The 55,786-nt window shown below is 66.7% G+C and carries 55 protein-coding genes (1 of these 55 cut by a window edge); 26 read left to right on the plus strand and 29 right to left on the minus strand.

Annotation, left to right across the window (positions count from 1 at the left end; genetic code table 11):
- Positions 1 to 111 precede the first annotated feature (111 nt).
- A complete protein-coding gene (locus tag G5A46_RS16380) occupies positions 112 to 1,350 on the plus strand; it encodes an ABC transporter substrate-binding protein (RefSeq protein ID WP_163851236.1) in 1,239 nt (412 codons plus the stop codon).
- A 57-nt stretch (positions 1,351 to 1,407) separates the two neighbouring features.
- The gene (locus tag G5A46_RS16385) at positions 1,408 to 2,289 is read left to right on the plus strand and encodes a carbohydrate ABC transporter permease (RefSeq protein ID WP_163851238.1); all 882 of its coding nucleotides are present in this window, start codon (positions 1,408 to 1,410) and stop codon (positions 2,287 to 2,289) included.
- A 5-nt stretch (positions 2,290 to 2,294) separates the two neighbouring features.
- Here G5A46_RS16385 and atzF read toward each other — a convergent pair whose 3' ends face one another.
- Positions 2,295 to 3,665 carry an allophanate hydrolase gene (gene atzF / locus G5A46_RS16390; RefSeq protein WP_163851240.1) on the minus strand — a complete coding sequence of 457 codons (1,371 nt, stop codon included), beginning with the start codon at positions 3,663 to 3,665 and terminating at the stop codon, positions 2,295 to 2,297.
- A 107-nt stretch (positions 3,666 to 3,772) separates the two neighbouring features.
- On the opposite strand from atzF, the gene G5A46_RS16395 reads away from it, so the two are divergent.
- From G5A46_RS16395 to G5A46_RS16430, 8 genes are all read left to right on the plus strand, one after another.
- Complete coding sequence (locus G5A46_RS16395; protein ID WP_163851242.1) at positions 3,773 to 4,666, plus strand: LysR family transcriptional regulator; 894 nt, start codon at positions 3,773 to 3,775, stop codon at positions 4,664 to 4,666.
- A gap of 91 nt (positions 4,667 to 4,757) precedes the next feature.
- The gene (gene biuH / locus G5A46_RS16400) at positions 4,758 to 5,438 is read left to right on the plus strand and encodes a biuret amidohydrolase (RefSeq protein WP_163851244.1); all 681 of its coding nucleotides are present in this window, start codon (positions 4,758 to 4,760) and stop codon (positions 5,436 to 5,438) included.
- A 5-nt stretch (positions 5,439 to 5,443) separates the two neighbouring features.
- Positions 5,444 to 5,782 (plus strand): cupin domain-containing protein, encoded by a 339-nt coding sequence (locus G5A46_RS16405; protein WP_163851635.1) that lies wholly within the window; start codon positions 5,444 to 5,446, stop codon positions 5,780 to 5,782.
- 206 nt (positions 5,783 to 5,988) lie between these two features.
- On the plus strand, positions 5,989 to 7,629 hold the full coding sequence (locus G5A46_RS16410) for an amidohydrolase family protein (RefSeq protein ID WP_163851246.1): 1,641 nt from the start codon (positions 5,989 to 5,991) through the stop codon (positions 7,627 to 7,629).
- Positions 7,630 to 7,651: 22 nt separating this feature from the next.
- On the plus strand, positions 7,652 to 8,647 hold the full coding sequence (locus G5A46_RS16415; RefSeq protein WP_163851248.1) for a TRAP transporter substrate-binding protein: 996 nt from the start codon (positions 7,652 to 7,654) through the stop codon (positions 8,645 to 8,647).
- 89 nt (positions 8,648 to 8,736) lie between these two features.
- The gene (locus G5A46_RS16420; RefSeq protein ID WP_163851250.1) at positions 8,737 to 9,237 is read left to right on the plus strand and encodes a TRAP transporter small permease; all 501 of its coding nucleotides are present in this window, start codon (positions 8,737 to 8,739) and stop codon (positions 9,235 to 9,237) included.
- On the plus strand, positions 9,234 to 10,517 hold the full coding sequence (locus G5A46_RS16425; protein ID WP_163851252.1) for a TRAP transporter large permease: 1,284 nt from the start codon (positions 9,234 to 9,236) through the stop codon (positions 10,515 to 10,517). The genes G5A46_RS16420 and G5A46_RS16425 overlap by 4 nt, the downstream gene beginning before the upstream one ends.
- Before the next feature lie 19 nt (positions 10,518 to 10,536).
- Positions 10,537 to 13,425: an FAD-binding and (Fe-S)-binding domain-containing protein gene (locus G5A46_RS16430; RefSeq protein ID WP_163851254.1), complete on the plus strand. Its 2,889-nt coding sequence runs from the start codon at positions 10,537 to 10,539 to the stop codon at positions 13,423 to 13,425.
- 309 nt (positions 13,426 to 13,734) lie between these two features.
- On the opposite strand, the gene G5A46_RS16435 is transcribed toward G5A46_RS16430, so the two are convergent.
- The 6 genes from G5A46_RS16435 to G5A46_RS16460 form a co-directional block, all read right to left on the minus strand.
- Positions 13,735 to 14,877, minus strand: a complete 1,143-nt coding sequence (locus G5A46_RS16435; RefSeq protein WP_163851256.1) for a YHYH protein — start codon at positions 14,875 to 14,877, stop codon at positions 13,735 to 13,737.
- Positions 14,874 to 15,347, minus strand: a complete 474-nt coding sequence (locus G5A46_RS16440; RefSeq protein WP_163851257.1) for a MarR family winged helix-turn-helix transcriptional regulator — start codon at positions 15,345 to 15,347, stop codon at positions 14,874 to 14,876. The genes G5A46_RS16435 and G5A46_RS16440 overlap by 4 nt, the downstream gene beginning before the upstream one ends.
- 381 nt (positions 15,348 to 15,728) lie before the next feature.
- A complete protein-coding gene (locus G5A46_RS16445) occupies positions 15,729 to 16,772 on the minus strand; it encodes an extracellular solute-binding protein (RefSeq protein WP_204318777.1) in 1,044 nt (347 codons plus the stop codon).
- 37 nt (positions 16,773 to 16,809) lie between these two features.
- Positions 16,810 to 17,625, minus strand: a complete 816-nt coding sequence (locus G5A46_RS16450) for an ABC transporter permease (protein ID WP_163851260.1) — start codon at positions 17,623 to 17,625, stop codon at positions 16,810 to 16,812.
- Positions 17,622 to 18,491: an ABC transporter permease gene (locus G5A46_RS16455; RefSeq protein ID WP_163851262.1), complete on the minus strand. Its 870-nt coding sequence runs from the start codon at positions 18,489 to 18,491 to the stop codon at positions 17,622 to 17,624. The genes G5A46_RS16450 and G5A46_RS16455 overlap by 4 nt, the downstream gene beginning before the upstream one ends.
- A complete protein-coding gene (locus G5A46_RS16460) occupies positions 18,488 to 19,579 on the minus strand; it encodes an ABC transporter ATP-binding protein (RefSeq protein ID WP_163851264.1) in 1,092 nt (363 codons plus the stop codon). Before G5A46_RS16460 ends, G5A46_RS16455 begins: the two co-directional genes overlap by 4 nt.
- A gap of 71 nt (positions 19,580 to 19,650) precedes the next feature.
- On the opposite strand from G5A46_RS16460, the gene G5A46_RS16465 reads away from it, so the two are divergent.
- Positions 19,651 to 19,869, plus strand: a complete 219-nt coding sequence (locus G5A46_RS16465; protein WP_163851266.1) for a hypothetical protein — start codon at positions 19,651 to 19,653, stop codon at positions 19,867 to 19,869.
- A gap of 161 nt (positions 19,870 to 20,030) precedes the next feature.
- Positions 20,031 to 21,698, plus strand: a complete 1,668-nt coding sequence (locus G5A46_RS16470; protein WP_163851268.1) for a N,N-dimethylformamidase beta subunit family domain-containing protein — start codon at positions 20,031 to 20,033, stop codon at positions 21,696 to 21,698.
- Positions 21,699 to 21,767: 69 nt separating this feature from the next.
- Here G5A46_RS16470 and G5A46_RS16475 read toward each other — a convergent pair whose 3' ends face one another.
- The 11 genes from G5A46_RS16475 to G5A46_RS16525 all read right to left on the minus strand — a co-directional run bounded on the left by G5A46_RS16475 (position 21,768) and on the right by G5A46_RS16525 (position 31,186).
- Positions 21,768 to 22,526: an enoyl-CoA hydratase-related protein gene (locus G5A46_RS16475; protein WP_163851270.1), complete on the minus strand. Its 759-nt coding sequence runs from the start codon at positions 22,524 to 22,526 to the stop codon at positions 21,768 to 21,770.
- Positions 22,527 to 22,557: 31 nt separating this feature from the next.
- Positions 22,558 to 23,442, minus strand: a complete 885-nt coding sequence (locus G5A46_RS16480; protein WP_163851272.1) for an alpha/beta hydrolase family protein — start codon at positions 23,440 to 23,442, stop codon at positions 22,558 to 22,560.
- Positions 23,435 to 23,893: a MarR family winged helix-turn-helix transcriptional regulator gene (locus tag G5A46_RS16485; RefSeq protein WP_163851274.1), complete on the minus strand. Its 459-nt coding sequence runs from the start codon at positions 23,891 to 23,893 to the stop codon at positions 23,435 to 23,437. The genes G5A46_RS16480 and G5A46_RS16485 overlap by 8 nt, the downstream gene beginning before the upstream one ends.
- Positions 23,894 to 24,039: 146 nt before the next feature.
- Entirely contained in the window at positions 24,040 to 24,321 is a 282-nt protein-coding gene (locus tag G5A46_RS16490) for a WGR domain-containing protein (protein WP_163851276.1), read from the minus strand.
- Positions 24,322 to 24,411: 90 nt separating this feature from the next.
- On the minus strand, positions 24,412 to 25,038 hold the full coding sequence (gene maiA, locus G5A46_RS16495) for a maleylacetoacetate isomerase (protein ID WP_163851277.1): 627 nt from the start codon (positions 25,036 to 25,038) through the stop codon (positions 24,412 to 24,414).
- Positions 25,039 to 25,041: 3 nt separating this feature from the next.
- Positions 25,042 to 26,268: a fumarylacetoacetase gene (gene fahA / locus G5A46_RS16500; RefSeq protein WP_163851279.1), complete on the minus strand. Its 1,227-nt coding sequence runs from the start codon at positions 26,266 to 26,268 to the stop codon at positions 25,042 to 25,044.
- A gap of 16 nt (positions 26,269 to 26,284) precedes the next feature.
- Complete coding sequence (hmgA, locus tag G5A46_RS16505) at positions 26,285 to 27,652, minus strand: homogentisate 1,2-dioxygenase (RefSeq protein WP_163851281.1); 1,368 nt, start codon at positions 27,650 to 27,652, stop codon at positions 26,285 to 26,287.
- A gap of 117 nt (positions 27,653 to 27,769) precedes the next feature.
- Positions 27,770 to 29,017 carry a TRAP transporter large permease gene (locus G5A46_RS16510; RefSeq protein WP_163851283.1) on the minus strand — a complete coding sequence of 416 codons (1,248 nt, stop codon included), beginning with the start codon at positions 29,015 to 29,017 and terminating at the stop codon, positions 27,770 to 27,772.
- Positions 29,017 to 29,520 (minus strand): TRAP transporter small permease, encoded by a 504-nt coding sequence (locus G5A46_RS16515; RefSeq protein WP_163851285.1) that lies wholly within the window; start codon positions 29,518 to 29,520, stop codon positions 29,017 to 29,019. Before G5A46_RS16515 ends, G5A46_RS16510 begins: the two co-directional genes overlap by 1 nt.
- Before the next feature lies 1 nt (position 29,521).
- Positions 29,522 to 30,511, minus strand: coding sequence for a TRAP transporter substrate-binding protein (locus tag G5A46_RS16520; RefSeq protein WP_163851287.1), 990 nt, complete (start codon positions 30,509 to 30,511; stop codon positions 29,522 to 29,524).
- A 207-nt stretch (positions 30,512 to 30,718) separates the two neighbouring features.
- Positions 30,719 to 31,186 (minus strand): Lrp/AsnC family transcriptional regulator, encoded by a 468-nt coding sequence (locus tag G5A46_RS16525; protein WP_163851289.1) that lies wholly within the window; start codon positions 31,184 to 31,186, stop codon positions 30,719 to 30,721.
- A gap of 111 nt (positions 31,187 to 31,297) precedes the next feature.
- On the opposite strand from G5A46_RS16525, the gene G5A46_RS16530 reads away from it, so the two are divergent.
- Complete coding sequence (locus G5A46_RS16530) at positions 31,298 to 32,365, plus strand: Glu/Leu/Phe/Val family dehydrogenase (protein WP_239521049.1); 1,068 nt, start codon at positions 31,298 to 31,300, stop codon at positions 32,363 to 32,365.
- Between the two features lie 38 nt (positions 32,366 to 32,403).
- On the opposite strand, the gene G5A46_RS16535 is transcribed toward G5A46_RS16530, so the two are convergent.
- On the minus strand, positions 32,404 to 33,204 hold the full coding sequence (locus tag G5A46_RS16535; RefSeq protein WP_163851291.1) for an IclR family transcriptional regulator: 801 nt from the start codon (positions 33,202 to 33,204) through the stop codon (positions 32,404 to 32,406).
- Positions 33,205 to 33,253: 49 nt separating this feature from the next.
- On the minus strand, positions 33,254 to 34,396 hold the full coding sequence (locus G5A46_RS16540) for an OsmC family protein (protein WP_163851292.1): 1,143 nt from the start codon (positions 34,394 to 34,396) through the stop codon (positions 33,254 to 33,256).
- Positions 34,397 to 34,525: 129 nt separating this feature from the next.
- On the opposite strand from G5A46_RS16540, the gene G5A46_RS16545 reads away from it, so the two are divergent.
- The 5 genes from G5A46_RS16545 (at position 34,526) to G5A46_RS16565 (ending at position 39,348) form a co-directional block, all read left to right on the plus strand.
- Positions 34,526 to 35,587: a C4-dicarboxylate TRAP transporter substrate-binding protein gene (locus tag G5A46_RS16545; protein WP_163851293.1), complete on the plus strand. Its 1,062-nt coding sequence runs from the start codon at positions 34,526 to 34,528 to the stop codon at positions 35,585 to 35,587.
- A gap of 59 nt (positions 35,588 to 35,646) precedes the next feature.
- The gene (locus tag G5A46_RS16550) at positions 35,647 to 36,153 is read left to right on the plus strand and encodes a TRAP transporter small permease (protein WP_163851294.1); all 507 of its coding nucleotides are present in this window, start codon (positions 35,647 to 35,649) and stop codon (positions 36,151 to 36,153) included.
- Positions 36,153 to 37,457 (plus strand): TRAP transporter large permease, encoded by a 1,305-nt coding sequence (locus tag G5A46_RS16555; protein ID WP_163851295.1) that lies wholly within the window; start codon positions 36,153 to 36,155, stop codon positions 37,455 to 37,457. Before G5A46_RS16550 ends, G5A46_RS16555 begins: the two co-directional genes overlap by 1 nt.
- Positions 37,458 to 37,466: 9 nt before the next feature.
- Entirely contained in the window at positions 37,467 to 38,237 is a 771-nt protein-coding gene (locus G5A46_RS16560) for a glutathione S-transferase family protein (protein ID WP_163851296.1), read from the plus strand.
- A gap of 205 nt (positions 38,238 to 38,442) precedes the next feature.
- Positions 38,443 to 39,348 (plus strand): AEC family transporter, encoded by a 906-nt coding sequence (locus G5A46_RS16565; RefSeq protein WP_163851298.1) that lies wholly within the window; start codon positions 38,443 to 38,445, stop codon positions 39,346 to 39,348.
- Positions 39,349 to 39,445: 97 nt separating this feature from the next.
- Here G5A46_RS16565 and G5A46_RS16570 read toward each other — a convergent pair whose 3' ends face one another.
- From G5A46_RS16570 to G5A46_RS16585, 4 genes are read right to left on the minus strand one after another with little or no spacing between them, the layout of a single operon-like run.
- Positions 39,446 to 40,240, minus strand: a complete 795-nt coding sequence (locus G5A46_RS16570) for an FAD binding domain-containing protein (RefSeq protein ID WP_163851300.1) — start codon at positions 40,238 to 40,240, stop codon at positions 39,446 to 39,448.
- Between the two features lie 57 nt (positions 40,241 to 40,297).
- Positions 40,298 to 42,673, minus strand: coding sequence for a xanthine dehydrogenase family protein molybdopterin-binding subunit (locus G5A46_RS16575; RefSeq protein WP_163851302.1), 2,376 nt, complete (start codon positions 42,671 to 42,673; stop codon positions 40,298 to 40,300).
- A gap of 15 nt (positions 42,674 to 42,688) precedes the next feature.
- On the minus strand, positions 42,689 to 43,174 hold the full coding sequence (locus tag G5A46_RS16580; RefSeq protein ID WP_163851304.1) for a (2Fe-2S)-binding protein: 486 nt from the start codon (positions 43,172 to 43,174) through the stop codon (positions 42,689 to 42,691).
- A gap of 30 nt (positions 43,175 to 43,204) precedes the next feature.
- Positions 43,205 to 43,780 (minus strand): SRPBCC family protein, encoded by a 576-nt coding sequence (locus G5A46_RS16585; RefSeq protein WP_163851306.1) that lies wholly within the window; start codon positions 43,778 to 43,780, stop codon positions 43,205 to 43,207.
- A 195-nt stretch (positions 43,781 to 43,975) separates the two neighbouring features.
- Between G5A46_RS16585 and G5A46_RS16590 the strand changes: the two genes are divergently transcribed.
- The 3 genes from G5A46_RS16590 to G5A46_RS16600 are packed head-to-tail and all read left to right on the plus strand — an operon-like array spanning position 43,976 to position 48,091.
- Complete coding sequence (locus G5A46_RS16590) at positions 43,976 to 44,647, plus strand: response regulator (RefSeq protein ID WP_163851308.1); 672 nt, start codon at positions 43,976 to 43,978, stop codon at positions 44,645 to 44,647.
- A 46-nt stretch (positions 44,648 to 44,693) separates the two neighbouring features.
- Complete coding sequence (locus G5A46_RS16595) at positions 44,694 to 45,872, plus strand: FIST N-terminal domain-containing protein (RefSeq protein WP_163851641.1); 1,179 nt, start codon at positions 44,694 to 44,696, stop codon at positions 45,870 to 45,872.
- Positions 45,866 to 48,091, plus strand: coding sequence for a hybrid sensor histidine kinase/response regulator (locus G5A46_RS16600; RefSeq protein WP_163851309.1), 2,226 nt, complete (start codon positions 45,866 to 45,868; stop codon positions 48,089 to 48,091). The genes G5A46_RS16595 and G5A46_RS16600 overlap by 7 nt, the downstream gene beginning before the upstream one ends.
- A gap of 18 nt (positions 48,092 to 48,109) precedes the next feature.
- On the opposite strand, the gene G5A46_RS16605 is transcribed toward G5A46_RS16600, so the two are convergent.
- Positions 48,110 to 48,766 carry a GntR family transcriptional regulator gene (locus G5A46_RS16605; RefSeq protein WP_163851311.1) on the minus strand — a complete coding sequence of 219 codons (657 nt, stop codon included), beginning with the start codon at positions 48,764 to 48,766 and terminating at the stop codon, positions 48,110 to 48,112.
- Positions 48,767 to 48,867: 101 nt separating this feature from the next.
- On the opposite strand from G5A46_RS16605, the gene G5A46_RS16610 reads away from it, so the two are divergent.
- The 5 genes from G5A46_RS16610 to G5A46_RS16630 are packed head-to-tail and all read left to right on the plus strand — an operon-like array spanning position 48,868 to position 53,397.
- Entirely contained in the window at positions 48,868 to 49,845 is a 978-nt protein-coding gene (locus tag G5A46_RS16610; RefSeq protein ID WP_163851313.1) for a TRAP transporter substrate-binding protein, read from the plus strand.
- Positions 49,842 to 50,345, plus strand: coding sequence for a TRAP transporter small permease (locus tag G5A46_RS16615; protein WP_163851315.1), 504 nt, complete (start codon positions 49,842 to 49,844; stop codon positions 50,343 to 50,345). Before G5A46_RS16610 ends, G5A46_RS16615 begins: the two co-directional genes overlap by 4 nt.
- Positions 50,346 to 51,611, plus strand: a complete 1,266-nt coding sequence (locus G5A46_RS16620) for a TRAP transporter large permease (RefSeq protein WP_163851317.1) — start codon at positions 50,346 to 50,348, stop codon at positions 51,609 to 51,611. It abuts the gene before it with no gap.
- Between the two features lie 31 nt (positions 51,612 to 51,642).
- Entirely contained in the window at positions 51,643 to 52,485 is an 843-nt protein-coding gene (locus G5A46_RS16625) for a fumarylacetoacetate hydrolase family protein (RefSeq protein ID WP_163851319.1), read from the plus strand.
- 30 nt (positions 52,486 to 52,515) lie between these two features.
- On the plus strand, positions 52,516 to 53,397 hold the full coding sequence (locus tag G5A46_RS16630) for an amidohydrolase family protein (RefSeq protein ID WP_163851321.1): 882 nt from the start codon (positions 52,516 to 52,518) through the stop codon (positions 53,395 to 53,397).
- A 27-nt stretch (positions 53,398 to 53,424) separates the two neighbouring features.
- Here the strand turns inward: G5A46_RS16630 and G5A46_RS16635 are convergent, their stop codons facing one another.
- The 4 genes in view from G5A46_RS16635 to G5A46_RS16650 are tightly spaced (each overlapping or abutting the next) and all read right to left on the minus strand, a layout consistent with a single transcriptional unit that may run on beyond the window.
- Positions 53,425 to 53,835 carry a PaaI family thioesterase gene (locus tag G5A46_RS16635; RefSeq protein ID WP_163851323.1) on the minus strand — a complete coding sequence of 137 codons (411 nt, stop codon included), beginning with the start codon at positions 53,833 to 53,835 and terminating at the stop codon, positions 53,425 to 53,427.
- Positions 53,825 to 54,640, minus strand: coding sequence for an IclR family transcriptional regulator (locus G5A46_RS16640; protein WP_163851325.1), 816 nt, complete (start codon positions 54,638 to 54,640; stop codon positions 53,825 to 53,827). The genes G5A46_RS16635 and G5A46_RS16640 overlap by 11 nt, the downstream gene beginning before the upstream one ends.
- Complete coding sequence (locus G5A46_RS16645) at positions 54,637 to 55,647, minus strand: winged helix-turn-helix transcriptional regulator (protein WP_163851327.1); 1,011 nt, start codon at positions 55,645 to 55,647, stop codon at positions 54,637 to 54,639. The genes G5A46_RS16640 and G5A46_RS16645 overlap by 4 nt, the downstream gene beginning before the upstream one ends.
- Positions 55,635 to 55,786: the 3' portion of a carotenoid oxygenase family protein gene (locus tag G5A46_RS16650; protein WP_163851330.1), read on the minus strand. Its footprint extends 1,384 nt past the window's final position; the window shows 152 of its 1,536 coding nt (coding positions 1,385-1,536); its start codon lies beyond the right edge, outside the window; its stop codon occupies positions 55,635 to 55,637. The genes G5A46_RS16645 and G5A46_RS16650 overlap by 13 nt, the downstream gene beginning before the upstream one ends.

Genomic DNA, 55,786 nt, shown 5'->3' on the forward strand with positions numbered 1-55,786 from the left:
CGGGGGGGTGGGCTGATGATTTCCGCGCGCGGGTTCCGGCCCGCGCGCCAACAGAAGGGCCGAACCAACCGGCCCGCTTTCGAACACTCATACCAACAGGAAGGAAAGATCATGAAAACCAGGTTTACCCGCTGCTCCACCCTTGCGCTGATGGCCGGAATGCTCGCCGCGCCCGCCATGGCGCAGGATGTCACCATCCGCGCCCTGATGGAGGACGTGCCCGAAACCCGCATCATCGAAGAGCTGCTGCCCGAGTTCACCGAAGCGACCGGCATCGCCGTGGAGTTCGAAAAGGTCGGCTATGGCGACATGCATGACAAGCTGGTGGCCCAGCTGGTCGGCGGCCAGTCCTACTACAACCTGCTGTCCGTCGATTTCCTGTGGGCCGGGGAATTCCCCGAAGCCGGCTGGCTGACCGATCTGGGCCCCTATGTCGAAGAGACCGGGTTCGACATGTCCGGCTTTATCCCGTCCATGCTGGACCTGCTGGGCGCGACCGAGGACAACCTGCCGATCCTGCCGATGTACAATTATTCCATGGGTCTGATCCACCGCAGCGACATCCTGGAGGCACGGGGCGTCGCGCTGCCCGACACGCTGGAAGGCTACGTGGAGCTGGCCAAGGCAGTTTCCGCCGACGGTCAGGTCGTGGGCGCCGCGATGCAGGGGCAGAAAGGCGACCCGAACTCCATGGAGTTCTCCAACTACCTGTTCTCCGCGGGGGGCAGCTATCTGGGTGAAGACGGCACCGTCACGCTGGACAGCCCGGCGGCGGTCACCGCCCTTGGGCTTTATGCCGATGCCATCCAGAACGCCGCCCAGACCGGCGCGCTGTCGGCCACGCTGGACGACACGATGCGCCTGATGTGCAGCGGCGAGGCGTTCTCCATGGTCACCTATTGGTGGATGCTCCCGCAGCTGGACAATGCCGAAACCTGCCCCGAAGTGGCGGGCAAGCTGTCGCTGTCGGTCATGCCGGGCGGTGCGGGCGAATCCGGCGGCTGGGGCTGGGGCATTCCGACCAACGTGTCGGATGCGGAGAAGGACGCCGCCTGGCAGTTCATCTCCTGGGTGCAAAGCCCTGAGATCGCGGTGAAACGCGCCGTACAAGGCCATTCCCCGGTGCAATCGGATGTGTTCTCCGCCGCCGAGGTTCTGGAGGCGCATCCCTATTACGCCGACGGGCAGAAGGTGGTCGAGGCGGGCAAATCCTTCCCGATCTTCACCTATACCGCGCAATACGAGGACGTGCTGGGCACCCAGATCTCCCTGGCCGCCAGCGGGGATGCCACCCCCCAGGAGGCCATCACCTCCGCGGCCGAGGGCCTGGCGGAACTGATGGAAGACTGATCGCACCAGCCCCGCCCCGGAAACGTGGCGGGGCTTTTCATCCCTCCCGGAGAGTTCATGCCCGACTACAGCATTTCCCGTGCGCGCCGCCGACTGGGCCGGTTGTTCGCCGCCCCCGGCCTTGCCCTTCTGACGATCACCATGGGCCTGCCGCTGGGCTATGCGCTGGTCATTTCCCTGTCCAACATGACGCTGATCCGGCCCCGGCTCAGCCCGTTTCAGGGGTTGGAAAACTATATCGAGGTTCTGACAGACCCGATGTTCTGGTCCTCGCTCGGCGTGACCTTGCGGTTCTCCGCCGCCGCCGTGATCGGAGAATTCGTCGTCGGGCTGGCCATCGCCTTGCTGCTGACCAAGGTGGTGCGGATGCGGGCCGTCTATTTCGCCATCCTGACCCTGCCGATGGCCATGTCCCCCGTCGCCGTGGCGCTGATCTGGAAGATGTTGCTGCAACCCAATCTGGGGATCGTGAACACCACGCTGGGCCAACTGGGCATCGCGCCGGTGGATTGGCTGGGCAGTCCCGATCTGGCGCTTTCGACCCTGGTCTTCGTGGAGATCTGGCAGCAGACATCCTTTGTCGTGCTGCTGTTGTCGGCGGGCCTGGCCTCCCTCCCGCGTGAGCCGTTCGAAGCGGCGGAGGTCGACGGCGCAGGGCCTGTTGCGCAATTCTGGTACATCACCCTGCCGATGCTGCGCCCCGTGGCCGCCATCGCCATCGTCATCCAGCTGATCAACGAATTCCGGACCTACGATCTGGTCTACGTGATGACCAAGGGCGGGCCCGGCATCTCGACCGAGCTGCTGTCCTTCTACGCCTACAAGCGGGCGTTCCAGGGCCTGGCCATCAACGAGGGCAACGCCGCCGCCTTCCTGTTGCTGATGGTCGTGCTGGCGATCACCGTCGTCTTCTTCTGGATTCTCGAACGCCGACGCTGAGGGGATCAGCCGCGCGGCCAGCCGGTGGCGCCCAGGGTCCGCGCGCCAGCCTGCTCCAGCGCCTGGCCCATCGCGGCCAGCCGCGCGTCCTGTCCGGCCCCGGCCAGCAGCGTCACGCTGCCCGGCCGCCCGTCGCTGCGCGCGGGAATGGGCAGGGCCAGAGCGCACATGTCCAGCAGGTTCACGAAATTGGTATAGGTGCCCAGGTTGGAATTGGGGCCGACGGGATCGCGCTCCAGATCGGCGACGCTGTAGAAAGTGGGGATCGTCGGGACGCACAGCAGATCCAGATCGGCCATCACCTCCTCCACCCGGCGGGTCAGATCCTTCAGCCGGTAGAAACCGCGAAAGGCGTCCGTCGCGCTCAGCGTTTCGGCCTTGGCGATGATCTGGCGGGTGACGGGCAGGATCTCCTCCGGCGCGCGCGCCAGCAAGTCGGCGATGACACTGTGCCGCTCCGCCACCCAGGCGCCATTGTAAAGCATGTCGGCCACATCGTGGAACGGCGTGAAGTCCAGCGGCACGATCCGGTGGCCCTGCGCTTCCAGCAGGTGCAATCCGCCGTGGAAGGACGCCGCCTGCGCCGTGTCGCCAAAGGTCTGCAAGATCGCGTCGTCGGGCACACCGATGCGCAACCCGGTGGGCGCAGCGGGCAGGGCCGGGGCGTCGATCCGCCGGGCATAGCTGTCGGCGGGGTCGAACACCGCCCCGACGCGAAATGCCGCATGTGCATCCGCGATGGTCAGCGCGAAGACCGATATCGTCTCCACCGACCGGCAGGCGGGCACCGATCCGCTGGCCGACCAACTGCCCAGCGTCGGCTTCAACCCGACGATGTTGTTCAACGCCGCAGGCACCCGCCCCGATCCGGCGGTGTCGGTCCCCAGGGCAAAGCTGACGATGCCCTGCGCCACGGCGACGCCCGATCCGCCAGAGGATCCGCCCGGCACGATTTCCGGGTCCACCGCGTTTTTCGGCGCGCCGTACGGCGTGCGCACGCCGACCAGCCCGGTGGCGAACTGGTCCAGGTTGGTCTTGCCGATCACGATGGCCCCGGCCTCCCGCAGGCGCGCAACGACAAAGGCGTCGGCCGAGGGCCGGTATTCCCAGGCCGGGCAGGCGGCGGTGGTGGGCAGGCCGGCGACGTCGATATTGTCCTTCACCGCAAAGGGGATGCCCCACAGCGGGCGCGATGCGTCGCGCGGACCCAGGGCTGCGACCTCGGCCTGTACCTCCGCCTCCGCGCGCAGGGTGATGAAGATGCCGGGATCCGCCACGTCGCGAATGCGATCATAGACCTGCGCGATGATCTGCGACGGCGGCACGCCATCGTCATAGGCGCGGGCCAGGGAATCGAAAGTCAGGGGGATCGTCATGGGCATTCTCCGGTGCTGGGACCGGCAGGGGAGCGCGAATCTCCGGTGAACTCAATTGCCAAGTTTTCACAGAAGTGATGCAATAAATGCAGCATAAGGGGATCGCGATGCGCCATCTGAAAGACTTTCAATTTATCGAGGCCGTCGCCCGCGCCGGGTCGATCCGCAAGGCGGCGGAAGATCTGCATATCACAGCCTCCGCCCTGAACCGGCGGATTCAGCGGTTCGAAGAGGATTTCGGCACCCGCATCTTTGAACGGTTGCCGCGCGGGATGCGCCTGAACCCGGCCGGAGAGCTTGTGATACAGCATTTCCGCAGCCAGCAAAGTGACCTGCGCCGGGTTCAAAGCCTGGTCGCCGACCTGGGAGGAGAGCGGCGCGGCCATGTCTCCATCGCCTGTTCCCAGGCTCTGGCGCCCTATTTCCTGCCCGGTCAGATCGCCCGCTACCGCGCCGAACATCCGGGTGTCACCTTCTCGGTCCAGATCCGCGACCGCGCCGCGGCAGAGGAAGATTTGCGCAGTTTCCACAGTGACCTGGCCCTGGTTCTGGAACCCGCGCACCTGGCCGATGTGGAGACCCTGGCCGTCCTGACGCAGCCGGTGCACGCGGTGATGCGCGCCGACAACCCGTTGGCCCGGCAGGCCGAAATCCGGCTGCGCGCCTGCCTGGACCAGCCGCATGTGGTGCCCGGACGCTCCTACGCGGTGCGGCGGATGCTGGAAGCCGCGCTGGCCCCGACTTCGCGGCAATTGTCCCCGATACTGGAGGCGGACTCATTTGATTTCATGCGCCATTACGTGGAATTCGCGGATGCGCTGGCGTTCCAGATCCCTGTCGGGCTGCGCCTGCCGCCGGGGCTGACCTCCCGTCCGCTGGCGCGGCGGGACATCGCGCCGGGGCGGCTGATCCTGGGCCAGCTGCGCGGGCGCAGCCTGCCCGTCGCCCCGGCCCGCTTCGCACAGCAATTGATGCAGGCCCTGGACCATCTGGCAAAGTGATGCATTTTCCGCACCGGATTTGCCAAAATTCAGCACAACTGAGCATCGCGAAGCTTTGCTAGCCTGCGGGCACACAGCAGAGGAACCGCAGATGCCCCCAATCGACGCCACCCCCTATGCCTGGCCCTATAACGGCGACCTGCGCCCGCAGAACACCGCCCTGATCGTCATCGACATGCAGACGGATTTCTGCGGACCGGGCGGATATGTGGACAAGATGGGCTATGACCTGTCGCTGACCCGCGCGCCTATCGGGCCGATCGCCCGCCTGATGGCGGCGATGCGGGCCGGGGGCTATCCGATCCTCCACACCCGCGAGGGGCACCGCCCCGACCTGGCCGATCTGCCCGCGAACAAGCGCTGGCGCTCTCGCCAGATTGGCGCGGGGATCGGCGATGCCGGTCCCTGCGGGCGCATCCTGGTGCGCGGCGAACCCGGCTGGCAGATCATCGACGAACTGGCCCCCCGCCCCGGCGAAATCATCATCGACAAGCCGGGCAAGGGCAGTTTCTACGCAACCGACCTGGACCTGACCCTGCGCACCCGCGGGATCGAGAACCTGATCCTGACCGGGATCACTACCGATGTCTGCGTGCACACCACCATGCGGGAGGCCAACGACAGGGGCTACGAATGCCTGCTGGTCGAGGATTGCTGCGGCGCCACCGACCGCGCCAACCACGATGCCGCGATCCGCATGGTGCAGATGCAGGGCGGCGTATTCGGCGGTGTCAGCACCTCCGCCGCCGTGATCGCGGGGCTGGCGGCGTGAGTCCGATGGTCTTTGCCGACCTGCTGGGCACGGGTCGCGCGGCGCTGACATTTGAACCGTTCCGCCCAGGGGTGGAGATCTGTTCGCTGTGGCGTGACGGCCCGGACGGCGGCGAATGGGCGGTGCTGCGCTACCAGCCCGGCGCCTCGGTGCCCCGGCACCGTCATCCGGGGATGGAGACGATCCTGGTGCTGGAAGGCGCGCAAAGCGATGAAACCGGCACCTATCGCGCCGGTGACATGGTGTGCAACGCACCGGGCAGCGTGCATTCCGTCCGCTCGGACAGCGGTTGCATGGTGCTGATCTTCTGGGCGCAACCGGTGGAGATCCTTCTCCCCGACTGATCCGGCACCAGCCCTGCCCCTGACCTCACCCCACGGGCTTCGGCGAATCGCCACGCCTTTTCCTATGATGCCGACACTGCCCTCCCCCCGTCGCCCCGAAGCGGCGGGGGGTCAGGCGCGTGGAACATTGGAATTCTGTGAGATCAGTTGTCAGTTGTCAGACATCTGATTTCCTAGTAGACCCATCCTGGAGGAGAGACCCGCACATGCGTTCCGAAACCCCGCTAGACCTGCGCCCCGTCGGACGGCGCCGCATCTCGGACGAGATCGCCGGCCAGCTGTCCGAAATGATCACCGGCGGCACCCTCTCCGTCGGGGACAAGCTGCCGACAGAAGCCGAGCTGGTGAAAACCTTCGACGCCGGACGCAGCGCGGTGCGCGAGGCGATCGCCCAACTGCGCGAGGCCGGGCTGGTCGAGACGCGGCACGGAATAGGTGCCTTTGTCTGCTCTCCGGTGGCGGCGTCCGGGTTCAAGATCGACCCGCAGATCCTGTCGTCCCTGGAACATCTGCGGCAGGTGCTGGAACTGCGCATGGAGATCGAGGTCGCGGGCGCCGCCATGGCCGCCCGTCGCCGCACCCTGTCGCAGTTGCGCAGCGTGGAGGACGCCTTTGCCAAGGTGCAGGCGGCGCTGGAGGCAGGCGGCCCCGCGATGAAGGAACAGCGCCTGTTCCACCAGCATGTCGCCATCGCCACCAATAATCCCTATTTCCGCGACCTCATGCGGTTTCTCTATATCCGCATCGACGCCGGGATCGCCGATGACCTCGCCCGGTCCGTTCTCAGGAGCGATGGCCCGCTGGAGATCGAACGTGAACTCCACACCATACTCGAAGCCATCCGCACCGGCGATCCCGACAGGGCCCGCCGCGCGTCATGGAACCACCTGCTGCGCACGGCCGACCGACTGGGCCTGCGCGGCCTCCAAGGCTGGGAGGAAAGCCGCATGACCTCACTCGGTGAAGTCGAAATCCCCGTCTGCGCCGCCGCGGACCTGAACCCCCATGCGCCGCGTTTTGTCCCGCCGGCGGGCGCTACGGATTGCCATGCGCATATCTTTGGCCCCGATGCGCAGTATCCCTATACCCCGCATCGCACCTACACCCCGCCCGAGGCCAGCACCGCCGCCTATTTCCACATGCTGGACACGCTGGGGCTGGACCGGGGCGTGATCGTGCAACCCTCGGTCTATGGCCGCGACAACCGCTGCACGCTGGATGTGGTGCGCCGCCATCCCGATCGGCTGCGCGCCGTTGTGGTGGTGGACGAGGACATCACCGAAAAGGAACTGGAAGAGATGCACGAAGCCGGCGCCCGGGGCGTGCGGCTGAACCTGCTGTTCCGCTCCGGCGTCGAAGTCTCGGACGTGCGCAAGATCGCCGAAAAGGTCGCCGCCCTGGACTGGCATCTGCAAATGCTGATCGATGTCTCCGAATTCGCCGATATCCGCGACACGCTGGGCACGCTGCCGGTGGAAACGGTCTTCGACCACCTGGGCCATATGCCGACCTCGGCCGGGACCAGTCACCCCGGCTTCCAGGAGATGCTTTCGCTGGTGGCGGATGGCAAATCCTGGGTGAAGTTGTCGGGCAGCTATCGCATCACCGGCCAGAACGAGACCCCCTATACCGATATCGCGCCTTTCGCGCGCGAAATCATTCGCGCCAATCCCGAACGCGTGCTGTGGGCCAGCGACTGGCCGCATCCCTACATCAACGTCGACATGCCCAATGACGGCGCCTTGCTGAACATGCTGGACGACTGGGCGCCCGACACGGCCACGCGGGATCGCATCCTGGCCCAGAATCCAGCGCGTCTTTATGGGTTCGAACCCCCCAACACCTGATCATCCAAGGGAGGATACCAAGATGATTGCACTCAAGAAAACCGCCACGGCCCTGATCGCCGCCGCAACCCTGGGCGCCACCGCGCTGCCCGGCCTGGCGCAGGACACGCTGCGCATCGGCTGGACAACCTCGGACGGGGCACAGGATCCCTATGCCATTGCTGCCCGCGCCATCGCGGCCGAGCTGGAGGACCGCCTGCCGGGCAAGTTCGCCGTGCAGATGTTCCCCAACAACCAGCTGGGCGACGAAAAACAGATGCTGGAAGGGCTGCAATACGGCACGCTGGACGTCGGCATCATCACCAATGCCGCCATCGCCAATGTCGATCCGGCCTTCCAGCTGAACGACATGCCGTTCCTGTTCGCGGACGAGGCCCAGGCCCACGAGGTGCTGGACGGCGAAGTTGGCCAGGAGCTGCTGGCCAAGCTGTCGGACAAGGGAATGGTCGGTCTGGGCTTTGCCGAAGGCGGGTTCCGCAACATGATCAACAACAAGCGCCCGGTGACCACCCCCGCCGACGTGGAAGGCGTGAAGTTCCGCACGATGCAAAGCCCGGTGTTCATCGGCATGTTCTCCTCGCTTGGCGGCAACCCCACGCCGATGGCCTGGTCCGAAACCTTCACCGCCGCGCAGCAGGGCACCATCGACGGGCTGGAGATCCCGCTGGCGGTGATCTTTGCCAACAAGTACCCCGAAGTGACGGATTACCTGTCCCTGACCAAGCATACCTACAGCGCTCTTGGCATCATCGTGTCGCAGCGCAGCCTGTCTAAACTGTCGGACGACGAGCGCATGGCCTTTGCCGGCGCCGTATCCGACGCCATCGCCAGCCAGCGGGAGCAGGTGGCGCAGAACTCCGCCGACCTGATCACCAAGCTGGAAGAGGCCGGCATGGAAGTGAACGAGATCGAGAACCCCGCCGCCTTCCGGGAGAAGGTGCTGCCGGTCTACGACGAGTTCAAGCCGCAGATCGGCGAAGCGCTGTTCGACAAGGCGCTGGCCGCCGTCCAGAACTGATCGCCCGCCCCGGCGCCGTTCCCCACCAGGCGCGGCGCCGGTTTTCCTGACCAGTTTTCCTGACCAGCTCTCCAGACCAGGAGCCGAGAATGATCAAGCTGTTGGACCGAACCTCCCATTGGGTCGCGCGCGCCACCGATATCGTCGTCATCGGGATGGCATCGGTGATGATGACCGCGCTGATCCTTCAGGTCTTTTCCCGCTACGTGCTGGGCGCCTCGCTCGTCTGGTCCGAGGAACTGGCCCTGATCCTGTTCACCTGGACCACGCTTCTGGCCGCGACTTCGGTCCTGCGGGACATGGCCCATGTGCGGCTGGATGTGCTGATTTCCTACCTGCCCGGCGGGCTGCGCCTGTGGTGGGAACGGGCGATCACCCTGGCCATCCTGGCCTTCTGCATCGCGCTGGCGGTGTCGGGCTATGATTACACGGTCAGCACCATGGGCCAGGTGTCCGCCGCGATGCGCCTGCCGATCGAGGTTCTGCACCTGGCCGCGCCGGTCTGCGGCGGCCTGGGCGCGCTGCACGCGCTGGCCCGCCTGTTCCGCCCCGCAGCCCCGGCCGAGACCCCGAAGGAGATCGTGGGATGAGTGTTGTCGCAACCGCCATCCTGGCGACCTTCCTGATTTCCATGTTCGGCGGGATGCCGATCGCGTTTTGCCTGGGCATCGCCTCGGTTCTTGGCCTCTACCTCGCGGATTTCCCGTTGGTGATCCTGGCGCAGCGGCTGATCGCGGGCACGCAAAGCTTCTCCATCCTCGCCATTCCGGGGTTCATCCTGGCCGGGGACCTGATGATGCATGGCGGGCTGTCGCGGCGGCTGGTGCGGTTCTGCCAGGCGCTGGTGCAGCATGTCACCGGCGGGCTGGGCATGGTGACGGTGCTGTCCGCCACCTTCTTTGCCGCGATCTCCGGCTCTGCCCCGGCGACGACGGCCACCATCGGCGGCATCATGATCCCCGAGATGGAGCAACGCGGCTGGCGGCGCGACTTCTCCGCCGCGCTGGCGGCGGCCTCTGGCCCCATCGGCCAGATGATCCCGCCGTCGATCCCGATGATCATCTGGGGCGTGGTGGCCGAAGATTCGATCAATCAGCTGTTCCTGGCCGGCATTATCCCCGGTCTGCTGATCGCCCTGGGGCTGATGCTGGTCTGCTGGATCGTGGCGCGCCGCAGTCCCGATATCCCGCTGGAGCCGCGCGCCACACGGCGCCAGCTGATCGACAGCCTGTGGGACGGCAAGTGGTCGCTGCTGGCACCCGTCATCATCCTGGGCGGCATCTACGGTTCGATTTTCACCCCGACGGAGGCCTCAGCCATCGCGGTGTTCTATGCCCTGATCGTGGGGCTGTTCATTCACCGCGAATTGCCGCTGCGCGACCTGGGCCGGGTGATCATGGCATCGATGCGGACATCCGCCATCGTGTGTTTCATCATCGCCATCGCCTCCGCCTTCGGGTGGCTGGTCGCGATCGAACAACTGCCGTCGGCCATCGCGGGGGGGATCATGTCGATTTCCACCAATCCGATCGTGATCCTGCTGATCCTGAACGTCTTCCTGCTGTTCATCGGCGCGATCATGGACAATATCGCGGCGATGATCATCCTGGGCACGACGCTGTCCTCCATCGGGGCGCAGCTGGGGCTGGACCCGATTCACCTGGGCGCCATGGTGGTGATCAACCTGGCGATCGGCATGGCCACGCCGCCCTTTGGCTATTCGCTGTTCGTCGCCTCGGCGATCAGCAAAATGCCCATCGAACGGATCAGCCTGGCGCTGTGGCCGATGCTGCTGGTGTCCTTCGTGGTGCTGATGCTTGTGACCTACGTGCCGCAGGTGACATTGTTCCTGCCGTCGCTGATCCGCTGACAGGCATCGCATGAAGGACATGGCCGTTACGACGACCGTCGCCCCCGTCACCCGATTGTTGCAGGAGCTGGGGCGCCGCGGCTTCAAGGGGCAGGCCCGCACCGCGCGCGCCGCGCGGGTGGTCCATGCCACCGACAATTCGATCTATTACCGCGAGCCGGCCTGCGTGCTGGAACCTGCCGGCCCTGCCGATATCGCCACCGCCCTCACCGCCGCCAACCAGGCCGGCCTGCCGATCACCCCGCGCGGCGGCGGCACGGGGACCAACGGGCAATCGCTGACCGATGGCGTGGTGCTGGACACTTCGCGTTTCATGAACCGGATCCTGGATTACGATGCCGCGCGCGGCATCGTCCGCGTCGAGCCGGGCGTGGTGCTGGACCAGCTGAACGCATTCCTCGCCCCGCAGGGCGTGTTCTTTCCGCCCGCCGTTTCAACCGCATCGCGGGCGACGCTGGGCGGGATGGTCGGCACCGATGCCTCGGGCAAGGGGTCGCGGCGCTACGGCCGCACCTCGGATCACCTGCATGCCGCCGAGGTGGTGCTGGCCTGCGGCACCCCCGCCCGGTTCGCGGATCTGCCCGGTGACGCGCCCGCTCCCGATGGCCCGCTGGGCGCCGCCGTGCGCCTTTTGCGCGCCGAGCTGCCCACCCATGCCGCCGAGATCGCCCGCGTCTTCCCTGTGATGAACCGGGGCCTGACCGGCTATAACCTGGCCGGGCTGCACGGCCGCGACGGCACCCTGCACCTGCCCAGGCTGCTGGCCGGATCAGAAGGCACCCTGGCCATCATCACCGCGCTGGAATTGCGGGTCACCCCCCTGCCCGCCCATCGCGGCATGGCGATCATCGGCTATGCCGATACGCTGACCGCACTTGGCGCGGTGCCCGACCTGCTGCCCGCCGATCCCGACGCCGTGGAGTTCCTGGACGACGTCACCGTGCGTCTGGGCAAGACAACCCCCGCCTGGCCCGTGCTGGAGCCGCTGCTGGGCAGTGCCCTGGCCGAATGCGGCGGCTATCTGTTCGCCGAGGTCGCGGGCGACACCCCCGCAGAGATCGACCGCCAGCTGGCCGCCCTGGAACAGGTTGCCACCGCCGCCACGCCCGCCGTGGGCATCCGCACCACCCGCAGCACACAGGAGATGGCCGCGATCAACGGGCTGCGCAAGGATGCCGTGGGTCTGATGGGCAAGGGCAAGGGCGCGCTGAAGGGCACCGCCTTTGTCGAGGACGCCGCCGTGCCACCCGACCGGCTGGTGCCCTTTGTCGCCGGGTTCCGTGACATCCTGGCAGCTCAGGGGCTGGATTACGGCATGTATGGCCACGCCGATGTCGGCTGTGTCCACGTGCGCCCCCTGATGGACATGCGCCTGCCCGACCACCGCGCCCGCATCCGCCCGGTCTCCGATGCCGTGGCGCGGTTGGCGCGCGAACATGGCGGGCTGATCTGGGGTGAGCACGGCAAGGGACTGCGCGGTGAATACGGTGCGGATTACTTTGGCCCGCAGCTCTTTGCCCTGATGCGCCGGATCAAGGCGGCGTTCGACCCCGCCAACCGCCTGAACCCCGGCAAGCTGGCAACCGCCGCCGGGACCGAATTGGCACTGGACCGGATCGACGGCATCGCCTTTCGCGGCGCGCGGGATCAGCGGATCGCGGCGCAGGACGGCTATGCCAGGGCGGTGGATTGCAACGGCAACGGCGCCTGTTTCCACTGGGACAGCGCGCAGGAGATGTGCCCGTCCTACAAGGTGACGCGCGACCGCGTGCAATCGCCCAAGGGCCGCGCGGCGCTGATGCGCGACTGGCTGCACGCGCGCGAAACCGGCAGCGATGCGGCTGCGGCCACGGCCGAAACGGCGCTGGCCGACAGCCTGGCGACCTGCCTGTCCTGCAAGGCCTGCACCAGCCAATGCCCCGTGCAGGTCGACATCCCCACGATGAAGGCGCGCTTTCTCGCGGCGCGTCACGCCACCCGGCCCAGGCCCGCCCGCGACCACCTTCTGCGCCGGATGGAGGGGTTGACCCTGCTGGCCGCGCGGATGCCGACGCTGGCCAATGCCGGGCTGCGGCTGGGCCGGGGCGCGCTGGCGCGGACGCTGGGGCTGGTGGACCTGCCCCGGCTGGACCGGACGGGCCTGTCGCGGCGGATGCGCGCGGCGGGCGCCCGGCAGCTGGCCCCCGGTGCCGCCCTGCCCGCCGGGGTGGATCCCCATCGCGCGGTGATCCTGCTGTGCGACAGTTTCCTGGCTCCGTTCGAGCCGCAGGTGCTGGAGGCCACGGCCCGGCTGCTGGCACGGATGGGGCTGACGGTGTTCCACACGCCGCCGCTGCGCAACGGCAAGGCGTTGCAGGTGCGAGGATTTCAGGCGGCCTTTGCCCGGACACAACAGCGCGCCATGGCGGATCTGACGGCCCTCGCCACCACCGGCCTGCCCCTGGTCAGCGTGGAGCCGGCGGCCACCATGCTCTACCGTCAGGATTTCGACGTGTTGCCCGCCACCGCGCTGCCCCTGTCGCTGGACCGGTTCCTGCACGAGAGGCTCGCCGCGATGCCGCGTGCGGGCGGTGGCGCGTTCCGGCTGATCGGCCATTGCACCGAAACCGCGGCCGATCCCGCCAACCTGACCCGCTGGGCGGCGATTTTCGACGCGGCGGGCCTGCGCCTGACCGCGCACCGCGCCGGCTGCTGCGGCATGGCCGGCCTGTTCGGTCACGAGACCGAACACCGGGAGATGTCGCGCCGGATCTTTGCTCTGAACTGGCACGAGAAGGTGACGCAGGATAGCGCGCCGCCGCTGCTGGCCACCGGCTTTTCCTGCCGGTCCCAGGCACGGCGGTTCGCCGATACGCCGCTGCCCCACCCGGTACAGGCCCTGGAACAGGCGCTGCGCGACACGGGCTGAGGGGAGCAGCCGCGCCAACCCGTGCCCCGGCCACCATCGAGGCTCCGGGCGCGGCAGCCCCCCTGTCTCGGGCCAAGCGCGCCGGGATTCATCACCCCCCGCCGATCCACAGCGGTTTTGACCGATTCAGGTAGTGCGGCGGCCGCCGATCACGCTGATGGGCCTGGAGTTCGCCGTCGGTGACCCTGTCGGCCTGTCATTCCGGCAATCTCACGGCGGCGGGGCGAGAACCTGGCCGAGGGCCTGCCAGAGACGCGGCGCGAGACCCCCGAGGTGCCGGACGCTTGCCCGACCTGGGCCGGGCCGCGATCAGGGCCGCGCCGGCAATGCAGCGCGCAACGCCTCCACCGAAACGCCCAGCGTCTGGGCCGCCGCATCGAAATCCGGTCGCGGACCGGTGCCCAGAGCATCAAGCAGGGCAGGCAAGGTCACACCCAGTGTCTTGGCGGCGTCGTCCATCCCTTCGGGCAGACCACCGCCCTGACCGGGAGCACCATTCGGGCCAGCACCGCCGAAACCGGCGGCACCGATGCCGTTCTGCGCAGTGGTGGCGAATTTGTCCTGCGCGGTCAGCCCCACCAGGCAGGTGGGCAGGTTCGGAAATTCGGGGGAGGCATGGTAATGGTAGGTCTCCCCCTGCGCGGTGGCCCCGACATGGCCGTTGCACTGGTCCAGCCCTTCCGGCTTGGTCCCGTCAGCCTCAAGACTGCCCATCATCGGGAACCCGTCGAAGGCATAGCCGAAGATCGCCGTGGGATCTTGCGCCACCGCGCCACAATCCACCGCGACCCCCTCGTGTTCGGCAATGGTGTCGATGTCGGTCGCGGTCGCGTGCCAATGGTACCAGCCACCGGGATCAATATGGCCGCCGCAGACATCCAGCGCAGGCAGGTGACCTGTTTCAAGGACCGAGGGCGCATCGGCGAAGATCGGCACGCCGTCCAGCGCCACGCCCACCTGTGCGACGGTCCCAAGTCCCGTGGCGTCTTCGGCCATCACCGGCGTGACCGGCAGGCGCATGGTGATGATGACACTTTCGTCCTGTGTGGCCATCAGGCAGGAATGGTCCGCCGTGGGCCGCGCGCCGGACCCGGGGTCACTGATCGCGATGGTGCCGTCCTCGTCGTAGAACTTGTAGCCCTGCGCGGCGAGCATCTCCCAAAAGGCGCGGTCCAGCTTGTACAAGCCCGCCTCCTCTCCGTCCCAATCCCACAGACCACCTTCGCCATCGATGTCCGAGGGGCAGAACGGCCCGATCTCCAGCTCCGCGGGCTTGTAGGGCACGGTGAATTCATAGCATTGCGCCGTGCTGCCGTCTTCCAGCGTGCAATCGACGATGGCCGGTTCGCTGGCAAAGGCCGTGGCGTTGAAACGCGCGGGATCCGGATGGGCATGGGCTGTCATTGGCAACAGCGAAAGCGCGACCAACCAGGGGGCCGGGGATCGGGTCATGAGTCTGTCTCCTCAGGGTGCAGGGATGTGTGCGGGGGTTGGGTACCGGGGACATGCGCGCCCAGGGCCTGATGCAGCTTGAACGCGCCTTGCAGGAACGCATCCGCCGTGTCCGGGCCCAGAAGGTCGCGGATCATCCTGTCCATGTCCTCCCAGGCGGCTTCGATTTCCGCGCGCAGATCCTGACCCTTGTCGGTCAGTCGCAGGACATTGATGCGCGGATCATCGGGATCGGGGCTGCGCGAGATCCAACCGCCATTGATCAGGCGGGCGGTCATCGTGCTCATGCTGGCGGGGGTGACATCGAATTGCCGCGCCAATTTTCCCTGAGAGGCCGTGCCGAGACGCCCCAGGGCATCCACGACACGGGCCTGGCGCGGTTGCAGGTTCAGCCCGCGCAGCCGTTGGCGCAGGCGGGCCTCCAGGATATCGGCGGAGTGCAGAATATGATGGATGCCAAATCTTTTCACAGCGCAGTTAGTATCCTAACTATCCCTGTGCGACAAGGGCGGGCGACCCGTTGGCGTGGAGGAGGACGTCGGGGACTGGCGGTATCCCGCCATGGGCAGGGGCGTGGCGTTCCATGCGAAGTGCTAGAAAGGCGGGTGGGTGCAGAACAGGTGTTCGATCTTCACCGGCGTGGCAGCGGCATGGTCGGTTTGTCGGGATGGGGCAAGTCCCGATGTGATACCGCAGGCCACCCAACGCGGCACTTCCGCGCGACCCACCATGCCGCGGCGCCATTCCGCGCGCGCGCCCGGCAGACGGTGCACCGGAGAACAGGGCACGGTCCACGGAGTTCAATCAACGGCCCGTCGCGCGGGCGGGTCAACGCCGCCCGCGCGGTCAGGTCATTGCAGAAGCCAGTTGGTCCAACGCTCCCGCAGCGCATCGCGATTGGCGCCGATCCATTCGAAGTCGGGATCGACAAGCATGTCGTAATTCGCCGGATAGGTCGCGTAGAGCTTCTGCTCGTCCTCGGGCAGCTGGCTCAGCCCGATGGTGGAGGAGGTCGCATAGCCCACCGCCTGGATGAAACCGGGATGCCCGTCGGCGGCGCCGTAGAAGAAATTGATGAACGCCATCGCGCCCTCGGGATTGGGCGAGTCCTTCAGCACCGCGAGGTAGCCGGTATCGCGGATTGCGCCATCCCAGGCCATGGCAAAGGGCGATCCGTCCTGGATGACCTTCAGCGCGCGCCCGGAATAGGCCATCGTCATCGCGATCTCGTTGTCGCGCATGATCTGCTGAACCTGGTTGCCGGTCTTCCACCAGACGGCGATATGGGGGCGGATCTCCTCAAGCTTGGCATAGGCCCGGTCCAGGTCAAGCGGGAACAGATCCTCTTTTGCGACGCCGTCGGCCAGAAGCGCAACGGTGGGCAGCCACCAGTCGCGGTCACCGGTATCGGGCAGGCCGCGCGGACCGGGATAGGTCTCCACGTCCCAGAAATCCGCCCAGGATGCAGGCGCATTCCCGGCGTAGGTCTCGGTGTTGTAGGTCAGGACCATGCCGCCGGTGGTGCGGGCAATGCCCTTGGGCTGGCAGGCTCCGGGCAGCGCGTATTCCCGAACGTTGTCCAGGCTGTCGCAGGGGATCGTCTCCAGCATATCGGCCTTGCCGACCAGATCCGGGCCGGTCGCGGTCACGATGTCGAATTCGACATTGCCGGTCCGCACCATGCCCTCGGCGCGGGCCCATTGGTCGGGCACCTCGATATCGAAGGGGATGACCTCCGTCCCGGTTTCCCCGGCGAACGGCAGGTAGAACCATTGCTCCATCTGGTTGCGCATCAGGCCACCCGTGGTGGCGATCACCAGCTCGTCCGCCCGCGCGGCCGTGCCGGCCGTGAGCAGGGCCAAAGCCAGCATCGCGGCCTTTTTCGTCATCTTCATGTCACTCTCCTTGTCGTCGGTGCCGTGGTGGGCCGGATCACCCGTCTTGCGCGGGCATTTTCCGGGATTGGGCCATGCGCCGCAGGATCGCGGCGGAGACCAGAACAAAGATGGAAACGCCGGTCAGCAGCACGGCGATGGCCGGGATCACCGGCGTCAGGTTCTGTTCGATGTTGTCGAACATCATCCGGGGCAGCGTCTTGTCGCGGATACCGGCCAGAAAGAACGAGATCACCGGTTCGTCAAAGGACAGGATGAACGCGAACAGCGCCCCCGACAGGACATTGGGCAGGATCAGCGGCAGGGTGACCAGCCGGAAGGCATCGAAGCGCGACGCGCCGCAACTCATCGCCGCGTCCTCCAGCGTTGCATCGACCGAGCTGAGCGCCGCCGCGACGGTAAAAACCACGAAGGGCATGGCGATGATGGCATGGGCCATGACATAGCCGGCCACCGTGCCCGACAGGCCCGTGCGCTGGAAGAACAGGTACAGCGCCACGGCCAGCGCGATATGCGGCACCACGATGGGGGTGATCAGCAGGCCCTGGAACAGGCTGCCCAACCACCCCGCGCCGCGCATCAGCGCATAGGTGGCCATGGTGCCCACAACCACCGTGACCAGAGCCGTCAGCACCGCGATCTTCAGCGAGAAGACAGAGGCCTTCATCCAGCGCGCATTGCCGAAGAAGGCGCCGAACCAGTCCAGGGTGAACCCCTCGGGCGGAAAGGTCAGGTAGTCGGGCACGCTGAAGGCCATCGGCAGGATGACCACGATCGGTGCCAGCACGAAGATCAGGACCAGGTAGACATAGGCCATCAGCAGCAGGCGGCCGGGATCGGGGCGACGGGTCATAGCTGCCCCCCCAACATCCGGTCAAAGCGGAAGACCCGGCTGAACAACAGTGTGATCGCGGTGACGAACAGCGTCAGCACGCCCACCAGCGCGGCTGCAAACGGCCAGTCGAGGAATTCGCGCAATTGCTGGGAAATCAACGTCGCGATCATCATCTCCTGCGGAGAGCCAAGCAGCGCGGGCGTGATGAAATAGCCAAGCGCGGTCAGGAACACCAGGATGAACCCGCCCAGCACTCCCGGCATGGCCAGCGGCAGCGTCACCTCCCGGAACCGGCGCAACGGCCCGGCCCCGCAGATCGCCGCCGCCCGTCCGTAATCGGCCGGGATGTTGCGCAGCGCGCCATAGATCGGCAGCACCATGAACGGCATCAGCACATGGGTCATCGCCACCACCACCGCACCCTGGGTATAAAGCAGACGCATCGGCGCCTCGATCAGGCCGATGGCCTGCAAGGCGTCGTTGATGATGCCGTTGCGTTGCAGCAGCACGGCCCAGGCCGCCGTCCGTACCAGGACCGAAGACCAGAACGGCAGCAGGACGCAGGCAGTGATGAACACGGCCATCGCCCCGCCCGAAGACACCATGGCCATCGCCACCGGAAAGGCCAGAAACAGCGACAGAACCGCCACCATCAGCGCGATCCACAAGGTCCGCAGCAGCACCTTGCCGTAGACGGGATTGTCCAGAATACGCTCGTAATTCTGTAGCCCGACCTGCGGTTCGGTGACCGAAATCGACAGCAGGCTGAACAGCGGATAAAGAAAGGCAAAGCCGATCAACAGGAAGAACGGCGCCATCAACAGGAAGGCCCCCGCGCGCGACAGGGCGCGCCCGTCCGGCTGGAAAAGGCGCGCCGGGCTCATGCTGTCGTCTCCCCGTAAACCAGCATCGCATCGGCGTCGAAGACCAGGCCGATACGGTCGCCCACCGCCAGCGCCGGCAGCCCGGCCGAGGGCACGCGGGCGCGGATCTCCGTCCCGTCCGCCAGTCGCGCGATCAGCAGCGTACCGGCCCCGGCATAGACCACCTCCTCAAGCGTGGCGGGCAAGGCCCCGGGCGCGTCGGGCGCGGTGACGCGCAACCGTTCCGGGCGCAGGGCCAGCGTGGCGGCCCCTTCGGGCACCCGACCGATCAGGGACGCGCCCGGCGGATCCAGCCGCTGCCCCTGCCCCAGGGCCAGGGCGCTGCCGTCCCATTGCGCGGGGATCATGTTCATTTCGCCGATGAACCCGGCCGAAAACAGGTTGGCTGGCCGCTCGTACAACTCTCGCGCGGGGGAAATCTGCTGGATGCGCCCGCCCCTGAGGATGGCGACCCGGTCGGCCATGGTCAGCGCCTCGCCCTGATCATGGGTGACAAAAACGACGGTCACGCCCAGTTCGGAATGCAGCCGCTTGATCTCCAGCTGCATTTCCTCGCGCAGGTTCTTGTCCAGCGCGGACAGCGGCTCGTCCATCAGCAGCAATCGGGGTTGGTAGACAATCGCGCGGGCCAGGGCGACGCGCTGGCGCTGGCCGCCGGACAATTGCGAGGGCATCCTGTCGCCGTAGCCCTGCAAGCGCACGACCTCCAGCGCCTCGGCGGCGCGGTGGCGACGGCTGGCGCGCGTCTCCCCCCGCATTTTCAGCGGAAAGGCGACGTTGTCGAGAACCGTCATGTGCGGGAACAGGGAATAGTGCTGGAACACCATGCCGATATTGCGCTTTTGCGGCGTCAGGCGGGTGCAATCGCGGCCGTCGATGGTAATGGACCCGCCGCTGGGCACTTCGAAACCGGCCAGCATCATGAGAACCGTGGACTTGCCGGACCCCGACGGACCAAGCAGCGCCAGGAACTCGCCGCTCTGGATGTCGATGGACAGGTCATCGACCGCCTTCAGCTGGCCGAACCGCTTGTCGAGCCCGCGCACCTGGATCTCGGCGCCGGCCGGCATGGGGTCTTGTTGCGCCATATGTCTCCCCGTTCTGGATGCGCGACCATGATCGCGCCGCAATGTGTTCAGGCACTAGAACATGATATACCATGTATAACAACTTTTTTCAGACCCTTTGGGGCAAAGCAGAGAGAGAAAGCGGCCGCCCAAAGGGCTGGACACCGGGCGCAGGGGCGCGAATGAAAAGGATTTACGTTGATTTTTCTGACTATTACAGGACAATCGTCAAACTCAGCCCATCAAAAAATGTTGCTGATCTGCCCATCAATTCCCGAACTATCCCTGCCTATCGGGCAAGCAAAGCTTGACGGATCGGCGATTATTCGACCTTCTGGTATATCACAAGACTCGGGCCATTCCCCGATTGCCCTCCTCTACAGCATCACCCGGACGGCAGCCGGTTGACATTCCGCTACCCCCTCCGGCCCGATTCCACTATCAGAACCAGCCCCCGAAGGACGCCCCGCCGATGACCCGATCCAAGTTCCGCTTTCCCGAAACCGGCCCCCATGCCGTCGCCCCCTGGGGCGTGCGCAAGGGCTATGCCGACGAGCATTTCCTGGCCGATTACCGCTACCAGGCCCCGCGTGAGGATCCCGACCTGGCCGAAGTCTTCGTCTACACCCCGCGCATGTCCTACGATCCCGGCGAAACGGTGGAATTCCACGGCTCCACCACCGCAGAAACCTGGACCTTGCAAATCTACCGCGACGGCTGGCAGCCCGAAATGGCGCACGAGGCCCACGACCTGCCCGGCAGCTTCACCCGGACGGCCCCGACGGCCTATATGGACGGCTGCGACTGGCCGGTGCTGCATTCCTGGACCATCCCCGCCGACCAGCGGCCAGGGTTCTATCGCGTGGTGTCCACCTGCCTGCGACAGGACGGTGAACGGTTCGTGCAACATCATTTCCTCGTGGTGCGACCGACACCCGAGACCCGCCAGGGCAAGATCCTGTTCATGCTCGCCACCGGCACCTGGACGGCCTACAACGACTGGGGCGGCGCCAATCATTACTTCGGCACCTGGGGGCCGAACGGCAACGAGGGCTCACCGCATCTCAGCCTGCACCGGCCCTGGACCCGCGGCATGCTCTGGCTGCCCAAGGGCGCAGCGCGGATCGCGCAGAACCGGATGCCCGAGATGAACGACCTGCCCGGCTACCCGTCCAAGGAATGGGGCTATTCCCACGGCTTCGGCCAATATTACGCCGCCGCCGGCTGGGCCCAGTTCGACCGTCACTTTGCCGTCTGGGCCGAACAACAGGGCTATGGCTTTGACATTGTCACCCAGACCGACCTGCATCTGCGCCCCGAGATCCTGGACGATTACACCTGCCTCGTCACCGTGGGGCACGACGAATACTGGTCCTGGGAAATGCGAAAGACGGTCGAGGAGTTCGTTGAGCGCGGCGGCAACTTCTCCCGGTTCGGGGGCAATTTCCTGTGGCAGATCCGGCTGGAGGACGACGGCGCCCGGCAGGTCTGCTGGAAGACCAGGGCACCCCAGATGGACCCGGTCCGCGACGATCCGCAGCGCCGCCACCTGCTGACCGCCTCCTGGGAAAGCGGCGCGGTCGACTGGCCCGGCGCTTCCACCGTGGGGGTCAATGGTTGCCATGGCATGTATGGCAGCTGGGGCGGGTTCGCGCCGCGCGGCTCACGCGGGTTCACCGTCTACCGGCCCGAGCATTGGGCGTTCGAAGGGACCGACCTGCGCTATGCAGATGTCTTCGGCGCGGAGGCCGGGATTTTCGGCTACGAGGTCGACGGGCTGAACTACACGTTCGAGCGCGGACTGCCCTACCCCGTCGCAGATCCCGGCGTGCCGGAAGGGATCGACATCCTGGCCATGAGCCCCGCCGTCCTGTTCGAATATGAACATGAGGGTCCGGGATACCGCTATTACGTGCGCGATTCCGATCTGGCTGGCCTGGCCGAACTGGCGGCGGCGGACACCCCGGTCGCGCGGCGCAATTACCAATACGGATCGGGCATGGTGACCAGCATGACACGCGGCAAGGGCGAAGTCCTGACCGCCGGATCCTGCGAATGGATCATGGGTCTGACCCGCCGCGATCCCTTTACGGAGACGATCACCCGCAACGCACTGGACCGGTTCAGCGGGGTGGCGTGACGCGGTACCCCGCTGGCCGCCGCGCTGGCCCTAACTGGGGGGCGGGCCTGGGCGCCCGCCCCGCTGGCGTTACTTGAACACCGGTGCGCGCTTGGCCATGCGCGCGGCGACGGCCTCGGCGAATTCCGGGGTTTTCAACTGGGCGGAGAATAGCACGGATTCGCGATCCATCTGCGCCTTCACCTGATCGCGTCCATGGCGGATCAGCGCCTTGGTCTCGCGCATCGCGGTGGGGGCGGAGGCGGCGACCCCGGCGGCCAGACGCGCGGTTTCCGCCGTCAACTCCGCTCCGGGTACAAGACGGGAGGCCAGGCCGGCGGCATGGGCCTCCGCCGCTGTCAGCACACGGTTCGCCAACAGCATGTCATTGGCCAGCGCCATGCCGATCAGCGCGGGCAACAACAGCGAGGATCCGGCCTCCGGCACCAGGCCCAGCCCGACAAAGGGCGTGCTGAACGTCGCCTCCTCCGCGATCACCACCAGGTCGCAATGCAGCAGCATCGTCACGCCGACACCGATCGCCGGACCGTTCACGGCGGCGATCACCGGCTTGGGGCAGGTCGACAGCGCGGTCAGAAAGCGCAGCACCGGCGGGGTCTCCGTACTGCGGTCGCCCATGGCGAAGTCGCGCACATCGTTGCCGGAGGTGAAATACTCCGCCGCCCCCGTGATGACAAAGGCGCGGGCGGTGTCGTTGGTGGCGTAATCCTCCAGCGCGTCGGCCATGGCGGCATACATCGCCTGGGTGATCGCATTGCGTTTCTCCGGCCGGGCCATGGTCAGGGTGGTGACACGGTCCCGGGTGGTGAGGGTGATATTCTCGGTCATGGGATGCCTTTTGCGTTGAAGTTCCAAGATGTCAGGCCGGTTCGGGGGCCTCCTCGCCCCTGGCCAGCCAATTTCCGATGTCCTGCCACAACACCTCCCGTCCCTTGCGGAAGGCACCGTCATGGCCAATGCGGCGCTGGCCGATCTCGGCCGGGCTGCGCATCACGATGCGGTGCGGGGCGGCGGGATAGACGCGCAGCAGGTCGCGTGCCGTGGCGGGGGTGGCGATGGGGTCGTCGGAAAACAGCCAGGACCGGATTGGCGCCGTGACCGCCCCATAGTGATGCGGCGCCAGCGCGCCGTCCAGGTCGGGCCGGAAATAGGCGCGTCGGTGGCTCCACCGCCGCCATGTGCGGAACAGGCGCGGCGGCAGCGGCTCGCCCCGCCAGCCACCCGCGCGCGGGATATGACCGTGACGGGCCAGCGCAACGCTGCCCAATCCCCACCAGAAATACAGCTCGGCCGGGATGTTGCCCAGGTGATGCCCGCCGAAATAGCCGGTCCCGACCGATACGAAGGCATGGCGCGCAATCCGCCCGTGATTGGGCGCCAGGCCGATGAAATGGCCGCCGACGCTATGAGCCAGGTGGGTCAGGGTCAGCCCCTTGGCGGCGCCCGCCAGCGCGCCGATGGCGGCGGTCAGGTCGTGACGGCCCCAATCGGCATAATCGATCTGGTGCCAGCGCGGATCCTGCGCCCCGGACCCGCCGATGCCCCGGTAGTCATAGGTCAGCACCATCGCGCCCTGCCTGGCCAGGTAGGTCGCCGCCGCATCGTAAAACCGGCGCGGGTACCCCGTTCCGGCGGATATCAGGATCGCCAGTTTCGGCGCCGCGGGCTGGTACAGATCGCCCTCCAGCAGCCAATCGTCCGCGGTGCGGAACCGCAGCGGCGCGACGGTCACCACGTCAGCCATCGGTGCGCGCCTCCGGTTGGTTGATGATGCTGTCCGCGTTCTCCGTCAGGTGGGTCAGGAAACGGTCGATCACCTGCTGCTCATGTGCGGAGAAGGGCGCCAGCAGCGCGGCGTTGAACCGCCGGGTCTCGGCGCCACCCTGGGCCAGCAGCGCGCGGCCGGGGGCACACAGGTACAGCTGGGTGATGCGGCCGTCCCGTTCCGAGGGGGCGCGCCGGACCAGCCCGCGCGCGCACATGCGGTCCACCAGGCCGGTCAGGCTGGATTTGCCCATCGACAGGATGCGCGACACCTCGGAGATCGGCAGACCGTCCTTGCGCGCCAGGATGAACAGCACCGCCAGCTGCGAGGTCGACAGCCCGACCCGGCTGCGGATGCGGTGATCGGCGGCCCGGAACAGGGCGGCATGGGCCACCTGCACCTTGTGAAAGATCCTGAGCTGATCGGCCATTTTTGTTCGTGTCCGTACTAACCGTATTTGTTCGTAGGCGAACCATCAGCCGGGCGCAACAGGGTCGGGACATGACGCCGCGTAGCGGGCGGCCGGCGCAATGGGGTGGACGGAATGGGGTGAGGTTGGGGCCGAGGCCGGGCGGCTCAGCCCGCGACGTAGCCGCGCCGCCGCTTGGCCGCGGCATGTTCCATCAACGCGGTGACGGCGCGCCCCTCGTCACAATGGCATTCCGCCACCGTGCGCCCGCCGCTGCCCAGCCGCCCCCATTCACGCACCAGCGAGACGCCCCCGAAGAGATCGGGTTGCAAGGTCATGCGATAGAACCGCCGCATGTTGCGCGACGGATCCTCCCGCCGCAGGTCGAGAGAAGTGGGAAAGACGTCCAGCTGCCGAGGATCGTCAGGGAGATCAGCGCGTTCGGCCATGGCAAGATGCTAGCAGGACGCCCTCCATGCCACCAGAGCAGCAGATGCGACAGCGCCGCGCCTGTGGCCGGAAAGGCGCGGCGGCGGAGGTCAGGGCGCCATCGCGTCGGGCCGGGCGTCGCGAAAGGCGGACAATGACGCGCAGGCCTTCGCCACCCGGCGAAGACGAGGCAGATCGTCCACCGGCACGCCCCATCTGTCGGCGTTGTAAAGTTGCGGGACCACGGCCAGATCCGCCTGTGTGACCAATTCGCCCATGGCATAGGGGCCGGTGGCATCCAGCAGCGCCTCCACCGCCGCCAGTCCCGGCCGGATGAACCGGGCCATCCACGCCGCCCGCGCGCTGTCCCGTCCGGTCAGGGCCACGACATGATCCGCCACCGACAGGTTGCAGACCGGGTGCAGATCCGCCGTGATCGCCTGCACTGCCATCCGCATCCGCGCCGCCTGCGCCGGGTCGGCGGGGCGCAGGGACAGGCGGCCTGTGTCCTCCAGGTAGTCGAGGATCGCCATGGATTGCGTCAGCCGCAGGCCGTCGATCTCCAGCACCGGGACCAGCCCCTGCGGGTTCAGCGCCCGGTAGGCATCGCTGCGCTGTGCCCCGGCGACCAGGTCCACGGGCCGGCTGTGCCAGTCGATCCCGGACAGGTTCAGCCCGATCCGCACCCGGTAGCTGGCGGTGGAGCGCCAGTAATCGTGCAGGATCACGGCGCCCATCTGTCAGTCCCGGTCCACGGCAGGCAGCACCGTGCCGGCACAGGCGCCAAAGCCGACGCGATAGCCCTCCGCCTGTGCCGCGCCGCGCAGGGTCAGCGTATCGCCATCCTCCAGGAACCGCCGTGTCCGGCCATCCTCCAGAGTGACCGGCGCCTGCCCGCCGCGCGTCAGCTCAAGCAGCGATCCGCAGCTGTCGGGCGTCTCGCCCGAGATAGTGCCGGAGCCGAGCAGATCGCCCACCCGCATCGGACAGCCCGAGGTGGTGTGGTGGCACAGCTGCTGCGCGGCTGAGAAATACATCTGGTTGTAGTTGGTCCGCGCCAACTGCGTCTCCGCGCCCCCCGCAGGCGCCAGGCTGACGGTAAGGTCGATGTCGTACAGCATCGGCCCCGGCTCTGCGAGGTAGGGCAGCAGCGGGCGTTCGCGCGCCGGTGTCGGGGTGCGGAACGGCGCCAGCGCGGCGGCGGTGACGATCCAGGGGCTGATGCTGGTGGCCGTCGCCTTGGCCTGAAACGGGCCCAGCGGCTGATATTCCCAGGCCTGGATATCGCGCGCCGACCAATCGTTCAGCAGAACGTAGCCAAAGATCATCGCGTCCGCCTCCGCGACGCTGACCATGCCGTCGGAGGGCTGACCGACGATGGCGCCCAGCTCCAGTTCGAGGTCCAGGCGCGCGCAGGGGGCGAATGTCGGCAGTGGCTGGTCCGGCGCCTTCAACTGACCCCAGGGCCGGCGCAGATCACTGCCCGACACCACGACCGAGGACGCGCGCCCGTTGTACCCGATGGGGATCGACAGCCAGTTCGGCGGCAGGGCGTTTTCGGCGCCGCGAAACAGGGTGCCGACATTCACCGCGTGGTTCTTCGAGGCATAGAAATCGGTGTACTCGCTGACCGTGAAGGGCATCAGCAACCGTGCCCCGGCCATCGGCACCAGATGCGGCGCCACCGCCCCGCGATGAGTCGCATCGCCCAGCAAGTCGGTCAACCGCGCCCGCAACGCCGCCCAGACCGCCGGGCCCGCCGCCATCACCGCGTTCCACGACGGCGCGGCGAACAGGGCCGGGTCCTGCCCGTGATCCACCGCCGCCACGTCCAGGATGCGATCCCCGATCGCCACCCCCATCCGCGCGCCCTGCCCGGCGTCGAACACACCGTAGGGCAGGTTGTTCAGGGGAAAATCGCCCTGCGGATCATTCGCCGCCTCGACCCAACTTTGCATCATGGTCATATTCTGCCCCTTCCGTTCAGTCCCAATTGCCTTCGGGCGTGCCGTCGAACCGTTTCTTCAGACTGTCCCAGCATTCGATGTAATCGTCCTGCAACGGCGCCTCCTGCGCGGCAAAGCGGGTCAGATGCTGCGGGAACCGCGTCTCGAACATGAAGGACATGGTATCATCCAGCTTTCCCGGTTTCAGATCGGCGAAAGTCGCCTTCTCGAAGGCCTCGTTGTCGGGGCCGTGCGGCAGCATCATGTTGTGCAGCGACATGCCGCCGGGGGCAAAGCCGTTCGGCTTGGCGTCGTATTCGCCGTAGATGTTGCCCATCAGTTCGGACATGACGTTCTTGTGGTACCAGGGCGGGCGAAACGTATCCTCGGCCACCATCCAGCGTTCGCGGAACAGGACGAAATCGATATTGGCGGTCCCCTCCACCCCGGATGGGGCCGTCAGCACGGTAAAGATCGACGGGTCGGGATGGTCGAACAGCACGGCGCCCACCGGGCAATAGGTCGACAGATCGTATTTCACCGGCGCGTAATTGCCATGCCAGGCGACCACGTCCAGCGGCGAATGCGGGATGCGGGTTTCGTGGAACTGACCCTGCCATTTCACCGTGACGGTAGAGGGCGCATCGCGATCCTCGAAGGCGGCGACGGGGGTCTTGAAATCGCGGCGATTGGCCATGCAATTGGCCCCGATCGGCCCCCGGCCCGGCAGGTCGAATTTCTGGCCGTAATTCTCGCAGACAAAGCCGCGCGCGGGACCGTCCAGAACCTCCACCCGGTAGAGCAGCCCGCGCGGCAGGATCGCGATTTCGCGCGGCGCCAGGTCGATCACCCCCAGCTCGGTGCAGAACCGCAGCCGCCCCTCCTGCGGGACGACCAGCAATTCGCTGTCGGCGGAGTAGAAATAGGCGTCGGCCATACTGTCCGTCACCAGGTAGACATGCGCCGCCATGCCGACCTGGGTATAGACATCGCCCGCCGTTGTCATGGTGCGCATCCCCGTCAGCCAGGTCAGCGGCGCGTCGGAATGCGGCACCGGATCCCACCGGTATTGCCCCAGGGAGGTGACATCCGGCACCACGTCGGGGGCGGAGGTCCAATAAGGCAGATCCACCCGCGTGAACCGCCCGACATGTTTGACCGAAGGCCGGATCCGGTAGCACCAGGTCCGTTCGTTCTGATGGCTGGGCGCGGTAAAGGCAGTGCCGGACAGCTGCTCTCCGTACAGGCCATAGGCGCATTTCTGGGGTGAGTTCATTCCCTGCGGCAAGGCACCGGGCAGGGCCTCCGTCTCGAAATCATTGCCAAAGCCGGGCATGTAATTCGGATGTGGCCCCGCCCCGCCCGCCGCGCGGGTCAGGCCGGAAATGGTGCTGGCTTCGGTCATGGCATGTCCTCTCTTTCGGGTGTCAGTCCTCTCTTAATTAGTTGCACTCGCAACTATCAAGAAAAAACGCAAAAAGGACGGGACCGGCGCGGGGTATCCATGCCCCCGCGCCGCGCCTCAGATCAGGAGGGGGCCAAAGGCGATCAGCAGGTAGACGACAATCAGCACCGCCAGGAACGGCAAGACCGCACGGGCGATACGCTCGATCGGGATATTGGCGGTGGTAGAGGCAACGAAGAGATTGATCGCGACCGGCGGCGTGACCATCCCGATGGCCAGCCCGACCACGATGATGATCCCGAAATGCACCGTATCGATGCCCAGCTGGACGGTCAGCGGCAACAGCATCGGTGTCAGGATGATCAGCGCGCTGGCGGTTTCCAGGAAGATCCCGGTGATCAGGATCAGCACCATGATCAACAGCAGGATCACATAGACATTGTCCGACAGCGACAGCGCGAACCCGGCGATGGCGTTGGGCACCTGCCAGCTGGCCAGCGCCCAGCTGAGCACTGTGGACGCCGAGATCACGAACAGGATCACCGCCGTCGTCACCCCCGCGCGCAACACGATGTCATACAGCGCGCGCAGCGACAGGTCGCGGTAGATGAACAGCGACACCAGAATGGCGTAGTTCACCGCGATCACTGCCGCCTCGCTGGGGGTGAAGATGCCGGAAAAGATGCCGCCCAGGATGATCAGCGGTGCCATCAGGCCCCAGCTGGCCGCGAGAAAGGTCCGAAGCACCACCGGCAGGGAGAAGGCCGCGCCGCGCGGATAGGCGCGGCGGTGGCCCTGCACCAGGGCCACGGCGATCAGACCCAGACCCATGGCGATGCCGGGGATGAACCCGCTGAGGAACAGCTTTTCCACCGATTCCTGGGCGATGACCGCATAAATGATGATCGGGACCGACGGCGGGATGACCACCCCGATGGTCCCCGACGCCGCGATCAGCGAGGCGGCAGAGGCGGGATCGTATCCCTTGCGCTTCAGCTCGGGCACCAGGCTGGCGCCCACCGCCGCCGTTGTCGCCGCGCCAGAGCCGGAGATGGCGGCAAAGAACATGCCCGCCAGCACCGACACGACGGACAGCCCGCCCTTGACGAAGCCGAACATGCTGTCGGCAAAGGCGACAAGACGTTTCGATATTTCACCCTGCGCCATCACGTCCCCGGCCAGGATGAACATCGGCACGGCGACCAGTGCAAAGGAATTGATGCCGGCGAACATCTGCTGTGGCACCACCATCAGCGGCACGCCGCCCAGGTTCAGCGCCGACATGGTCGCGGCGCCGATCACGATGGCAATGGGCAGGCCCATCAGCAGGAACAGCAGGAACAGGCCGGCCAGGATCAGGCTCATCAGATGTCCTCCGACACGGGGCCACGCGGATCGCGCCCGGCCAGCAGGTTGATCAGATCAATGACCGACAGAACGGTCATGACCAGCGCGCTGAATGGCATCACCAGATAGACCCAGGTCATCGACAGCCGCAGCGAGGGCGATTTCTGGAAACTCTGCATGTTGGAATATTGCCAGCCGATCACGGCCAGCGTCACCAGGAAGGCGATGACGACCAGGCAGCCCGCGCCGGTGACGATCCGGCGCGGCGCGGGGGGCAGGCGGTCCCGCAGCATGGATACCGCGATATGCCGCCCCTGTTGAAAGGCGAGGGTCGCCCCCAGAAAGGTGATCCAGATCAGCAGGAAGCGCGCGACCTCCTCGGTCCAGGCGACCGAGGTAAAGACCACGCGCGAGACGATCTGCAAGGTGATGACCCCGACCAGCGCGATCATCCCCGCAAAGATGACGGGGCGCAGGATCGCACCGATGCCCTGGTCCAGCCGCTCCAACGCCCCCATCATCTTACTTCAGCGCGTCCTGAATGCGCGGCAGGTAATCGCCGAACTTGGCACCGTATTTTTCGTAGACCGGCGCCGCCGCCTCGGCAAAGGCGGAAAGGTCGGCGTCATCGACGATTTCCATGCCCGCATCGCGCAGGGCCTGCATCTGCGTGGCCTCCTGTTCGGCGTTCAGCGCGCGTTCATGCGCAGCGGCCTCGCGGGCGGCCTGGACGACGATTTCCTGCGCCTCTTCGGACAGGCGGGACCAGACAGGCATCCCCATGACGAAGATCGCCGGCGCGTAGGTGTGGCGCGTCATGGTCATATGGGTCTGGGTCTCGTTCAGCTTGAAGCTGTGCACCACGTTGACGGGATTTTCCTGCCCGTCGATGGTGCCTTGCTGCATCGCGGTCAACGCCTCGGTCCAGGCCATGGGAATGGCATCGGCACCCAGTTCGCGGAACGTGTCGATATAAACCGGGTTTTCCATCACGCGGACGCGCAGCCCGTCCAGATCGGCGGGGCTATGCACCGCGCGTTCGGAATTCGTCAGATTGCGGAAGCCGCGTTCGGCATAGGCCAGCCCCTTCAGGTTCACATCTGCCAGCCGGTCCAGCAGTTCCTGACCGATGGGCCCGTCCAGAACCTCGTAGGCCTTCTCTGCGGAGGGGAAGAGGAACGGCAGTTCGAAGACGGCCATTTCCTCGACGAAGTTGGAAACGGGACCGTTGGTGATCACGCCCATGTCGACGGTGCCGATCTGCATCCCCTCCAGCAGGGTGCGTTCGTCGCCCAGCGTGGCATTGGGAAAGATTTCCACGCTGATCTTGCCGTCGGACCGTTCGGCAACCAGATCGCGAAACTTCTCCGCCGCGGCGTGAAAACCGTCCTGCTCGTTCACGACATGGGCCAGACGCAGGTTCACTGCCTCGATCTCCGCCATGGCGGGCGCGGCAAGACCCAGGGCGGTCAGCCCTGCCACGAAAAGGGTAGAGCGACGGGTGAGTTTCATGTTCATCTCCATGGTAATGCAAATCGTTCGGGGGTATCGCTGCACGTCGTGACGTTGCGGCCTGCCTTCGGGCGCCACATGTGCCCCAACCGCCCTGCGGTGACAAGGCAACCCCGGCCGTGAACCGGCACAATATGTCGCCTGTCCCTCGCAATTCGACCCATGCCACCTGAAGGCATGGCGCGGACCGCAGGAAAATTGCGCCGCTCAGGGCAGGCGGGCGCGGTCGATGAACTTGCGCAGGGCAAATCGCGACCGCACCGCCCGAATTCCCGGCAAGCGCAACAGGCGCGATTGCAGGAAGTTCTCGAAATCCTCCAGGCTTTCGACCGCGACTTCCAACAGGAAATCCTGCGTGCCGGTCATCAGGCTGCCGGTGACGACCTCCTCGAACTGGGCCACCTTGTGCTGGAACCGTGTGAGTTCGTCGCTCTGCTGGCGCTCCAGCTCGACAGAGACAAAAGCCGTGATCCCGAACCCCGCCACCGCCGGGTCGATGCGCGCGCCATAGCCCGCGATCAGCCCGCTGTCCTCCAGCTTGCGCAGGCGACGGTTGCAGGGGGTGGGGGACAGGCCGACCCGCAGGGCCAGGTCGACGATGGGGATTCGCGCCTCCTCCCGCAGAATGCGCAGGATCTGGCGGTCCGTGGCGTCCATGGTGATTTTCGCTGACATCTTGCCGCTCCGTAGGGAATTCCGCTCGTATTCTAGCGGAATACCGCGTCACAAGCGATCATTCGCCCCGTGATCCGAGGTAAACTGCGCCAATGACAAAGGGAGGTCACGATGTCCGACAGCGCCACGATGCCGATCACCATCCACGAGGAAACGCCGCCACCGGGGGTCGAACGGCTGGTCCGGGCCGAGGATCCCGCCAGCGGCCTGCGCGCGCTGATCTGCGTTCATTCCACGGCTCTTGGCCCGGCGGCCGGGGGCTGCCGGATGTGGGATTACCCCGATTGGAATGCCGCACGGGCCGATGTGCTGCGCCTGGCGGAGGGGATGACACGCAAGACCGCCATGGCCGACCTGGGCCTGGGCGGCGGCAAGGCGGTGATCCTCGGCAATCCGCACCGCGACAAGACACCGGCGCTGCTGCGCGCCTTTGGCCGTGCGGTGGACGCATTGGAAGGGCAGTATTTCACCGCCGAGGATGTCGGAATGTCCGCTGACGACATGGCCGTGATCGCGCAGGAGACCCGCTTTGCCGTCGGGCTGGATGGCGGCGCACATGGCAGTGGCGACCCCTCGCCCTTTACCGCAGAGGGGGTGTTCGAATGCCTGCGTGCCGGGGCGGAGGTCGCCTTTGGCAGTGCCGATCTGACCGGACGCCGGGTCATGGTGCAGGGGCTGGGCCATGTCGGCACGGCGCTGGCGGCGCGGTTGCACGGCGCGGGCGCGCAGCTGCTGGTCTCGGACCTGGATGCGGCAGCGGTGGAGCGCGCGGCCAACGGCTGGGGCGCGCAGCCCTGTGCGCCGGACGCGGTGCTGGACCAGCCGATGGACATCTTCGCCCCCTGCGCCATGGGCGGGGTGCTGACCGGAGACAGCGCGCAGCGGCTGGGCGCCCGGCTGGTCTGCGGCGCGGCCAACAACCAGTTGGCCACCCCCGAGGTGGCCGAGGTACTGCGCGCGCGCGGCATCCACTACCTGCCCGATTACGTGGTCAATGCCGGCGGCATCATCAGCGTCGCAGGTGAAATCCATCGCGCCGGCCCCGGCTACCGCAGCGCCCGGCTGGGCCGGATCACCACGCGGCTGCGGGACGTGTTGCATCGCAGCGCGGCCACCGGGCAGACCACGACCGCAGTCGCTGACCGGATGGTGGACGACATCCTCGCCGCCGCTGGCTGAGGCACCGGGACCGGGACCGGGACCGGGACCGGTGCGTCCTATGCCTCGCCCGAATGGCCCAGATCGCCCGACAGCCGGTCGGTGAAGGCAAGGAGCGTTTGCACCACCCGCCCGTCCGGCCCCGCATCGACCAGCGGGCCAGGGCCGATGGCGGCGATGCACAGCTGCACGCGGCCGGTGTAATCATGCACCGGCGCCGACACGGCGGTGATCCCGGGGACCGGCATGTCGCGTGTCACGGCATAGCCCCGCGCGCGGGCCTCTGCGGTTTCGCGGGCAAAGGTCTCCCGGTCCACGCGGAACCAGTCCCGGCGGCCGCCGACTTCGCGGCTGGCGAATTCCGCCTCGATCAGCTCGGAGGTCATCGACGGCGGCAGCAGGGCGGAGAACAGGATCCCCGTGGCTGTCATGGTCATGTAGTAGACCCCGCCGACCCGGATGTTGAAATGCAGGATGTCGGTATGTTCCTGGATGTAGACGATGGTCGGCCCCTGCGGCGCGAAGACCGCGACGGAGACGGTCAGGCCCAGGCTTTGCGACAGGGCGGCGATGCGGGGGATCGCCTCTCGCACGGGGTTCAGATGGCGCAGCCGCACCAGCCCGATTTCCAGCGCGAAGGGCCCCAGTTGGTAACTGCCCTCTGCCGTCTGTTCGACCAGCCCGGTATTGCGCAGGCTGACCAAGTAGGGGTGCAGCCGCCCGGCGGACAGGCCTGTGAGCAGCGCCAGTTCCGACAACTTGACCGCCGTTCCGTGATCCGACAGCGCTTTCAGGATCGCGCCGCCCGTTTCCACCGACCCGATCCCGCGCGAGGGTTTTTCACGTCCGTTCGTCCCCATGCCCGCGCCTACCCTTCGCTTCGTTGCCGCCGTCCCGACGGCGCTGCCCTCAAGCGGGCGCGCCGGTCACCCCCCGGATTCGCAGTTGCGGTTTCAACGGAGTCCGGCACAGCGCATGGAGGTAGCACGCCCGCTCCGCCAAGTCGATCAGCTCGACAATCTGGGCGGGGGTGGCGCTGCCGCTTTCGACGAACAGATGGCTTTCCACAGGGGCAAAACCCGGCGCCAGCCCGGTGCCCGAAGTGGCGCCACCGGGACCGAACCGGGTGTCCTGGACCAGCCGCACGGCCGAGACCTCGATCCCCAGCAATCCGGCGAGGATCTCCAGCTGAGTCATGAAGCAGAACCCGATCCCCGCCGACACGTAGGAGACCGCATCGGGCGCATCCGCCCCGCCGGCGCGAAACCGCCAGCCACTGCCGCAGGGCGCGCGCAATTCCTGCCACAGATCCAGCGCACCATCGGGCAGCACCCGACCACGGGCCGAGACATGCAGCGGATGCGGCGCCTCTGACGGGCGGGACCAATCGCCGGAGGTCAGGATATCGGCACTGTCCGCCGGGCCATCCCCCTCCCGGCAGATTGGCGCGGGATCGGCGGGCGCGGCGGTGTCGGGCACCGGATGCGACAAGTCCAGCGGCGCGCCGTTCAGCCAGGCGTTGAACGCACCGGGAAAGGTGCCGCGCACCGCGTCGGCGACCGGGGCGACATGCAGCGCATCGCTGACCAGCGCGAACAGGATCGTCTCGTCCAGATCATGTTCTGGCGCGATCTCGATCCCGAAGGGCAACGCGCCGCCCACCATCGTCTTGGCCCGCATCTGACCCTGAACGGAGTAATAATTGTCCACCGTGATGCCAAAGGCGCCGGGATCGACCCCGCGCAGCCGCGCCAGCGCGCGTATCTCTTGGGCATAGGCCAGGGCCAGCCCCACCGACAGGAAGCCCAGCGGCGGCGGCGCGGCATCCCAGCCGTTCAGGTTCGGGCCTTCGTCACTGGCCATGCGCCAGGCCCGCCCGGTTGCCGCGTTGGACAGGACCGCGACCTTTTGAAATCCAGACAGCGACCAGGCCACCATGCGGCAGGTGCGGGTATCGCGCAACGTTTCCAGCTGGTTCGCCGCGGCATGGCTGGCTTCGTGGATCAATCCGGCGGGCTGAGGGCCCAGGATGTTTGTGGCTTTCTCCGGCATGAACGCTCCTCCGCAATTCTCGACAGGTGAACCGCATTGCGGTACGTATGGATCGTATTACGGTTTTCATTGATTATTTGCAAATATCAAATTAGTCTCACGATCACTAACAGGGAGGAACTCACCATCATGTCCAAACAGATTCTTGCGACCTCACTCGCACTTGCGCTTGGCACCACTGCCCTCAGCGCTGCCGAGACGATTCGCCTGACGACCGTGTCCGGCTATCCGACCACCGCGTCCTGGGTCGGCAAATTCGAAGAGATCTTCGTCCCCGAGGTGGAGAAGGCGCTGGCGGAAACCGGCACTTATGCCATCGACTGGACCCATGGCTGGGGCGGCGCCATCACCGGCCCCAAGGGCGAGCTGGAGGCGATCGAAAGCGGGCTGGCCGATATCGGCGTCGTGCAGACCGTGTTTCACCCCGACCGGCTGCGTGTCTATGACATCGCCTATGCCACGCCCTTCGTCTCCACCGATATCGATCTGATTTCGGCCACGGTGAACGATCTGGCCCGGCAATATCCCGCGATGCAGCAGGTCTGGGAGGACAACAACCAGCACATGCTGACCAGCCTGGCGGCGGTGGACAATTACCAGATCTTCCTGAAGGGTGATTACACCGGCACCGACGCCCTGTCGGGGATCAAGCTGGGCGGCGCGGGCATGAACCTGCGCTATGTCGAAAGCGTGGGCGCCATCGGCGTATCCTCCACCCTGGCGGATTTCTACAACGGCGTCGCCACCGGCATCTTCGACGGTGCCATCGTCTGGGCCACGGCGGCGGAATCCTTCAAGATCCACGAAGCCGCCCCCACGGTGGTCAAGGTCGATTTCGGCGGTGTGAACTCCATGGCGCTGAGCATGAACCTGCAAACCTGGGAAGGTCTGCCGGAAGAGGTCCAGACCGCGATGGCAGACGCCGCCGAGGTCTACCGCAAGGGGCTGGCGCAATATTCCATGACCGATGCGCAGCGCGCGATGGACCAGATGGCGGCCAGCGGCGCCAATATCATCGAGGTCTCCACCGAGACGCGCACCGACTGGGCGCAGGGGATGGACAACATCGCCGGGCAATGGGCCCAGGAGGTGACCGCCATGGGTGCGCCGGGGGATGACATCCTGTCCTCCTATATCGAGGCCATGCGCGCCGCGGGTCAGCCCGTGCTGCGGGACTGGTCGGCGGAGTGATCCCTCAGGGCGCCGCCCTGCGCGGCGCCCCAACGCGGCGCCCCAAACTGGAGGCCAAGATGATCCTGACCCTTGCCAACAGGGTCTGCGCGGGGGCCGGCACCACGCTGGTCGTTGCGCAGATGCTGCTGATCTGTGCCGATATCGCCCTGCGCAGCGCCTTTTCCGCCCCGATTGCCGGGGTGCCCGAATTGGTGGAGCTGGCGATCGTGGCGCTGGTCTTCCTGCAAATCCCCAATGCCGTGCGCACCGATGCCTTCATCCGGTCGGACGGGCTGTTCCACGCGCTGGCGCGCCGCCGACCGATGCTGGGCCGGACGCTGGACACCGCCTTTTCGCTGGTCGGCGCGGCGGTGATGGCCGTCATCGCCTACGGCATGTGGTTCAAGTTTACGGCCGCCGTGGACCGCAACCTGTTCACCGGCAACCCCGGCCTGTTCACCGCGCCGATCTGGCCCGCGCTGCTGTGCATCGTCATCGGCGCCACGCTGGGCTGTCTGAACTACCTTGTGCGCGGCTGGTCCGCCGCCCAGGGCCGCACCCTGATGACCCCGGAGGGCCCGTAATGACCGGTCTTGAACTGGGCGCGCTGTCCCTGTTGGTGATGATCGCGCTGATCTACATGGGGATGCATGTCGCCATCGCCCTGGCCTCTGTCTCCTTCGTCGCGCTCTGGGCGTACAAGGGCAACGTGCTACTGGCCCTGTCTCTGACCACGCTGGCGACCAAGGATTCCATCGCCTCCTATTCCTTTGGCGTCGTGCCCTTGTTCGTCCTGATGGGCATGTTCGTGAACGAGGCCGGGCTGGGCCGCGACATCTACACCGTGGCCAATTCCGCCTTTCGCAAGCTGAACGGCGGGCTGGGTATCGCCACCGTCGCGGCCAATGCCGTCTTTGCCGCGATCACCGGCATTTCCATCGCCTCCGCCGCGATCTTTACCCGGATCGCGGTGCCCGAGATGATGCGCTACGGCCATACCGCGCGGTTCTCCGTGGGGGTGGTGGCCGGGTCCTCGGTGTTGGGCATGCTGATCCCGCCCTCGGTGCTGCTGATCGTCTATGGCCTGATCGCCGAGGTCTCCATCGCCGACATGTTCACCGCCGGCATTCTGCCCGGGCTGCTGCTGTCGGTGCTCTATTGTATCCTGATCCTGGCACTGTGCCGGTTCGCGCCGGGGTTCACCGGGCGGGCCGTGGTGACCGATGGCGGCGCCGGGCTGGGGCTGGCGACATCGGCGCGGCTGATGGCGCCCGCCGCCCTGCTGATCGTGCTGGTGCTGGGCGGGATCTACGGCGGCATCTTCACGCCGACCGAAGCCGGTGCCGCAGGAGCCTTTGCCGCCATGATCATCGCCGCGCTCAAGGGCAAATTGTCCTGGCCCGTGCTGTGGAAGCTGGCGGCGGATACCGGGCGGGTCACGGCCTCCATCCTGTTCCTGATCATCGCGGCCAGCATGTATTCGCGGATGCTGGGCGTACTGGGCATTCCCTCCCTTCTGGCCGAACAGCTGACGGGGATGGAGGCCGGGTTCACCATGGTGCTGCTGATCTATGTCGGGCTGATGATCTTTCTCGGGACGATCCTGGACAGCACGTCGATCATCCTGCTGCTGGTGCCCCTGTTCCTGCCGGCCTTTACCGGGTTCGACGTCGACCTGGTGTGGCTGGGCGTCGTCACCGTCATCGGGGTCGAGATCGGACTTCTGACGCCGCCGCTGGGCATCGCCTGTTTCGTGATCAAGGGCGCGCTGGAGGACAAGTCGATCACTCTGCGCACCATCTTTCTGGGCGCTCTGCCCTTTGCCCTGACCATGGGCCTTGCCTTGCTGGCGGTGATCCTGTTCCCGTCACTCACGCTGTCGAACTGAGGAGAGACCATGCTTACGCTGTATCATGCCGGGAATTCCGTCTGCTCTGTCAAGGTGCGCCTGGCCCTGGAGGAAGCCAACCAACCCTGGGAGGGGGTTGAGCTGAACCTGGGGCGCGGCGATCAGCACGCCCCCGACTATCTGAAACTGAACCGTGCCGGGGTGGTGCCGACGCTGATCGACGATGGGCGCGTTCTGGTCGAATCCAGTGTCATCGTGGATTACGTCGCGGGCATGTCGCCGGATCTGGTGCCCGCCGATCCCTACCGCGCCGCGCGGGCGCGCAACTGGGGGATGCGGGGGCTGGCCCTCCATGCGGCGGCGAACACCGTCAGCTTTGCCTCCTATGGCCGCTTGCCGATGCTGAACAAGACGGAGGCGGAGCGTGAAGCCGTCTACGCCCGGATGCCCGACCCCGAAGCAGCGGCGAAGCGGCGCGACCTGGTCGACAATGGCGCGGCCTCGCTCCGTGTGGCGGGCGCGCTGGCGGTGCTGCGCCAGATGGCCCGCGACATCGAGGCGGAGCTGGCGGAAACCGGCGGTCCCTGGCTGGCGGGGGCGCAGTATTCCATGGCCGATATCGCGGTCGCGGCCTATGTCTCCCGCACCGATTGCGTGGGGCTTGCGGGCCTTTGGGAGGACGATTGCCCCGCCATGACCGATTGGTGGGCCGCCCTGCAAGAGCGCCCCGCATGGGTCCGCGCGACGCAACCATGGGTGACGCCCGACATGCTGAAAATGATGAAGGACGAAGGCCTGCGCGTCTTTGCGGACGTGTAGCCGCACCCTCTCCAGCCCCCTGCGCCGGGCGGGGCGGCGCAGGCACAGGAAAATGGCGCGCTGCTGACGCGGTACCCGGACGCGCCCGGCGGCCTCCACGCAATGCCGGAGCCATAGGCCGGGCGAAATATCGCTTCCCCCTTGGCGGTTGCGGCGATACCTCCCGTGCGGCGGGACGATCCCGTGTCCGCCGCCGGAGGTTCGAATGCTTCAGATCCTGATCGCCCTGCTGCCCGATTTCGCCCTGATCGGATTGGGCGCGGCCCTGCGGGGCGCGGTTCCGCAGGCGGCCTGGGCGGGGATCGACCGGGTGAATTACCTGGTGCTGTTCCCGGCGCTGATCTTCCTGGCCGCCCTTGGCCGGACGCCGGACGGGGCGGACCTTCTGGTGCTGGGGATCGGCGTCTGGTCGATCATGGGGCTGGGCCTGATACTGACCTGGCTGGTGCGCCCGCTGGGGCCTGAACGGTTCCTTGATTTCGCGGGGATGTGGCAATGTTCCTGGCGGTTCAACACCGCGCTCGGCTTTGTCGCGATTCAGGGGTTCCCGCCGGATTACCGGGGGCTGCTCTCGATCGCGGTGGGGCTGGCGATCCCGGTGGCCAACCTGTTGGCTGTGGCCGGGTTGTCACGCGGCAATGCCATGTCGGCACGCCGCACCGCCTGGCAGATCGCGACCAATCCGTTTCTTCTGGCCAGCCTGTCGGGGCTGGGGCTGTCGCTGCTGGGCTACCGCCCGCCCGAGCTGCTGCTGGCGCCCGTGGCGCGGCTGTCGGATGCGGCGGTGCCGGTGGCGATGCTGTCCATCGGCGCGGCGCTGCATTGGGCGGCGCTGTCGCGGCTGGACGCGTTCAAGATCGCGATCAGCGTGATCCGCCTGCTGATCCTGCCCGCCGCCACATGGGCCGTGACCTGGGCCATCGGGCTGGACCCGGCGCGCACGGCGGTGCTGATGGTCTTTGCCGCGCTGCCCACGGCGTCGGCCTCGCATGTTCTGGCCTCGGTCTTCGGGGCCAATCGGGAGGAGGTCGCCGTGGTCATCGCGCAGACGACATTCTTCGGCATGCTGACCCTGCCGTTGTGGCTGATGCTGGTGGGCAGCAGCGGCTGAACCATGAAAAAGACCCGCGCCCGAGGAGAAGGGCGCGGGTCAGTCGGCCGGGTCCGAACGCCCGACTGGACGTGCGGATACCCGACAGGGAGGTCGGTCAGCCCGCCATGGCACCGGCCACGGCGCGGGCGGTCATCACGCCCACCAGATGGGCACGGTAGGCGCCGGTGCCGTGCAGGTCGGTATTCATTCCCTCCGCCGGCACGGTCAGACCGTCCAGCGCCGCTTCGGAGAAGTCGGCGGCCAGTGCCGTCTCCGCCTCGGTCCAGCGAAAAACACCGTCCTGACCGGCGCCGGTGACGGCGACGCGCACGGCGTCATCGAACCGCGCCACGAACACCCCGACCAGCGCAAAGCGTGACGCGGGCTGTTCGAACTTGGCGTAATGCGCCGCGCGCGGCACCGGGAAGCGGACACCGGTCACGATCTCCCCCTCCTCCAGCGCGGTGGTGAACAGGCCTTGAAAGAAGTCGTCCGCCGCGACCTCCCGCCGATCGGTGATCACCGTGGCGCCGGTGCCCAGAACGGCGGCGGGATAGCAGGCGGCGGGGTCATTGTTGGCCACCGATCCGCCGATTGTGCCACGATTGCGCACCGCCGGATCGCCGATCCGCCCTGCCAGCGCCGCCAGCGCGGGGAAGCTGGCCCCCGCCTCCGCCGCGACGCGGGCATGGGGGGTGGCACCGCCGATCTCCAGCGTGCCGGCACCCTGGGTGATGTGGTCCAGCCCCGCGATGCCGGTCAGGCTGACCAATGTCGCGGGCGCGGCAAGCCGGGCCTTCATCGTGGGCAGCAGGGTCTGTCCGCCGCTCAGGACGACGGCATCGGGGTCGGAGAGCGCCTTGACCGCCTCGTCCACGCTGCCGGGTTTCACGAATTCGAAATTATGCATGTCTGTACTCCCTTGATCCGGGCGAGGGGGGCGGGGCCCGCTGGCCCCTGCCCCGGCTCAGCCCTCGTGCAGCGCCGACCACACCCGGGCGGGCGTCAACGGCATGTCGATATGGGTGATGTTGCTGCGGCCCGCACGTTGCAGCGCGTCCACCACGGCGTTGACGATGGTCGGCGGCGACCCGATGGCCCCGGCCTCCCCGCAACCCTTCACCCCCAACGGATTATGGGTACAGGCGGTCAGGGCGGAATGGTCCACCTGATACATCGGCAGGTCATCGGCGCGCGGCATGGTATAATCCATGTAGCTGGCCGACGGGAATTGCCCGTCCGCATCGTAGACCGCGCGTTCCAGCAGCGCCTGCCCGATCCCCTGCGCCAGCCCGCCATGGACCTGCCCTTCGACGATCTGCGGATTGATGACGTTGCCGAAATCATCCGCCGCCGCAAAGGACATGACCTGAACCTTGCCCGTCTGGGGGTCGATCTCCACCTCGCAGGCATAGACGCCCGAGGGATAGGTGAAATTCGCCGGATCGTAGAACGCCGTTTCCTCCAGCCCCGGCTCTATCGTCTCAAGCGGGAAATCATGCGGGATATAGGCCTTCAGCGTGACATCGCCCCAGGGCACGTTCTTGTTGGTGCCCCGCACGGAAAAGACGCCGTCTTCGAAATCGACCTCCTCAGGGGTGGCGTCCATCATGTGGGCGGCGATCTTCCCCGCCTTCTCGATCACCTTTTCCGTCGCGCGCACCACCGCCGAGCCGCAGACCGCCAGCGAGCGGGAGCCATAGGTGCCCATGCCGAAGGGGATGCGCGCGGTGTCGCCGTGCACGATCTCGATCATCGCGGGGTCGATGCCCAGACGGTCCGCCACGATCTGCGGGAACGTCGTCTCGTGACCCTGGCCGTGGCTGTGGGCGCCGACCATCACCAGCACGTTGCCGGTGGGATTCACCCGCACCGTCGCCGCATCATAAAGACCGACGCGGCTGCCCAGAACGCCAACCAGGTTGGAAGGGGCGATGCCGCAGGCTTCGATATAGGAGGCGATGCCAAGGCCGCGCAGCTTGCCCCGCGCCTGGCTTTCGTTCAACCGGCCCTCGAACCCGGCGATATCGGCCATCTCCACCAGCCGGTCCATCACCGCGTCGTAATTGCCGGTGTCGTATTCCAGCGCCACGGGGGTGGTATAGGGGAACTGGTCGGGCTTGATGAAATTGCGGCGCCGGATCTCGATCGGGTCGATGCCCAGTTCGCGGGCGCATTTGTCGATCACCCGTTCCAGGGAATAGGTCGCCTCGGGCCGGCCGGCGCCGCGATAGGCATCGACGGGGGCGGTGTTGGTAAAGACGCCCTTCACGTTCACGTAGACATGGGGGACGGTGTAATTCCCCGCCATCAGCGTGCCATGCAGGAAGGTCGGCGTGGCGGTGGCGAAATTGGACAGGTAGGCGCCCAGATTGGCCATGGTATCCGTGCGCACGGCGATGAACTTGCCGTCGAAATCGGTGGCCAGCTCGATCTTGGTCACATGGTCGCGGCCATGGGCATCGGTCAGAAAGGCCTCCGTCCGCGAGGAGGTCCATTTCACCGGACGCCCCAACCGTTTCGCGGCGGCCAGCACCAGCGCCTCTTCGCCGTAATGATAGATCTTGGCGCCGAAACCGCCGCCGACATCGGGCGCGACCACCCGGAGTTTATGTTCCGGGATGCCCATCACGAAGGCGGAGATCAGCAACCGCGTCAGATGCGGGTTCTGCGAGGTGGTATAGAGGGTGTATTCCTCGGTCCCGGTGTCGTAATCGCCGATGGAACAGCGCGGCTCCATCGGGTTGGGGGACAGACGGTTGTTGACCAGTTCCAGCGTCGTGACATGGGGCGCGTCCTTGATCGCGGCATCGACCGCATCGCGGTTGTCCTCCACCCAGCCCCAGTCGAAACAGACGTTGCTGTCGACCTCGTCATGGACGCGGGTGCCGCTGTCGGCGACGGCCTGCGCCATGTTGACGATGGCGGGCAGCTCCTCGATGTCGGCGACGATCGCCTCGGCCGCGTCGCGGGCCTGTTCGGCGGTCTCCGCGATGACGGCGGCATAGGCATCGCCGACGTGGCGCACCTTGCCATGGGCCAGCACCGGGCGCTTGGGTTCCGTCATCGGGCTGCCGTCACGGCTGTGGATCAGCCAGCCCGCCGGATTGCCGCCAACCTCCTCGAAATCGGCGCCGGTAAAGACGGCCAGCACACCGGGCATCGCCTCCGCCTCGGCCGTGTCGATGGAACGGATGGTTCCATGCGCCACTTCCGAGCGGGCAAAGACCGCGTAGGTCTGGTTCTTCAGCACGATATCGTCGGTATAGCGGCCCTTGCCGGAGGTGAATCGCTTGTCCTCGCGCCGTTTGGGCGATGTTCCGACCACGTTATCCTTTGGCATTGTCTGTCCTCCCCCTCATTCCGCCGCGATGGCGCTGACGTCCTGGCCGGACGCGGCCATGATCGCCTTGACGATGTTGTGGTAGCCGGTGCAGCGGCAGATATTGCCCTCCAGGTGGTGCCGGATTTCGGCCTCGGTCGGGTTGGCGTTCTGCTCCAGCAGGGTGGCGGCGGACATGATCATGCCCGGCGTGCAGAACCCGCATTGCAGGCCGTGGTGGTCGTTGAACGCGGCCTGAAGCCGGGCGATGGTGGCGCCTTCGGGGGCGGGGGTCTCGATCGTGGTGATCTCCGCGCCTGCGGCCTCGGCGGCCAGCATGGTGCAGGATTTCACCTGCTTGCCGTTCACATGGACCACACAGGCCCCGCATTGCGACGTATCGCAGCCGACATGGGTGCCGGTCAGCCCCAGATCCTGCCGCAGGTATTCGACCAGAAGCCGCCGCGATTTCACGTCGCGCGTCACTTCACGGCCGTTCACCTTCATCGTGATATCGGTCATGTCTCTCCTCCCTTTCTCGTTTCGGATCGCTCAGCCGAGCCTCCGTTTGAACCACCCCTTGCCGGCGCCGTCTGCCCCCGTCTCCTCCACGGGGATGTCGGGCGTTTGGATTTCGGCGCGGGGTTGCGCCTCTGTGTCGGCGCGGACTTCCACGACATTCAACGCGCGGTCTTCCACGACGGACTGAAATTCGACAAAGAACTGATCGGCCAGCTTGCGGGTGAAACCGTCGATGACCCGGCCGCCCAGCTGCGCCAGCTTGCCGCCCACCTTGGCCTCCACGGCGTAGGACAGGCGGGTGCCCGGCCCCTCCGGGGCCAATGTCACCACCGCGCCGCCCCGCGCGAACCCTGCCGCGCCGCCCTTGCCCGCGCCGGTCAGGCGCAGGTGTTCGCCGGGTACCATGTCGGACAGGCTGACCTCTCCCTGAAAGCGGGCGCGCACCGGGCCGACTTTCTGGGTCACGACCGCCGCGAACCCGTCTGCGGGGGTGCCTGTCAGGCTTTCGCAACCGGGGATGCAGGACCGCAGGACCGCCGGGTCCAGCAGCGCGTCCCAGACAAGGCCGGGCGGCGCTGCGATCAGGCGGTCTTCGTTCAGGTTCATGGCTGGCCTCCGGGCTCGCTTGACCGGAATGCTAGGAAGAAAACCGGCGTCGGGATATGCGACCTTTGACGTAGGGGCGGCTTCGCGCGGATTGCCGCCCGTGGCGCGTGTCGTGGCGGCCCCCTCAGACCTTTGGCGCGGTTCGACGCGGGCGCACGCCGTGTTAGGGTGGGCCAACCTGAGAACGGACCGAATATGCCCAACCGCCTGCGCCACGCCCTGATCATCGACGATCACCCGCTGTTCTGCGACGCGCTGTCGATGACCCTGCGCATGATCGTCGGCATCGATGCCGTATCTGTCGCGCAGGATCTGGGCACCGCCATCGCCAAGGTTGAGGCCGATCCCGGCCATGATGTCATCCTGCTGGACCTGAACCTGCCGGACGTATCGGGGCTGGACGGGTTGATCCGGCTGAAACAGGCGGCGGGCCGGGTGCCGGTGATTGTCGTCTCGTCCCTGTCCGAGGCGTCGGTGATGCGCGCCGCGATCGCGGCCGGGGCGGCCGGTTTCGTGCCCAAGCATTCCCCCCGCGAGGTCTTCCAGCAGGCGTTTCAGACCATCGCCGACGGACAGGTCTATCTACCCGACGAGATCGGCACCGACGCCGCCCCCGACGAGGCCGGCACCGAACGCGAAACCGCCGTTGAACGTCTGGCACAATTGACGCGCCAGCAGATGAAGATCCTGGAACTGATCTGCGAGGGCAAGCTGAACAAGCAGATCGCCCATGACCTGACCATCGCGGAGGCAACGGTAAAGGCCCATATCACCGCCATCATGCGCAAGCTGGGCGTGCAAAGCCGGACCCAGGCCGTCCTGATCGCGCAGCGGGCGAATTTCGGGAACCTGTTGCAAGACGGCTGAGACAGGGCCATCCTCCGCACCTGACCGCAGGGAAGGATGAGTGACCATGCATGCCGGTGCCGGACCGACCGTCACAGCGACTGCTGCCGCGCGCCACGTGCTGACCCATGCCGCGGATTGCACCGATCCCGACGGGTTGCCCCAGATCGCCCGCGCCTTTGCCGGGCGCGACATGGCACTGGTGGTGTTCTTCGTCTCTCCCCTCACCGATTTCGCCGCCACCATGCGGCAGGCGGATTCGCTGTTTCCCGGCTGCCGCACCATCGGCTGCACCACGGGCGGAGAGATCGCGGGCGACGGCTATGCCGAGGGACGGATCGTCGCCGTGGGTTTCCCCGCCGCCGATTTCATCGCCGAACCGGTGCTGCTGCGCGGATTGCGCGATCTGGACCGGCAGGCGCTGATCGCAGACATGATCCGCCGCCGTGCCCGGCTCGCCGCCACCCGCCCCGACTGGCGCGGCGAATTCGGACTGTTGCTGGTGGACGGCATGACCCTGATGGAGGACCGCGTCGCCGCCGCCTGTGCCGATGCGCTTGGCCCGGTGCAGATGTTCGGCGGCTCTGCCGGGGATGGCACGCGGTTCGAATGGACCGCCGTCGCCATGGACGGGGTGGTGCATCGCGACGCAGCGGTCCTGACCTCCGTGCGGACGCGGTGCCGGGTGCGGGTGTTCTCCATCAACCACCTGACGCCCACGGATCAGCGCGTCGTCGTCACCAGCGCCGACCCCAGCCGCAGGCTGGTGCACGAGATCAACGCCGAACCGGCGGCGCGCGAATATGCGCGCCTGCTGGGCAAGGATCCCGAACAGCTGGACACCTTCACCTTTGCCGCCCATCCCGTCGCCGTGCGGTTCGGCGGCCAGCACCAGGTGCGCGCGATCCAGAAGGTCGGAAAGGACGGCGCGCTGGTCTTCTTCTCCGCCATCGAGGAGGGGCTGGTGCTGTCGCTGGCCACCCCCGCCCACATGGCCACCCACCTGGATCGGGAGCTGTCCGCGCTGCGCGACGATGGTCCGCCGGACACGATCCTGGCCTGCGATTGTATCCTGCGGCGCATGGAGGCGCAGGAGAAACAGCAGATGCACGCCGTCTCTGCCGTGCTGCGCGATCACGGGGTGGTGGGCTTTTCCACCTATGGCGAACAGATGGGCGGGATGCATGTGAACCAGACGATGACGGGCCTGGCCCTTTACCCGCCGGAGCGGCCCGCGCGATGGTGATCCAGCTGGTGAACGAGGCCGACACGCTGGAGCGGCAGAACGAGAAACTGCTGAAGATCACCGAGGTTCTGATCCGCCGGGTGGAGCAGTTCACCAATGACGACGCCGCCGCCTACGAGCAGTTCCAACGCGCCGTGATGCTGGAGGACCAGGTCCGCTCCCGCACCGGAGAGCTGGAGGAGGCGCTGAACCTTCTCAACGAATCCAACGCCCAGCTGTCCGCCGCGATGCGCGAGGCCGACGGCGCCCGCCAGACCCTGACCAACGCGATCGAAACGATCCGCGAGGGGTTCGGATTGTTCGATGCAGATGACCGGCTGGTCCTGTGCAACAGCCGCTTCGGCATGTTCATGCCCGACATCCGCGCCCATCTGAAACCGGGACTGCGGTTCCACGACTATATCGACCACGCCAGCCGGTCGCGGTTCATCGACCTGCCGCCAGGCACCCGCGCACTGAACTGGGCCGAGCGGCGGCGCCAGCGTCACCTGGAAGAACATGTCGTGTTCAACATCGCGATCACCGGCGACCGTTGGGTGCAGGTCAGCGAACACCGCACCGCCGCCGGCCAGACGGTGATCCTGCAAACCGACGTCACCGACATCATGCGCATCGAACGGCGCGAACGGTCGCGAATTCTGGACAACCAGTCCCGCCTGATCGCCGCCACGCTGGAACATCTGGACCAGGGGGTTGCCGTGCTGGACGCGCAGGCCACGCTGATCGGCTGGAACGCGCGGCTGTCGGAGCTGCTGGGCCTGCCGTTGACCCGGCTGCGGCGGGGCGCCCCCGCCGCCATGCTGCTGGACCACCTGCGCGGTGTCGCCCCCGACGCCCCCGACGCCGGCGCTGCCGCCGCCGACCGGCTGGACCAATGGATGGCAAGCGACGCCCGCCCGCCGCTGGTGTTCGACATGACCCGCCTGCCGGCCACCGCGCTGAAGGTCAACGCGCGCGGGATGCCCGGCGGCGGGCGGGTCATCTCCTTTACCGATATCACCTCGGAACGGCAGGCCGCGCTGGACCTGTTGCGCGCCAAGGAGACGCTGGAACGCCGGGTCATGGACCGCACGCTAGAGCTGGAGGACGCGCTGAGCGCGGCGGAACGCGCCAATGCCAGCCGCTCACGTTTCGTCGCGGCGGCCAGTCACGACCTGCTGCAACCGCTGTCGGCGGCCCGGCTTTTTGTCTCCTCTCTGGCCTCCGGGGCAGTGCGCGATCCCGCCACGGGGGTGGAGGTGCTGGGCAAGATCTCAAGCGCGCTGGACAGCGTCGAGGACATGATCGGCGCGCTGCTTGAAATGTCCAAGCTGGAGACTTTGCGCGACAGTTTCGACATCCGGCCCGTATCCCTGGGCGCGCTGCTGACCCGGCTGGACGGAGAGTTCCAGCCCCTTGCCGCGCGCAAGGGGATCGGCCTGCGGGTGCTGCCCTGCACCGATTGGGGCCTGTCGGACCCGACCTACCTGCGGCGGATCATCCAGAATCTGATCGGAAATGCCATCCGCTATACCGCCACCGGGCGGGTGCTGGTGGGGGTGCGACGGCGCGGGCCGATGCTGCGGATTGATGTCTGCGACACCGGCCCCGGCATCCCCGAGGATGCGCAAAGCGTGATCTTCGAGGAATTCCAGCGTCTGGACCACCGCCACAGCAGCAGTGAAGGGCTGGGCCTGGGGCTGACAATCGTGGACCGGGCCTGTGGCGCGCTTGGCCATCCGCTGACGCTGCGCTCGGTCGTGGGGCGGGGGTCGTGTTTCTCCGTTTCCGTGCCGCGCGCCCGCGCCCGCCCGGTCCATGCCCCGCCGCAGAACCCGGCCCTCGCCGTGCCACAGATGCCGGGCGCCGGGCGGCTTGTGCTGGCCGTGGATGACGATGCCGCGATCCGCGAGGCGCTGGATTACGCGCTGACCGGCAAGGGCCACCACGTCATGACCACCGCAAGCGTCGCGGAGGGGCTGGCCCTGCTGGCGGAGGCGGAGGTGCAACCCGACGCCATCATCCTGGATTTCCAGCTGGGGCGCGGGCTGACCGCGCTGGATTGCCTGGCGGAGATCCGTACCGTCCTGCCCGATGTTCCGATCTGCGTGCTGACCGCGAATTCCACCCCTGATGTTGCCGCCCGCTGCGCCGCCGCCGGGCTGGTACTGCGCCTGAAACCCGCCCGCGCCGAAGATCTGGACCAGCTGATCCGCGGCCTGACCCCGGCGCCGTCCTGATCTGCCAGCAGCCCCGCGCTACCCGGCCTGGAACACCCGGTCGCGCAGGAATTGCGCGGTCAGGGAATAATGCGAGGTCAGCGCCGCGATGGCACGCGGGGCGTCCCGGCCGATGGCAGCTTCGGCGATGTCGCGATGCTCCTGCTCCGCATTGCGGCCCTCACCCTCGACCGCCAGGGACAGGCGGCGATAGCGATCGTTCTGGTCGCGCAGCGTGTCGCAGAAGGTCAGGGTGATCGGGGATCCGCAGGCGGAGATCAGCGCCTGGTGATAATCGACATGGCGGGTTTCCCATTGCCGGTCGAACAGGGTCTGATCCTCTGGCTGGCGGCGCGGCAGCCGGTCCAGCACATGCAGGGCAGAGAGGATCCGCGCCTCCCACATCTCGTCACCGTGGCGAATCGATTGCTCCAGCGCCCAGGATTCCAGCCGGATGCGCGTCGCCACCAGATCGTCCAGATCATCGCGGCTGACCCGGCTGACCCGGTAGCCCCGGTTATGCTCTGCCGTCACCAACCCGGTGGCGACCAGCCGTGACAGGGCTTCTCGTACCGGCGAGACGCTCATCCCGCAGAGTTCCTGCAAATCCGTCGCCTTCAACGCCATGCCGGGTGCCAGTTTGCCCGACAGGATGGCGTCCCGCACGATTTCCCACGCCTGTTCGCTTCTGCTCACCTTCGTTTATCCACCAAATTTTCGAAAGTCTTGACTAGTTTCGACGATAATGCCTACATCACGAGGCAATGTGCAACCGATTTATCTTTGGAGGAGGGGATATGAAGGGGTTTTGTCTGAGCATGGCCATGGGCCTGTCGCTGCTGTCCGCACCCGTTGCGGCGCAGGATGTCACGATCCGGTTTCCGGTCGAATATTCGTTGGAAATCACACCGGGCGCGGCGAACAAGGAATTCAAACGGCTGGTGGAGGAACGCTCCGACGGGCGGATCGAGGTGAAGTTCTTCCCCAGTGGCAGCCTGTATCGCGGGCTGGATCTGGTGCAGGCGATCCTGCGTGGCGATGCGGAGATGACCACCCTGATCTCCGCCTACTGGAGCGCCCTGACGCCCCGTGCCGCCGTCTCGGAGCTGCCCTATGCCTTTCCGACGAAACAGGCGTTCTACAACGCGATCGACGACCGGTTCTTTGAACGGGTCTATGCCGAGGCCGAGGAAAAGGGCGTAACCGTCATCGGCATCCTGCCGTTCGACTACCTGGTGCCGGGCAGCCGCGAAACCGCGCTGGTCGCGCCGGAGGACTTCGCCGGGCTGAAGTTCCGCGGCCTGGGCAAGGTCAACCTGGCGATGCTGCAATTGCTGGACGCGACGCCGGTGTCGATCAACTTCGGCGAGATCTCTCCGGCCATCCAGCAGGGCGTGATCGACGGGCTGAACGTGCCGACGGACAGTTTCACCATCTACAAATGGGACGAAAGCATCCGGCATGTCACCTATGCCTCCTATTACATGGCCTTCTATCCCTGGACGGTGAATACCGAATGGTGGAACGGTCTGGACGCCGATCTGCGTGACATCATTCAGGAGACGGCGCGCGAGGTTGCCGCCGATCACCGGGCGCTGGCCGAAGCGGCCTCGGACAAGGCACTGGAGGATCTGCGCGCCGCCGGTGTCGCCGTGCACATGCCGACAGATGAGGAGCGCGCCACCTGGATGGCGGCCACGCAACCGGTCTGGACCCAGTTCGAAGATCAGATCGGGGTGGAGCTGATGGACGAGCTGAAAGGCTACCACGAATGATCCTGCGTCGGATCAGCACCGCTCTCGCCAGGGCAGAGGATGGCCTCGCCGCCCTCAATCTCGCGGCGGTGTTCGGGCTGGTCAGCTACGAGATGACGGCCCGAACCCTGTTCGGGTCGTCCCTCCCCTGGGCGGAGGAGATGTCGCGGGTGCTGCTGATTTCGCTGGTCTACATCAGCGCGGTGGGGCTGACGCGCAGCAACGGGCATATCCGGGTGGAATTCATCGTCACCGCCCTGCCCGACCGGCTGCAAGGCGCGGTGGTCTGGCTGTCCGACCTGCTGTGCCTGGCCTTCGCGCTGACGGCGACCTGGCTGGGCGTGGTTTTCGTGCGGGAATCCATGCGCTTCAATCTCAGCTTCGCGCATTCGGACCTACCGTTTCCGGTCTGGGTGGCCCAACTGATCGTTCCCGTGGGCTTTGCCCTGATTTCCCTGCGGCTGCTGCTGCGCCTTCTGGGCGCCCGATCCGGCGCCGCTACCGATCCGCAAGGAACCTGAATGTCCGCGCTTCTTGTCTGTCTTATCCTGGTCTTCCTGGCCCTGGGCGTGCCTGTCGGCTTTGCCCTGTGGCTGTCCGGGCTGATCTTCGTGCTGGCCACCGGCGCGACCTCTCTCACCCAGATCGCGCAATCGGTCTATTCGGGGCTGGACAGCTTCGTGCTGCTGGCGGTGCCGTTCTTCATTCTGGCGGGCAACATCATGCTGCGCTCGGGCTTTGCGCGCTATCTCTTCGACCTGATGCAAAGCCTGGTGGGCAGCGTCCCCGGCGGCGCCTCCATCGGGGCCAGCGGGGCCTCCGCGATATTTGGCGCGATGACGGGATCTTCCGTTGCCTCCGCCGCCGCATTGGGCCGCACCATGATCCCCACCATGGAGGGGCTGGGCTATCCACGCCAATACACCGCCGGGCTGATGGCGGCGGGCGGCACGCTGGGCATCCTGATCCCGCCCTCTGTCGCCATGGTGATCTTTGCCGAGCTGTCGCAGCAATCGGTCAAGTCGCTGTTCCTGGCCGGGGTGGTGCCAGGCCTTGTCTCGGCCGTGGCGATCGGGGCGGTGGCCTTCACCATCGCGTTCCGCCATGGCTACGGGCTGCGCACCGAACCGTTTTCCTGGACCGCCGTGGGCCGCAGCCTGCTGACCGCCGGGCCGGCGCTGGCCATGCCCGCCATCGTGCTGGGCGGGATCTACACAGGCACCACCACCCCGACAGAGGCCGCGGCGCTGTCCGTCGTCTACGGGCTGTTCGTGGGCATGGTGGTCTATCGCTCCATCGGGTGGCGCGACCTGCCCGCCATTTTCGTGGACAGCGCGCGCGGCACCGGATCGATCCTGTTCATCCTGTCGGGGGCGCTGTTCATCGGGATGCTGGCCACGCTGGTCGGCATTCCCCAGACCATCGTCGGCGCCATCGACGCGCTGAACCTGCATCCGATGGGATTTCTGCTGCTGGCCAGCCTGATGCTGATCGTACTGGGCTGTTTCCTTGACGGGTTCACCCTGCTGACCGTGGTGGCGCCGCTGCTGCTGCCCTCGGTCCAGGTGCTGGGCATCGACCCGATCCATTTCGCCATCGTACTGGTGCTGAACATCGAGATCGCCGCCGTCACGCCGCCCATCGGGCTGAACCTCTTTGTCATCGCCGGGATCTCCGGCACCACGATGAAAGAGGTTTCCCTGGGCGTCGCGCCCTTTGTCGTGGCGCTGATGGCGGTGCTGCTGCTGTTGATCTTCGTGCCGCATCTGTCGCTGATGCTTCTCTGATCCAATCTGATCGTACTACAGGAACCTGACTATGAAACTTGTCCGATTTGGCCCCCAAGGCAACGAACGTCCCGGTCTTCTGGATACTGGCGGCGTGCTGCGTGACCTGTCCGGCCGCGTCGCCGATTTCGAAGGGGCGGGCGTGTCCCTCGACGCGCTGGAGACGCTGCGCGGCATCGACACCGACAGCCTGCCCGAAGTGCCGGGCGACGTCCGGTTGGGCGCGCCGCTGGCCCGGGTTGGGAATTTCCTGGCGGTGGGGCTGAACTACGCCGAACACGCCCGTGAATCCGGCCAGCCCGCCCCGGCAGAGCCGATCCTGTTCAACAAGGCCCCCAACAGCCTGAGCGGCCCGAACGACCCGGTCCTGCGTCCGGCCACTTCGCAGAAACTGGATTGGGAGGTCGAGCTGGCAATCATCATCGGCCGCGCGGCGCACAATGTCTCCCGCGCGGATGCGCTGTCGTATGTGGCGGGCTACGCGGTGTGCAACGATGTCTCGGAACGGGCCTGGCAGGCGGAAGGCACCGGCCAGTGGGTCAAGGGCAAAAGCGCCCCGACCTTTGGTCCGCTGGGCCCCTGGCTTGTTACCGCGGACGAGGTGCCGGACCCGCAGGCGCTGGACCTGTCGCTGTCGCTGAACGGTCAGGTGATGCAGAACGGTTCGACCTCGGACATGATCTTCGCAGTGGACGAGATCATCGCCTTTGCTTCGCAGTTCATGCGGCTGGATCCGGGCGACGTCATCACCACCGGCACGCCCTCCGGCGTGGGCATGGGCCTGTCGCCGCAGGTGTTCCTGAAGGCCGGCGATGTCATGGAGCTGACCGTGCAGGGCCTGGGCCGGCAACGCCAGCAGGTTCAGGACGCCTGATCCGGCACACCAGGGAGAGGAGCCCGCGCCATGCAGATCATCGACAGCCACCACCACATCTGGCGCCAGGCGGACCTCGCCTGGCTACAGGGGCCGATGCAGCCGCGCATCTTCGGCCCCTACGAGCCGCTGCGCCGCGACTACCCGATCGAGGAATATCGCGCCGACATCGCCGGCTGCGATGTGGTGAAATCCGTCTACGTTCAGGCCAACTGGCCCGAACACCTGTTCGAGGAGGAAACCCGTTGGGTCCAGGAGACCGCCGACCGTACCGGCTGGCCGCATGGCATCGTGGGCTATGCCGACATGACCGCCGAAGACGCAGGGCCACAGCTGGACCGGCTGGCGCGCTACGGGCGGATGCGCGGCATCCGGCAGCAGTTCCACTGGCACGAGACACCGCTTTACCGCTTTGCGGCGACGCCCGACCTGTGCGCGCAGCCGCAAGTGCGGCGCAATATTCGCAAGCTGGCCGACCATGGCTGGAGCTTCGACCTGCAAGTCTTTGCCAGCCAGATGGAAGGCGCGGCAGAACTGGCGGCGGCCTGTCCCGACGTGACCTTTGTGCTGCAACATGCCGGGATGCCGGAAGATCTGACCGATGCCGGCTGGTCCGGCTGGGGCGCGGGGATGCGGCGGCTGGCCGACCAGCCCAACGTGGTGACGAAACTGTCGGCCTTCGGCACCTTCGTGCACCGCCTGGATGCGGATCTGATCGCCCGCATCGTGCACGAAACGGTGGCGATCTTCGGGGCGCAGCGCTGCATGTGGGGCTCCAACTTCCCGATTGAAAAGCTGTGGACCAGTTACGACGCGCTGCTGGCCGCCCACCTTGAAGCCACCGAGGGGATGCCCCCCGCCGACCGCGCCGCGATCTTCCATGACACGGCCGCGCGGATCTACCGGCTGTAAGGCCCGGCAGGGGCGGGGCGCTGTGCCCTACCCCTGCCCCATCAGGCGAAAGGTGCCGGTGGCGCGCGCCACGGATGTGCCTGCGCCGTCGCGGACTTCCCCCTCGGAGAAGTAGATCTTGCGCCCGCCGCCGACCACGCGCCCCTCGGCGATCAGCAGGCGATCCCCTGGTGCTGCCAGAAAGCTGACGTTCAGGTTCAGCGTCACCGCCGCGCGAAAATCGTTGTCCTGCCCGATATAGCACCCGGCGGCGCCCAACGCGCTGTCCAGCAGGGCGGAATAGACACCGCCATGCGGGATGCCCGCGCGGTTCATATGCGCCTCCTCCAGCGCCAGTTCGAAGGCGGCGTACCCCTCGCGGAACGCGGTCTTGCGGAACCCCAGCAGGGATTGGAACGGATAGGCGGGGCGGAACCGGGTGGCGGGGTCAGCTGTCATCATCGTCTCGCAGTTTCAGGGACAGGTTCGCGGCGGCCTGCAACAGGCGGTCGCCGTGGTCGCGCATCAGCTCCTCCGCCGGGTTGAAGAAGCTCAGCCCGCCGACATTGATCGCCAGCGACCGGGTCTTGTCCGGCAGGGTGACGGGGGCGGCGATGCCGTGGATTTCCTCCCGCCAATCGCCGAAGGAGGTGCAGAAGCCGTAGCGCGCGTAATCCTCCCGCGCCTTGTCCAGCCAGCCGGCCAGCCGGTCGCGCCATTCCGGCCGGGCGCGGTCGCGGGCGCGCGCCAGCAGGGCATCCTGCCGATCCTCCGGCTGGGTCATGATCGCCGCCCGCCCGATGGAGGTGGCAAACAGCGGCACTTCCCCGCCCAGAGTGAAATTCAGCGCCAGCGCGCGCGGCTTGCGATAGGTGGCCAGGTAGATCATCGACAGGTCGTGCCGCTCGCCGAGGCCCGCCGCCACATTGGCATTGTCGGACCGGCACAGGATTTCCAGCTCCATCATCGCGCGATCATGCAGGTCGGTGGCGGCCACCGCGCTCAGGCCCAGGGTCATTGCGCCCGCCGCCAGCCGATACTCGCCCGAGGTCTCCACCTGGGCAAGGTACCCCAGCTTGCACAGCGTGTAGGTCAGCCGCGACACCGTCGCCTTGGGCAGACCCGTGCGGCTGGCCAGCGCCTGGTTGCCCAGCGTGGTATCGGACCGGCGAAAGGCGCGCAGCACACCCAGGCCCCGCGCCAGCGCGCTGACGAATTTCGGGTCCGACAGGTCGTGTTCGTGCAGAAGGTTGGGCGGGCTCATGGCCTGGCCTCGCGGGGGACCACGCGGATGGTGCCATGCCCGACCCAGCCGTCGCAATGATCGCAGCTGTAGCGCGCATTCAGCAGCGCGCCGCAATCATGCAGGCGGATCTCCGGCGGCGGCGCATCGCCATTGCACCAGCGGTCGCCCCAGGCGGCGATGGACAGGATCAGGGGCAGGAAATCCTCCGCCCGTTTCAAAGGGGCAAAGACCGACATCCGGCCCTCCTTCCGCTCCTCCACCAAACCGAGGTCCAGCAACTTGTTCAGCCGGTCGCGCAGGACGATTTGGCCAATCTGCAAATCCCGCGACAGCGCCAGCAGGTGGCGCGGCCCCTGCGCCAGCGCATAAAGCACCTCGTTGCAGGCGATATCCCCGACAAGGGACGCCGCGATCAGCGCCCCGCCATCGGTCTGCGCGGCAGTAATGGCGGCATCGTTGCGCCGGGCCAGGCGGGGGCGCGGCGCGGTGTCGTGCTGCGGCGGATCGGTGCGCCGCACCTCCAGCGCCGCGCCAGTGACCGGGCCGTGGCAATCCGTACAGCGATAGGTCGCACGCAACACATGGCCACAGGGCACATGCACCAGATCAAATGGCAGCGCATCGACCGGACCGGGGTTGGCCCGGTGCCACAGCCAGATCGAATACATCGCATCGGCCAGATCGAATGTCTTGGCCGTCGGCACATAAAGAACCGTGCCCGCATTGGCGTTCAGGTAGCGCCGGTGCAGCATCTGATGTTGACACAGCGCCGCCAGCCGCAGCGACAATGTCTGCTTGGGGATGTTCAGATTGCGCCGGAAGTCCCCGAACCGGCGCGTGCCGTTGAAGGATTCCTTCAGGATCAGCATGGTCCAGGGATCGCCGAGAATGGCGAGCGCCCGACGCAACGACGTCGAAAGAGGGCCGAGCGTTGCGTCCGGCACGGCAGGGTCCAGTGTCATGCCCGCAGCATTGCCGCCCGCGCCGGAGGTTTTCAAGTCACCGTCGATGATCAGGCCGCCCACAGGTCTTTGCCATCCACCCAGGTGGTGTGGAACCCGATGGAGATCCGGCGCGGGATCTTCACCCGTGCGATCGGTCGGGTGATGTCCGACGCGTCGAAGATCAGGCAATGGCTTTCCCATGTGTTGCTGTCGGTGGTGA

This window comes from Pseudooceanicola aestuarii (genome assembly GCF_010614805.1).
Lineage (GTDB): Bacteria > Pseudomonadota > Alphaproteobacteria > Rhodobacterales > Rhodobacteraceae > Pseudooceanicola > Pseudooceanicola aestuarii.

Bases quoted from the DNA above. Each gene is read 5' to 3' on its own strand.
- G5A46_RS16445 (WP_204318777.1), bottom strand. From the start codon at position 16,772: ATGAAGATGACGAAAAAGGCCGCGATGCTGGCTTTGGCCCTGCTCACG.
- G5A46_RS16625 (WP_163851319.1), top strand. From the start codon at position 51,643: ATGAAACTTGTCCGATTTGGCCCCCAAGGCAACGAACGTCCCGGTCTT.
- G5A46_RS16580 (WP_163851304.1), bottom strand. From the start codon at position 43,174: ATGACCGATATCACGATGAAGGTGAACGGCCGTGAAGTGACGCGCGAC.
- G5A46_RS16450 (WP_163851260.1), bottom strand. From the start codon at position 17,625: ATGACCCGTCGCCCCGATCCCGGCCGCCTGCTGCTGATGGCCTATGTC.
- G5A46_RS16515 (WP_163851285.1), bottom strand. From the start codon at position 29,520: ATGATGGGGGCGTTGGAGCGGCTGGACCAGGGCATCGGTGCGATCCTG.
- G5A46_RS16600 (WP_163851309.1), top strand. From the start codon at position 45,866: ATGGTGATCCAGCTGGTGAACGAGGCCGACACGCTGGAGCGGCAGAAC.
- G5A46_RS16385 (WP_163851238.1), top strand. From the start codon at position 1,408: ATGCCCGACTACAGCATTTCCCGTGCGCGCCGCCGACTGGGCCGGTTG.
- G5A46_RS16380 (WP_163851236.1), top strand. From the start codon at position 112: ATGAAAACCAGGTTTACCCGCTGCTCCACCCTTGCGCTGATGGCCGGA.
- G5A46_RS16480 (WP_163851272.1), bottom strand. From the start codon at position 23,442: ATGGCTGACGTGGTGACCGTCGCGCCGCTGCGGTTCCGCACCGCGGAC.
- G5A46_RS16415 (WP_163851248.1), top strand. From the start codon at position 7,652: ATGATTGCACTCAAGAAAACCGCCACGGCCCTGATCGCCGCCGCAACC.
- hmgA (WP_163851281.1), bottom strand. From the start codon at position 27,652: ATGACCGAAGCCAGCACCATTTCCGGCCTGACCCGCGCGGCGGGCGGG.
- G5A46_RS16585 (WP_163851306.1), bottom strand. From the start codon at position 43,780: ATGAACCTGAACGAAGACCGCCTGATCGCAGCGCCGCCCGGCCTTGTC.
- G5A46_RS16420 (WP_163851250.1), top strand. From the start codon at position 8,737: ATGATCAAGCTGTTGGACCGAACCTCCCATTGGGTCGCGCGCGCCACC.
- G5A46_RS16540 (WP_163851292.1), bottom strand. From the start codon at position 34,396: ATGCCGGAGAAAGCCACAAACATCCTGGGCCCTCAGCCCGCCGGATTG.
- G5A46_RS16475 (WP_163851270.1), bottom strand. From the start codon at position 22,526: ATGACCGAGAATATCACCCTCACCACCCGGGACCGTGTCACCACCCTG.
- G5A46_RS16525 (WP_163851289.1), bottom strand. From the start codon at position 31,186: ATGTCAGCGAAAATCACCATGGACGCCACGGACCGCCAGATCCTGCGC.
- G5A46_RS16465 (WP_163851266.1), top strand. From the start codon at position 19,651: ATGTATAACAACTTTTTTCAGACCCTTTGGGGCAAAGCAGAGAGAGAA.
- G5A46_RS16460 (WP_163851264.1), bottom strand. From the start codon at position 19,579: ATGGCGCAACAAGACCCCATGCCGGCCGGCGCCGAGATCCAGGTGCGC.
- G5A46_RS16570 (WP_163851300.1), bottom strand. From the start codon at position 40,240: ATGCATAATTTCGAATTCGTGAAACCCGGCAGCGTGGACGAGGCGGTC.
- G5A46_RS16590 (WP_163851308.1), top strand. From the start codon at position 43,976: ATGCCCAACCGCCTGCGCCACGCCCTGATCATCGACGATCACCCGCTG.
- atzF (WP_163851240.1), bottom strand. From the start codon at position 3,665: ATGACGATCCCCCTGACTTTCGATTCCCTGGCCCGCGCCTATGACGAT.
- G5A46_RS16490 (WP_163851276.1), bottom strand. From the start codon at position 24,321: ATGGCCGAACGCGCTGATCTCCCTGACGATCCTCGGCAGCTGGACGTC.
- G5A46_RS16530 (WP_239521049.1), top strand. From the start codon at position 31,298: ATGTCCGACAGCGCCACGATGCCGATCACCATCCACGAGGAAACGCCG.
- biuH (WP_163851244.1), top strand. From the start codon at position 4,758: ATGCCCCCAATCGACGCCACCCCCTATGCCTGGCCCTATAACGGCGAC.
- G5A46_RS16560 (WP_163851296.1), top strand. From the start codon at position 37,467: ATGCTTACGCTGTATCATGCCGGGAATTCCGTCTGCTCTGTCAAGGTG.
- G5A46_RS16405 (WP_163851635.1), top strand. From the start codon at position 5,444: ATGGTCTTTGCCGACCTGCTGGGCACGGGTCGCGCGGCGCTGACATTT.
- G5A46_RS16545 (WP_163851293.1), top strand. From the start codon at position 34,526: ATGTCCAAACAGATTCTTGCGACCTCACTCGCACTTGCGCTTGGCACC.
- G5A46_RS16485 (WP_163851274.1), bottom strand. From the start codon at position 23,893: ATGGCCGATCAGCTCAGGATCTTTCACAAGGTGCAGGTGGCCCATGCC.
- G5A46_RS16510 (WP_163851283.1), bottom strand. From the start codon at position 29,017: ATGAGCCTGATCCTGGCCGGCCTGTTCCTGCTGTTCCTGCTGATGGGC.
- fahA (WP_163851279.1), bottom strand. From the start codon at position 26,268: ATGACCATGATGCAAAGTTGGGTCGAGGCGGCGAATGATCCGCAGGGC.
- G5A46_RS16425 (WP_163851252.1), top strand. From the start codon at position 9,234: ATGAGTGTTGTCGCAACCGCCATCCTGGCGACCTTCCTGATTTCCATG.
- G5A46_RS16470 (WP_163851268.1), top strand. From the start codon at position 20,031: ATGACCCGATCCAAGTTCCGCTTTCCCGAAACCGGCCCCCATGCCGTC.
- G5A46_RS16410 (WP_163851246.1), top strand. From the start codon at position 5,989: ATGCGTTCCGAAACCCCGCTAGACCTGCGCCCCGTCGGACGGCGCCGC.
- G5A46_RS16595 (WP_163851641.1), top strand. From the start codon at position 44,694: ATGCATGCCGGTGCCGGACCGACCGTCACAGCGACTGCTGCCGCGCGC.
- G5A46_RS16555 (WP_163851295.1), top strand. From the start codon at position 36,153: ATGACCGGTCTTGAACTGGGCGCGCTGTCCCTGTTGGTGATGATCGCG.
- G5A46_RS16620 (WP_163851317.1), top strand. From the start codon at position 50,346: ATGTCCGCGCTTCTTGTCTGTCTTATCCTGGTCTTCCTGGCCCTGGGC.
- G5A46_RS16630 (WP_163851321.1), top strand. From the start codon at position 52,516: ATGCAGATCATCGACAGCCACCACCACATCTGGCGCCAGGCGGACCTC.
- G5A46_RS16575 (WP_163851302.1), bottom strand. From the start codon at position 42,673: ATGCCAAAGGATAACGTGGTCGGAACATCGCCCAAACGGCGCGAGGAC.
- G5A46_RS16455 (WP_163851262.1), bottom strand. From the start codon at position 18,491: ATGAGCCCGGCGCGCCTTTTCCAGCCGGACGGGCGCGCCCTGTCGCGC.
- G5A46_RS16550 (WP_163851294.1), top strand. From the start codon at position 35,647: ATGATCCTGACCCTTGCCAACAGGGTCTGCGCGGGGGCCGGCACCACG.
- G5A46_RS16520 (WP_163851287.1), bottom strand. From the start codon at position 30,511: ATGAAACTCACCCGTCGCTCTACCCTTTTCGTGGCAGGGCTGACCGCC.
- maiA (WP_163851277.1), bottom strand. From the start codon at position 25,038: ATGGGCGCCGTGATCCTGCACGATTACTGGCGCTCCACCGCCAGCTAC.
- G5A46_RS16640 (WP_163851325.1), bottom strand. From the start codon at position 54,640: ATGAGCCCGCCCAACCTTCTGCACGAACACGACCTGTCGGACCCGAAA.
- G5A46_RS16535 (WP_163851291.1), bottom strand. From the start codon at position 33,204: ATGGGGACGAACGGACGTGAAAAACCCTCGCGCGGGATCGGGTCGGTG.
- G5A46_RS16430 (WP_163851254.1), top strand. From the start codon at position 10,537: ATGGCCGTTACGACGACCGTCGCCCCCGTCACCCGATTGTTGCAGGAG.
- G5A46_RS16610 (WP_163851313.1), top strand. From the start codon at position 48,868: ATGAAGGGGTTTTGTCTGAGCATGGCCATGGGCCTGTCGCTGCTGTCC.
- G5A46_RS16565 (WP_163851298.1), top strand. From the start codon at position 38,443: ATGCTTCAGATCCTGATCGCCCTGCTGCCCGATTTCGCCCTGATCGGA.
- G5A46_RS16435 (WP_163851256.1), bottom strand. From the start codon at position 14,877: ATGACCCGATCCCCGGCCCCCTGGTTGGTCGCGCTTTCGCTGTTGCCA.
- G5A46_RS16615 (WP_163851315.1), top strand. From the start codon at position 49,842: ATGATCCTGCGTCGGATCAGCACCGCTCTCGCCAGGGCAGAGGATGGC.
- G5A46_RS16635 (WP_163851323.1), bottom strand. From the start codon at position 53,835: ATGACAGCTGACCCCGCCACCCGGTTCCGCCCCGCCTATCCGTTCCAA.
- G5A46_RS16395 (WP_163851242.1), top strand. From the start codon at position 3,773: ATGCGCCATCTGAAAGACTTTCAATTTATCGAGGCCGTCGCCCGCGCC.